Origin of the sequence: Bacillus sp. S14(2024) (assembly GCF_050473785.1) — a bacterium.
GTDB classification, from domain to species: Bacteria; Bacillota; Bacilli; order Bacillales; family Bacillaceae_G; genus Bacillus_A; species Bacillus_A yunxiaonensis.
The window spans coordinates 1,193,793-1,249,062 of sequence record NZ_JBFLUP010000006.1 but is presented as its reverse complement, the minus strand read 5'-3'; the positions used below and the strand labels follow the sequence as shown (position 1 = coordinate 1,249,062).

General features: G+C 36.4%; 70 protein-coding genes, 4 pseudogenes and 2 riboswitches (2 of these 76 only partly in view). Of the genes and pseudogenes, 23 read left to right on the top strand and 51 right to left on the bottom strand.

The window, feature by feature from the left end:
* The 6 genes in view from spoIIIAE to AB1279_RS06675 are tightly spaced (at most 21 nt apart) and all read right to left on the bottom strand, a layout consistent with a single transcriptional unit that may run on beyond the window.
* A protein-coding gene (spoIIIAE, locus tag AB1279_RS06700; protein ID WP_429753912.1) for a stage III sporulation protein AE crosses the window boundary here: on the bottom strand, positions 1-1,118 show its 5' portion. It extends 52 nt beyond the left edge of the window; 1,118 of the gene's 1,170 nt are visible here — the first part of the coding sequence; the start codon lies at positions 1,116-1,118; its stop codon lies off the left edge, out of view.
* A gap of 14 nt (positions 1,119-1,132) precedes the next feature.
* Entirely contained in the window at positions 1,133-1,531 is a 399-nt protein-coding gene (gene spoIIIAD / locus AB1279_RS06695; RefSeq protein WP_336482006.1) for a stage III sporulation protein AD, read from the bottom strand.
* Positions 1,532-1,540: 9 nt separating this feature from the next.
* Positions 1,541-1,744 carry a stage III sporulation protein AC gene (gene spoIIIAC / locus AB1279_RS06690; protein WP_020061584.1) on the bottom strand — a complete coding sequence of 68 codons (204 nt, stop codon included), beginning with the start codon at positions 1,742-1,744 and terminating at the stop codon, positions 1,541-1,543.
* Between the two features lie 12 nt (positions 1,745-1,756).
* The gene (gene spoIIIAB, locus AB1279_RS06685) at positions 1,757-2,272 is read right to left on the bottom strand and encodes a stage III sporulation protein SpoIIIAB (protein WP_429753910.1); all 516 of its coding nucleotides are present in this window, start codon (positions 2,270-2,272) and stop codon (positions 1,757-1,759) included.
* On the bottom strand, positions 2,269-3,192 hold the full coding sequence (gene spoIIIAA / locus AB1279_RS06680) for a stage III sporulation protein AA (RefSeq protein WP_429753909.1): 924 nt from the start codon (positions 3,190-3,192) through the stop codon (positions 2,269-2,271). Before spoIIIAA ends, spoIIIAB begins: the two co-directional genes overlap by 4 nt.
* 21 nt (positions 3,193-3,213) lie before the next feature.
* On the bottom strand, positions 3,214-3,495 hold the full coding sequence (locus AB1279_RS06675) for a YqhV family protein (RefSeq protein WP_429758224.1): 282 nt from the start codon (positions 3,493-3,495) through the stop codon (positions 3,214-3,216).
* Between the two features lie 201 nt (positions 3,496-3,696).
* Between AB1279_RS06675 and AB1279_RS06670 the strand changes: the two genes are divergently transcribed.
* On the top strand, positions 3,697-4,017 hold the full coding sequence (locus AB1279_RS06670) for a hypothetical protein (RefSeq protein WP_429758223.1): 321 nt from the start codon (positions 3,697-3,699) through the stop codon (positions 4,015-4,017).
* Between the two features lie 39 nt (positions 4,018-4,056).
* On the opposite strand, the gene efp is transcribed toward AB1279_RS06670, so the two are convergent.
* The 4 genes and pseudogenes from efp to AB1279_RS06650 all read right to left on the bottom strand — a co-directional run bounded on the left by efp (position 4,057) and on the right by AB1279_RS06650 (position 6,679).
* Positions 4,057-4,614, bottom strand: coding sequence for an elongation factor P (gene efp / locus AB1279_RS06665; protein WP_336481610.1), 558 nt, complete (start codon positions 4,612-4,614; stop codon positions 4,057-4,059).
* Between the two features lie 20 nt (positions 4,615-4,634).
* A complete protein-coding gene (gene pepQ / locus AB1279_RS06660; protein WP_429758222.1) occupies positions 4,635-5,696 on the bottom strand; it encodes a Xaa-Pro dipeptidase in 1,062 nt (353 codons plus the stop codon).
* A gap of 3 nt (positions 5,697-5,699) precedes the next feature.
* The gene (aroQ, locus tag AB1279_RS06655; RefSeq protein WP_429753905.1) at positions 5,700-6,140 is read right to left on the bottom strand and encodes a type II 3-dehydroquinate dehydratase; all 441 of its coding nucleotides are present in this window, start codon (positions 6,138-6,140) and stop codon (positions 5,700-5,702) included.
* A 52-nt stretch (positions 6,141-6,192) separates the two neighbouring features.
* A pseudogene (locus AB1279_RS06650) lies at positions 6,193-6,679 on the bottom strand (YqhR family membrane protein).
* 239 nt (positions 6,680-6,918) lie between these two features.
* On the opposite strand from AB1279_RS06650, the gene AB1279_RS06645 reads away from it, so the two are divergent.
* Complete coding sequence (locus AB1279_RS06645; protein ID WP_429758221.1) at positions 6,919-7,842, top strand: DUF1385 domain-containing protein; 924 nt, start codon at positions 6,919-6,921, stop codon at positions 7,840-7,842.
* A gap of 81 nt (positions 7,843-7,923) precedes the next feature.
* On the top strand, positions 7,924-8,328 hold the full coding sequence (locus AB1279_RS06640) for an SA1362 family protein (protein ID WP_429753903.1): 405 nt from the start codon (positions 7,924-7,926) through the stop codon (positions 8,326-8,328).
* A gap of 225 nt (positions 8,329-8,553) precedes the next feature.
* Here AB1279_RS06640 and mntR read toward each other — a convergent pair whose 3' ends face one another.
* On the bottom strand, positions 8,554-8,982 hold the full coding sequence (gene mntR, locus AB1279_RS06635) for a transcriptional regulator MntR (RefSeq protein ID WP_336481617.1): 429 nt from the start codon (positions 8,980-8,982) through the stop codon (positions 8,554-8,556).
* 702 nt (positions 8,983-9,684) lie between these two features.
* Here mntR and AB1279_RS06630 point away from each other — a divergent pair.
* Positions 9,685-10,533 (top strand): hypothetical protein, encoded by an 849-nt coding sequence (locus AB1279_RS06630; RefSeq protein ID WP_429758220.1) that lies wholly within the window; start codon positions 9,685-9,687, stop codon positions 10,531-10,533.
* Positions 10,534-10,627: 94 nt separating this feature from the next.
* On the opposite strand, the gene AB1279_RS06625 is transcribed toward AB1279_RS06630, so the two are convergent.
* Positions 10,628-11,464 carry a lipoate--protein ligase family protein gene (locus tag AB1279_RS06625; protein ID WP_429753901.1) on the bottom strand — a complete coding sequence of 279 codons (837 nt, stop codon included), beginning with the start codon at positions 11,462-11,464 and terminating at the stop codon, positions 10,628-10,630.
* Positions 11,465-11,632: 168 nt separating this feature from the next.
* Here AB1279_RS06625 and AB1279_RS06620 point away from each other — a divergent pair, with 168 nt between their 5' ends.
* Positions 11,633-12,022, top strand: coding sequence for a rhodanese-like domain-containing protein (locus AB1279_RS06620; RefSeq protein WP_429753900.1), 390 nt, complete (start codon positions 11,633-11,635; stop codon positions 12,020-12,022).
* Positions 12,023-12,057: 35 nt separating this feature from the next.
* Here the strand turns inward: AB1279_RS06620 and AB1279_RS06615 are convergent, their stop codons facing one another.
* A complete protein-coding gene (locus tag AB1279_RS06615; protein ID WP_429761314.1) occupies positions 12,058-12,582 on the bottom strand; it encodes a DNA polymerase III subunit delta in 525 nt (174 codons plus the stop codon).
* Positions 12,583-12,907: 325 nt separating this feature from the next.
* Here AB1279_RS06615 and AB1279_RS06610 point away from each other — a divergent pair, with 325 nt between their 5' ends.
* The 6 genes from AB1279_RS06610 (at position 12,908) to AB1279_RS06585 (ending at position 15,777) form a co-directional block, all read left to right on the top strand.
* Positions 12,908-13,885, top strand: coding sequence for a LacI family DNA-binding transcriptional regulator (locus tag AB1279_RS06610; protein ID WP_429758219.1), 978 nt, complete (start codon positions 12,908-12,910; stop codon positions 13,883-13,885).
* 104 nt (positions 13,886-13,989) lie between these two features.
* Entirely contained in the window at positions 13,990-14,571 is a 582-nt protein-coding gene (locus tag AB1279_RS06605) for a TetR/AcrR family transcriptional regulator (RefSeq protein ID WP_429758218.1), read from the top strand.
* A gap of 68 nt (positions 14,572-14,639) precedes the next feature.
* Entirely contained in the window at positions 14,640-14,972 is a 333-nt protein-coding gene (locus AB1279_RS06600; protein ID WP_429753897.1) for a DMT family transporter, read from the top strand.
* Between the two features lie 2 nt (positions 14,973-14,974).
* The gene (locus tag AB1279_RS06595; RefSeq protein WP_429711828.1) at positions 14,975-15,289 is read left to right on the top strand and encodes a DMT family transporter; all 315 of its coding nucleotides are present in this window, start codon (positions 14,975-14,977) and stop codon (positions 15,287-15,289) included.
* A 13-nt stretch (positions 15,290-15,302) separates the two neighbouring features.
* A complete protein-coding gene (locus AB1279_RS06590) occupies positions 15,303-15,560 on the top strand; it encodes a DUF3975 family protein (RefSeq protein WP_429758217.1) in 258 nt (85 codons plus the stop codon).
* A 58-nt stretch (positions 15,561-15,618) separates the two neighbouring features.
* Positions 15,619-15,777: a hypothetical protein gene (locus AB1279_RS06585; protein ID WP_429753894.1), complete on the top strand. Its 159-nt coding sequence runs from the start codon at positions 15,619-15,621 to the stop codon at positions 15,775-15,777.
* A 27-nt stretch (positions 15,778-15,804) separates the two neighbouring features.
* Here AB1279_RS06585 and AB1279_RS06580 read toward each other — a convergent pair whose 3' ends face one another.
* From AB1279_RS06580 to gcvT, 7 genes are all read right to left on the bottom strand, one after another.
* Positions 15,805-15,984: a hypothetical protein gene (locus AB1279_RS06580; RefSeq protein ID WP_429758216.1), complete on the bottom strand. Its 180-nt coding sequence runs from the start codon at positions 15,982-15,984 to the stop codon at positions 15,805-15,807.
* 100 nt (positions 15,985-16,084) lie between these two features.
* Positions 16,085-16,336 (bottom strand): hypothetical protein, encoded by a 252-nt coding sequence (locus tag AB1279_RS06575; protein ID WP_429758215.1) that lies wholly within the window; start codon positions 16,334-16,336, stop codon positions 16,085-16,087.
* 7 nt (positions 16,337-16,343) lie between these two features.
* The gene (locus AB1279_RS06570) at positions 16,344-16,535 is read right to left on the bottom strand and encodes a hypothetical protein (protein WP_098307694.1); all 192 of its coding nucleotides are present in this window, start codon (positions 16,533-16,535) and stop codon (positions 16,344-16,346) included.
* Positions 16,536-16,594: 59 nt separating this feature from the next.
* Entirely contained in the window at positions 16,595-16,819 is a 225-nt protein-coding gene (locus AB1279_RS06565; RefSeq protein ID WP_098307696.1) for a DUF3929 family protein, read from the bottom strand.
* 272 nt (positions 16,820-17,091) lie between these two features.
* Positions 17,092-18,567 carry an aminomethyl-transferring glycine dehydrogenase subunit 2 gene (gene gcvPB, locus AB1279_RS06560; protein WP_429748346.1) on the bottom strand — a complete coding sequence of 492 codons (1,476 nt, stop codon included), beginning with the start codon at positions 18,565-18,567 and terminating at the stop codon, positions 17,092-17,094.
* Complete coding sequence (gcvPA, locus tag AB1279_RS06555) at positions 18,564-19,907, bottom strand: aminomethyl-transferring glycine dehydrogenase subunit 1 (protein WP_429758214.1); 1,344 nt, start codon at positions 19,905-19,907, stop codon at positions 18,564-18,566. Before gcvPA ends, gcvPB begins: the two co-directional genes overlap by 4 nt.
* Before the next feature lie 20 nt (positions 19,908-19,927).
* On the bottom strand, positions 19,928-21,028 hold the full coding sequence (gcvT, locus tag AB1279_RS06550; protein WP_429758213.1) for a glycine cleavage system aminomethyltransferase GcvT: 1,101 nt from the start codon (positions 21,026-21,028) through the stop codon (positions 19,928-19,930).
* Between the two features lie 260 nt (positions 21,029-21,288).
* Here gcvT and AB1279_RS06545 point away from each other — a divergent pair, with 260 nt between their 5' ends.
* Complete coding sequence (locus AB1279_RS06545; RefSeq protein ID WP_429753891.1) at positions 21,289-22,971, top strand: DEAD/DEAH box helicase; 1,683 nt, start codon at positions 21,289-21,291, stop codon at positions 22,969-22,971.
* The gene (locus tag AB1279_RS06540) at positions 22,958-23,752 is read left to right on the top strand and encodes a YqhG family protein (protein ID WP_429753890.1); all 795 of its coding nucleotides are present in this window, start codon (positions 22,958-22,960) and stop codon (positions 23,750-23,752) included. Before AB1279_RS06545 ends, AB1279_RS06540 begins: the two co-directional genes overlap by 14 nt.
* Before the next feature lie 319 nt (positions 23,753-24,071).
* Here the strand turns inward: AB1279_RS06540 and AB1279_RS06535 are convergent, their stop codons facing one another.
* The 4 genes from AB1279_RS06535 to AB1279_RS06520 form a co-directional block, all read right to left on the bottom strand.
* Positions 24,072-24,218, bottom strand: a complete 147-nt coding sequence (locus AB1279_RS06535) for a hypothetical protein (protein WP_195933921.1) — start codon at positions 24,216-24,218, stop codon at positions 24,072-24,074.
* A 93-nt stretch (positions 24,219-24,311) separates the two neighbouring features.
* Positions 24,312-24,533, bottom strand: coding sequence for a hypothetical protein (locus AB1279_RS06530; protein ID WP_336481633.1), 222 nt, complete (start codon positions 24,531-24,533; stop codon positions 24,312-24,314).
* Between the two features lie 225 nt (positions 24,534-24,758).
* Entirely contained in the window at positions 24,759-25,202 is a 444-nt protein-coding gene (locus AB1279_RS06525; protein ID WP_429753889.1) for a TlpA disulfide reductase family protein, read from the bottom strand.
* 21 nt (positions 25,203-25,223) lie between these two features.
* Positions 25,224-25,766: a peroxiredoxin gene (locus tag AB1279_RS06520; protein ID WP_429758212.1), complete on the bottom strand. Its 543-nt coding sequence runs from the start codon at positions 25,764-25,766 to the stop codon at positions 25,224-25,226.
* Positions 25,767-25,957: 191 nt separating this feature from the next.
* Between AB1279_RS06520 and AB1279_RS06515 the strand changes: the two genes are divergently transcribed.
* Together AB1279_RS06515 and AB1279_RS06510 are read left to right on the top strand one after the other, a co-directional pair.
* Positions 25,958-26,587 (top strand): VC0807 family protein, encoded by a 630-nt coding sequence (locus AB1279_RS06515; protein ID WP_429753887.1) that lies wholly within the window; start codon positions 25,958-25,960, stop codon positions 26,585-26,587.
* Positions 26,588-26,814: 227 nt separating this feature from the next.
* Positions 26,815-26,940, top strand: a complete 126-nt coding sequence (locus AB1279_RS06510) for a hypothetical protein (RefSeq protein WP_429758211.1) — start codon at positions 26,815-26,817, stop codon at positions 26,938-26,940.
* A 227-nt stretch (positions 26,941-27,167) separates the two neighbouring features.
* On the opposite strand, the gene AB1279_RS06505 is transcribed toward AB1279_RS06510, so the two are convergent.
* The 9 genes from AB1279_RS06505 to comGA are packed head-to-tail and all read right to left on the bottom strand — an operon-like array spanning position 27,168 to position 31,837.
* Complete coding sequence (locus AB1279_RS06505; RefSeq protein WP_336481638.1) at positions 27,168-27,368, bottom strand: YqzE family protein; 201 nt, start codon at positions 27,366-27,368, stop codon at positions 27,168-27,170.
* Between the two features lie 36 nt (positions 27,369-27,404).
* Entirely contained in the window at positions 27,405-27,902 is a 498-nt protein-coding gene (locus tag AB1279_RS06500; RefSeq protein ID WP_429758210.1) for a shikimate kinase, read from the bottom strand.
* Between the two features lies 1 nt (position 27,903).
* Complete coding sequence (gene comGG / locus AB1279_RS06495) at positions 27,904-28,281, bottom strand: competence type IV pilus minor pilin ComGG (RefSeq protein ID WP_429758209.1); 378 nt, start codon at positions 28,279-28,281, stop codon at positions 27,904-27,906.
* The gene (comGF, locus tag AB1279_RS06490) at positions 28,278-28,724 is read right to left on the bottom strand and encodes a competence type IV pilus minor pilin ComGF (protein ID WP_429753883.1); all 447 of its coding nucleotides are present in this window, start codon (positions 28,722-28,724) and stop codon (positions 28,278-28,280) included. The genes comGG and comGF overlap by 4 nt, the downstream gene beginning before the upstream one ends.
* On the bottom strand, positions 28,711-29,028 hold the full coding sequence (locus AB1279_RS06485; protein ID WP_429758208.1) for a type II secretion system protein: 318 nt from the start codon (positions 29,026-29,028) through the stop codon (positions 28,711-28,713). The genes comGF and AB1279_RS06485 overlap by 14 nt, the downstream gene beginning before the upstream one ends.
* A complete protein-coding gene (comGD, locus tag AB1279_RS06480; protein WP_429758207.1) occupies positions 29,018-29,452 on the bottom strand; it encodes a competence type IV pilus minor pilin ComGD in 435 nt (144 codons plus the stop codon). Before comGD ends, AB1279_RS06485 begins: the two co-directional genes overlap by 11 nt.
* Positions 29,449-29,754 carry a competence type IV pilus major pilin ComGC gene (gene comGC / locus AB1279_RS06475; RefSeq protein WP_429753880.1) on the bottom strand — a complete coding sequence of 102 codons (306 nt, stop codon included), beginning with the start codon at positions 29,752-29,754 and terminating at the stop codon, positions 29,449-29,451. The genes comGD and comGC overlap by 4 nt, the downstream gene beginning before the upstream one ends.
* Positions 29,755-29,766: 12 nt before the next feature.
* A complete protein-coding gene (gene comGB / locus AB1279_RS06470; RefSeq protein ID WP_429753879.1) occupies positions 29,767-30,801 on the bottom strand; it encodes a competence type IV pilus assembly protein ComGB in 1,035 nt (344 codons plus the stop codon).
* Entirely contained in the window at positions 30,794-31,837 is a 1,044-nt protein-coding gene (comGA, locus tag AB1279_RS06465; RefSeq protein WP_429753878.1) for a competence type IV pilus ATPase ComGA, read from the bottom strand. The genes comGB and comGA overlap by 8 nt, the downstream gene beginning before the upstream one ends.
* Positions 31,838-32,061: 224 nt before the next feature.
* Between comGA and AB1279_RS06460 the strand changes: the two genes are divergently transcribed.
* From AB1279_RS06460 to AB1279_RS06450, 3 genes are all read left to right on the top strand, one after another.
* Complete coding sequence (locus AB1279_RS06460; protein ID WP_429758206.1) at positions 32,062-32,760, top strand: helix-turn-helix transcriptional regulator; 699 nt, start codon at positions 32,062-32,064, stop codon at positions 32,758-32,760.
* Between the two features lie 113 nt (positions 32,761-32,873).
* Positions 32,874-33,116, top strand: coding sequence for a DUF2626 domain-containing protein (locus AB1279_RS06455; RefSeq protein WP_429758205.1), 243 nt, complete (start codon positions 32,874-32,876; stop codon positions 33,114-33,116).
* Between the two features lie 106 nt (positions 33,117-33,222).
* The gene (locus tag AB1279_RS06450; RefSeq protein WP_429758204.1) at positions 33,223-34,617 is read left to right on the top strand and encodes an L-cystine transporter; all 1,395 of its coding nucleotides are present in this window, start codon (positions 33,223-33,225) and stop codon (positions 34,615-34,617) included.
* Positions 34,618-34,722: 105 nt separating this feature from the next.
* Here the strand turns inward: AB1279_RS06450 and AB1279_RS06445 are convergent, their stop codons facing one another.
* On the bottom strand, positions 34,723-34,938 hold the full coding sequence (locus AB1279_RS06445) for a DUF3912 family protein (protein ID WP_429761313.1): 216 nt from the start codon (positions 34,936-34,938) through the stop codon (positions 34,723-34,725).
* A gap of 349 nt (positions 34,939-35,287) precedes the next feature.
* On the opposite strand from AB1279_RS06445, the gene AB1279_RS06440 reads away from it, so the two are divergent.
* Positions 35,288-35,605 carry a hypothetical protein gene (locus AB1279_RS06440; RefSeq protein ID WP_429758203.1) on the top strand — a complete coding sequence of 106 codons (318 nt, stop codon included), beginning with the start codon at positions 35,288-35,290 and terminating at the stop codon, positions 35,603-35,605.
* Between the two features lie 13 nt (positions 35,606-35,618).
* On the opposite strand, the gene AB1279_RS06435 is transcribed toward AB1279_RS06440, so the two are convergent.
* The 8 genes and pseudogenes from AB1279_RS06435 to AB1279_RS06400 form a co-directional block, all read right to left on the bottom strand.
* Entirely contained in the window at positions 35,619-36,110 is a 492-nt protein-coding gene (locus tag AB1279_RS06435; protein ID WP_429758202.1) for a hypothetical protein, read from the bottom strand.
* Positions 36,111-36,125: 15 nt separating this feature from the next.
* Positions 36,126-37,103 (bottom strand): HD domain-containing protein, encoded by a 978-nt coding sequence (locus AB1279_RS06430; RefSeq protein ID WP_429761311.1) that lies wholly within the window; start codon positions 37,101-37,103, stop codon positions 36,126-36,128.
* Positions 37,103-37,288: pseudogene (locus AB1279_RS06425) on the bottom strand (group-specific protein); the annotation flags it as partial. The gene AB1279_RS06430 and the pseudogene AB1279_RS06425, both read right to left, overlap by 1 nt.
* A 147-nt stretch (positions 37,289-37,435) precedes the next feature.
* Positions 37,436-37,621 (bottom strand): annotated as a pseudogene (locus tag AB1279_RS06420) (group-specific protein); the annotation flags it as partial.
* 74 nt (positions 37,622-37,695) lie between these two features.
* Positions 37,696-37,918, bottom strand: a pseudogene (locus tag AB1279_RS06415) (DUF3966 domain-containing protein).
* An 85-nt stretch (positions 37,919-38,003) separates the two neighbouring features.
* The gene (locus AB1279_RS06410) at positions 38,004-39,062 is read right to left on the bottom strand and encodes an undecaprenyldiphospho-muramoylpentapeptide beta-N-acetylglucosaminyltransferase (protein ID WP_429758201.1); all 1,059 of its coding nucleotides are present in this window, start codon (positions 39,060-39,062) and stop codon (positions 38,004-38,006) included.
* Between the two features lie 34 nt (positions 39,063-39,096).
* Entirely contained in the window at positions 39,097-42,498 is a 3,402-nt protein-coding gene (metH, locus tag AB1279_RS06405) for a methionine synthase (protein ID WP_429758200.1), read from the bottom strand.
* A complete protein-coding gene (locus tag AB1279_RS06400) occupies positions 42,495-44,330 on the bottom strand; it encodes a bifunctional homocysteine S-methyltransferase/methylenetetrahydrofolate reductase (protein ID WP_429758199.1) in 1,836 nt (611 codons plus the stop codon). The genes metH and AB1279_RS06400 overlap by 4 nt, the downstream gene beginning before the upstream one ends.
* A 72-nt stretch (positions 44,331-44,402) precedes the next feature.
* Positions 44,403-44,513: riboswitch (SAM riboswitch) on the bottom strand.
* 201 nt (positions 44,514-44,714) lie between these two features.
* Positions 44,715-44,834: riboswitch (SAM riboswitch) on the top strand.
* 73 nt (positions 44,835-44,907) lie between these two features.
* Between AB1279_RS06400 and AB1279_RS06395 the strand changes: the two genes are divergently transcribed.
* Positions 44,908-46,020 (top strand): methionine biosynthesis PLP-dependent protein, encoded by a 1,113-nt coding sequence (locus tag AB1279_RS06395; RefSeq protein WP_429758198.1) that lies wholly within the window; start codon positions 44,908-44,910, stop codon positions 46,018-46,020.
* Entirely contained in the window at positions 46,017-47,180 is a 1,164-nt protein-coding gene (gene metC, locus AB1279_RS06390) for a cystathionine beta-lyase (protein ID WP_429758197.1), read from the top strand. Before AB1279_RS06395 ends, metC begins: the two co-directional genes overlap by 4 nt.
* Positions 47,181-47,517: 337 nt before the next feature.
* On the opposite strand, the gene AB1279_RS06385 is transcribed toward metC, so the two are convergent.
* Both AB1279_RS06385 and AB1279_RS06380 read right to left on the bottom strand, forming a co-directional pair.
* Positions 47,518-47,964, bottom strand: coding sequence for an N-acetyltransferase family protein (locus AB1279_RS06385; protein WP_429758196.1), 447 nt, complete (start codon positions 47,962-47,964; stop codon positions 47,518-47,520).
* 78 nt (positions 47,965-48,042) lie between these two features.
* Positions 48,043-48,888 carry an MBL fold metallo-hydrolase gene (locus tag AB1279_RS06380; protein WP_429758195.1) on the bottom strand — a complete coding sequence of 282 codons (846 nt, stop codon included), beginning with the start codon at positions 48,886-48,888 and terminating at the stop codon, positions 48,043-48,045.
* 353 nt (positions 48,889-49,241) lie between these two features.
* On the opposite strand from AB1279_RS06380, the gene AB1279_RS06375 reads away from it, so the two are divergent.
* Positions 49,242-49,532, top strand: coding sequence for an ArsR/SmtB family transcription factor (locus AB1279_RS06375; protein WP_000894376.1), 291 nt, complete (start codon positions 49,242-49,244; stop codon positions 49,530-49,532).
* A gap of 158 nt (positions 49,533-49,690) precedes the next feature.
* On the opposite strand, the gene AB1279_RS06370 is transcribed toward AB1279_RS06375, so the two are convergent.
* Both AB1279_RS06370 and AB1279_RS06365 read right to left on the bottom strand, forming a co-directional pair.
* Positions 49,691-50,806 (bottom strand): class I SAM-dependent methyltransferase, encoded by a 1,116-nt coding sequence (locus AB1279_RS06370; protein WP_429758194.1) that lies wholly within the window; start codon positions 50,804-50,806, stop codon positions 49,691-49,693.
* An 11-nt stretch (positions 50,807-50,817) separates the two neighbouring features.
* Positions 50,818-51,447, bottom strand: a complete 630-nt coding sequence (locus AB1279_RS06365; protein WP_336481664.1) for an MBL fold metallo-hydrolase — start codon at positions 51,445-51,447, stop codon at positions 50,818-50,820.
* A 162-nt stretch (positions 51,448-51,609) separates the two neighbouring features.
* Here AB1279_RS06365 and AB1279_RS06360 point away from each other — a divergent pair, with 162 nt between their 5' ends.
* Positions 51,610-51,783 (top strand): DUF2759 domain-containing protein, encoded by a 174-nt coding sequence (locus AB1279_RS06360; protein ID WP_429753864.1) that lies wholly within the window; start codon positions 51,610-51,612, stop codon positions 51,781-51,783.
* Between the two features lie 136 nt (positions 51,784-51,919).
* On the opposite strand, the gene AB1279_RS06355 is transcribed toward AB1279_RS06360, so the two are convergent.
* From AB1279_RS06355 to AB1279_RS06335, 5 genes are all read right to left on the bottom strand, one after another.
* Positions 51,920-52,897, bottom strand: a complete 978-nt coding sequence (locus AB1279_RS06355) for an ROK family glucokinase (protein ID WP_429758193.1) — start codon at positions 52,895-52,897, stop codon at positions 51,920-51,922.
* A 163-nt stretch (positions 52,898-53,060) separates the two neighbouring features.
* Complete coding sequence (locus AB1279_RS06350; protein WP_141524992.1) at positions 53,061-53,255, bottom strand: YqgQ family protein; 195 nt, start codon at positions 53,253-53,255, stop codon at positions 53,061-53,063.
* 152 nt (positions 53,256-53,407) lie between these two features.
* On the bottom strand, positions 53,408-53,986 hold the full coding sequence (locus tag AB1279_RS06345) for a 5-formyltetrahydrofolate cyclo-ligase (protein ID WP_429761310.1): 579 nt from the start codon (positions 53,984-53,986) through the stop codon (positions 53,408-53,410).
* Positions 53,987-54,036: 50 nt separating this feature from the next.
* Positions 54,037-54,186, bottom strand: a complete 150-nt coding sequence (rpmG, locus tag AB1279_RS06340) for a 50S ribosomal protein L33 (protein WP_012095458.1) — start codon at positions 54,184-54,186, stop codon at positions 54,037-54,039.
* 70 nt (positions 54,187-54,256) lie between these two features.
* On the bottom strand, positions 54,257-55,270 hold the end of the coding sequence (locus AB1279_RS06335) for a sugar phosphate nucleotidyltransferase (protein ID WP_429753861.1). The gene runs 1,344 nt beyond the window's last position; the window shows 1,014 of its 2,358 coding nt (coding positions 1,345-2,358); its start codon lies beyond the right edge, outside the window — the gene reads right to left on this strand; the stop codon is at positions 54,257-54,259.

Here is a 55,270-nt window from a genome sequence, read left to right as displayed (position 1 = left end):
AAAAAAAACATAAACGATACAATAGCCAAGCAAGCAAACACGTATATAATGCTTCTACCGATAATATCTAGGCATTGGATAATCGCCCCTCCACCAACAGGTTGTAGCACTGCTGCTGCAAACTTATAAATAAAAGCAATGCAAAAAATTTGAATCGCAGGAAAAGCAACGATAAGTAATAAAATAACAATCCCAACAATTCCAATTGTATTTTTTAATAATGCAGATGCACTGAGCACTGTATCTGCTGCTTCGGTAAACATTCGCCCCACAACTGGAATAAAGTTTCCCGTTACAAATTTTGCTGTTTTAACAGCAATCCCATCCGCTACTGCTGTTGCCGTTCCTTGTACAGATAGCACACCAAGAAAGATTGTTAAGAAAATGCCAATGATGCTAACGCTAACATTTTGAAGCAGCTTGGACAATTTTGTGACTTTATATTGATCACTCATTGTACTTACAATACTTAAAATCGTTGCAAGCAGCAGGAGCGGTAAAACAATATAATTCATGAGCATCCCGCTCGTATTCATAAGAAAAACAATAATCGGATGAAAGAAGGAAACAGATACAACACCGCCTCCAGTAGCAATAAGCGCCAACAAAATAGGAAGAAGTGCTAAAATGAAATCTATCATTGTTTGAATAGTGTCCCTTGCATACGTCATTACAACGTAAAAACTATTTAAAGCAAAAACGATAAGCACCATATATACAACAGCATCTGCTATTTTTCCAACACTACTTTTTTCAAAAGCAGATTGAAGTGATTGAAGAAGCGCACTAAAAATAGTAAGCATAATAAGTGTCCCAAGCAACTTTCCATTAGCCACTAATTCATGAAATAAATATTTTAGTAATCCAATTAACCACTCTTTAATTGAAAAGTTTTTTTCTCCTTTTACAAACTCCATAAAGCTTCCCTTTTGGCTTTCCGGCAAATATCCCCCGTACTTTGCAACAAGGTCATCCCAATATTTCTTTACATCTTCTATCCCAAGCTTTCCTAGCTGTTCATCCACAACATTTTGTTCTAAGGGAGAAGCTTGTACGATAATTGGCAAAGAAAAAAAGAGGAGAAAGGTAAACAAAAGCTTTATTCCAAACGATCGCACATTTCACCCCTCCTTTATCCGGTTGGTAAAAAACCGAGAATTGTTTCAATTACAACCGTTAATATTGGAATCGCCATCACTAAAATTAAAATTTTTCCTGCTAATTCGATTTTTGAGGCAATCGCTCCTTGTCCTGCATCTTTCGTAATTTGTGCACCAAATTCTGCAATATAAGCAATTCCAATAATTTTTAGCAGCGTTTCCACATACACATTGCTCACCTTCGCTTCATTCGCAATGCGCTCAATCATCGTTAAAATAGAGTGAATTTGATCGATTATAAGTAAAAACATCACACTACCGACAAATACAACAAACAATGAAGTTATACTCGATTTATGTTGATTCAATACTGCCGCCAAAAAGGTCGCCACAAGCCCAAGTCCTACAATTTGTAATATTTCGATTCGAATCGCCCCCCTTTACTGAAAGAGAAAGACGCTTTTAATCTTGTCAAACAAATTGTTAATTAAAAATGCAACTTGAAATAAAATAACGACAAAACCAACAAGAATAACCCAGTTGGCAATATCTTCTCGCTTTAGTTCTTTCAGCACAGTATGAATGAAAGCTAAAATAATACCAATGCCTGCAATTTGAAAGATTAATCCAACGTCGATCGACATCACCTTTCCCCCTTACAACAATAAAATAACGATAAGTAGTCCTGCTAATACACCTAAACTTTTCATCATCTTTTCGTACTGAATCTGCATTTCCTTTGCTTCCCCTTCTTCTCTTTCTAAATGCGTAATACATAAACGAATATGCTTTTGCTGTGATTCCCGGTCGTGTTGTCCTAACGTTTCTCCAAATTGCTGTAAAATTTCATATTCTGTTTGCTTCAAGGCCGTGAGTTTCCAATTTTCTTGTAAGCTATCCATCCATGCTTCCCGAACCGTTTGCTCTCCCCTTTCTAATCGTTCATGGAAGCTATGAAATAACCAGTTCAAAGGCTTTGGCATTTGTTTTTCAAGACGTGCAGCTGCCTCTGACAACGGGGTATGTCCATACATAATTTCCGCCTCAAGTGATTGCAATGCTGCCTTTAACAACCGTAATTGGCGAGGGCGCTCACTATATTTCTTCGCATATGAAAAACCAAAAAATGTTGATACCGCAAGGATAAGTGCGGCACCAAAAAATTTAATCATACGTTCAGCACCTTCTCCCCGCGGCGAATTGGCTTTCCGCTGCCATCCTTCATATTCAAAATCGTTCCTGGTCCTTTTATTTTAGAAAGCTCAATAAAGCGTTCAAATACGCCCAGTTCTATGATTTTCCTTAGCGAAGGTCGTTTCAGTATATCTTCATGCCCTTGTCCATGCACACTAGTAAACAATTGAACACCAGCATGAACAGCTTCCATAATTGCTTCGCTATCTTCTGGTCGGCCGATTTCGTCAACAATTAATATATCGGGACTCATTGAGCGAATCATCATCATCATACCTTCTGCTTTTGGACATGCATCTAACACGTCCACTCTTGTTCCAAACTCATATTGCGGTACACCTTTCACGCACCCCGCAATTTCTGATCTTTCGTCTACGATACCAACTTTACAAGAAGGAATATGTTGCCTTGGAACCCCCGCACTCATACAACGCGCTACATCACGTAATAATGTTGTTTTGCCTGTTTGCGGCGGACCGATAATCATTGTATTCAGCCAATGCTTCTCATATAAATATGGTATAAGCGGCTCAGCAATTCCCTTTTTTTGGCGAGCAATTCGAATATTAAATGACGCCACATCCCGAATCATTTTCACTGCACTCTTTTCCATAATTACTTTGCCCGCTAAACCAACGCGATGTCCTCCGCGCAATGTAACATACCCTCGCTTTAATTCTTCTTCCATCGTATAAAGTGAATATTGACTCAGCTTATTCAGCAAATATGCTGCGTCTTCTACCGTCACAATATAGTTATAAAAATGCGCTTCACCGCGCGCAATACATTCAAGCGGTCGACCAATCCGAATCCGTATTTCTTCTAATCCGTCATTTTCTTTATAGTCTTGTATAAAACGTTCGATTTGCTTTGGCAACATCTCTAATACTTCTTTCATAGCTCTCTCCCCATCACATCGCTATTTCAGTACCGCAATAAAAATACAGCCAATTCCAAGCGCTAAAAAAAATAATTTCAAAAAAGAAAATTCATTCGTAACGCTCGCAATTCCAATTGACATCGTTACAATCAAAACAGTTGGCCCAACAAATGCAAGCATGCCATTTACGAACAATGCCTTTTTGGCATCATTGAAATACAACATAAGCAAAGCGGCGAAAATCTCCATGCTTCCCGAGAAGAGCCTAAGAAGCGCCATCACGAGCACAGATGTTTCAAATGCCGCTAGCCATTGTTTCATCCTCTCACCTCTCTCGTTATCCTTACACCGTTCTAACAGCACACATATATCCTGCTGAAACAAGATGAAAGAGTACCTTTGTACAACCATATGCAATGGTTGTCTATTTCAGAAGTGGAAAAGTAATTTTTTAATTATCAAATAAAAACAAACAGAATTTTCCGTTAAATTGTGATATATTGGAATAAAAAGGGTGGAAGTATGAAAGTTCTTAAAATTATCCTTACTATCTCGGTAGAAGTGGCTGCTATTTTCTTGTTTGCAAAATTTGTCGATTGGCCATTTATAGAAAGTTTCTTTTTAGGGAGTTTAGCTATTTTCAGTATCACTTGGCTGTTACTTTTAAATATGAACCGAAACGCTAATATGGATCGTGCTATTACAAAAAGTTTCACGGGGCTTAACACCGGGGAAATAACACCTTTTCAAATTCGAATGAATCCCTATATGGCTGGGACTCTTCTACTGCTTGTCATTAGCCTTATTATTACTGTCATTTATTACGTACCTTATTTCACATAAAAAAGGCACTCGTGGATAATCCACGAGTGCCACTTTCAATTACGCACGAGAAACGTATTTTGATTCTCCTGTGTTGATAATAAGCATTTCACCTTCGTTAATGAAGATTGGTACTTGTACAACTAGACCAGTTTCTAATGTAGCTGGTTTTGTTACGTTAGAAGCTGTGTCACCTTTAATACCTGGTTCTGTTTCAACAACTTTTAACTCAACAGTGTTTGGAAGTTCTACACCAAGTACTTCGCCTTGATATGTCATAATTGCTACTTCCATATTTTCTTTTAAGAATTTTAATTCGTGTTCGATTTGCTTGTCAGCAAGTTCGATTTGCTCGTATGTTCCATTATCCATGAATACATGAGCTTCACCGCTTGCATATAAATATTGCATACGACGGTTTTCGATATGTGCTTTTTCTACTTTTTCACCAGCACGGAATGTTTTTTCTTGAACAGAACCTGTACGAAGGTTACGTAGTTTAGAACGAACGAACGCTGCACCTTTACCTGGTTTTACGTGTTGGAAATCTATAACCTGCCAAAGGCCGTTATCCACCGCAATTGTTAAACCTGTACGAAAATCGTTTACTGAAATCATGCAAAAAATCCTCCTGTATTTTACAAAATAATGAGTTCTTTTGGAGATTTAGTTAACACTTCATTACCTTCAACTGTTACTATAATATCATCCTCAATACGAACTCCGCCTACATTTGGAATATAAATTCCAGGTTCTACAGTCACAACCATTCCTGGCTCAAGTACCGTCTCAGAGCGGAAGGCTAAACTTGGTCCCTCATGAATTTCAAGACCAATCCCATGACCTGTAGAATGCCCAAAATATTCACCGTATCCTTTTTCAGTTATGTAGTCACGCGTTAACACATCAGCTTCACGGCCAGTTAGACCAGCTTTAATGCCGTTTACACCGCGCAGCTGCGCTTCTAATACGATATTATAAATTTCCTTTAATTTGTCGGACGGCTCACCTACTGCAATTGTACGAGTAATATCAGAGCAATATCCTTTATAGTAAGCACCGAAGTCTAATGTAACAAAATCTCCCTTTTCTATCAATTTTTCAGATGCCACGCCATGCGGCAATGCTGAACGAAGTCCAGAAGCAACGATAATATCAAACGAAGAAGAAGTTGCTCCTTGCTTTCTCATGAAAAATTCAAGTTCATTTGACACTTCAATCTCAGATACTCCCGGGCGAATAAATGATAGAATATGTTCAAAGGCAGCATCTGCAATCTGTGCAGCTTCCTTTAATATCTTAATCTCTGAATCAGTCTTAATCAAGCGTAACTTTTCCACAATACCAGAAGTTGCAACAAATTCTGCATCAACTTCCTCTTTATATGCCGTATAAGAGCTGTATGTAAGAGTATCTTGCTCAAAACCAAGCTTTTGAATTCCTAGGTCTTTTACTTGTTTTGCAACTTCTTCAAGAATCGGACCCGTATGCTGCACGATCTCATAGCCAACCGCTTGTTTTTGCGCTTGTTCAACATATCGAAAATCTGTAATAAACAAAGCGCGTTCATTTGAAATTAATACAACTCCTGCCGTTCCTGTAAAGTTTGTCATATATCTACGACTATGTTGATTCGTTAATAAAATGCCATCAATACCAGCTTCTCCAAATGCACTTCTTAATTTTGTAAGTTTCTCCATGGATTATGCCTCCCCGATTTTCTCCAATAATGCAAGTAACGCTAAGTGATAGCCATACAAACCAAATCCTACAATTTGTCCTGCTGTGACCGGTGCCGTAACAGATACATGACGAAACGATTCGCGCTGATGAATATTTGAAATATGCACCTCAACAACAGGAATCGAAACACTCGCAATCGCATCACGAATTGCATAACTATAATGCGTAAATGCTCCGGGATTTAGAATAATTCCTTTATATGTACCCTCAGCCTCATGAATGATATCAATAATGGCACCTTCATGATTGGATTGGAAACACTCTAGCTCCACTCCCAAACTTTCTGCTTGTTGTTTCATATCTATTTCTAGCGATGCTAATGTTCCCGTACCATACACATTAACCTCTCTCACACCGAGGCGGTTTAAATTAGGCCCGTTAACGAGGAGCAATTTATTCATATACCTAACTCCTTAATAAAAAAAATGTCTATATAACATTTTACCATACCTCTCACTTATTTGAATAGTTTGTCTTTTCCTCATTCCCTATAACCCTTTTCGTTATTCACCTCAAACGAAACAGAATATGCAATAAAAACACCATATAAAATAAAAATACATGCTGTCGTTATAATGGTTGTCCTAGGCATTTCCAACGCACTTCTTATGACAGGTGCAACAGATCCAATCACAAAAAATAATATTCCCCACCATATAAGACCGTATATAACACCTGGAATCACACCTTCAAACTTACTCAAAGCTGCCCTATATATAAAAGCCACAATAATTGAAAGTATTCCCATACACACAATTCCCGCTACGTTTCCCCATACACCTTCTTTCCAATTTCCAAGTGCAAACGGGAGCAGCAAATAATTTGGGCCCGCCTCAGTGAAGGAAAAAAAATTGAGAAAGTACCAAACAGCTCCCCAAAACAAACCTCCAAACACACCAATTTGAACTATTTTTTTCGTGACAGATTGTTCTTGTTTCACATCCACACCTCCGCCTACTAGTATGTCCGAAACTAATTTAAAGCATGTTTAAATACTGCAGAACTTGTCTATAAAAAGAATAGGAAATGTCTGACTAACCTGTTGATTTTCCTTGTCAGAAGTACGCTTTTGTCGATAAAATAAAGGAAACTGTAGTGTTGTCATGTAATATAATGACAACACCTAGAGTCGCTACCTCTTTTCTGATAAGAGAAAAACAAATACAGGTTGGTGTTGACATGACAGAGAAGACAAAACAAATCTACGGCGGTCAAGCGGTAGTAGAAGGAGTTATGTTTGGCGGTAGAGAATATACTGTTACAGCGATTCGTCGTAAAGATAAGTCTATCGAATTTTATCGATTACCTCGTGTTCGTAATAAAGTATCATCTATGTTTAAAAAAATTCCATTTCTACGCGGCATCGCGGCAATTATTGATGCAAGTGCAAATGGGGCAAAGCATTTAAACTTCGCTACAGAACGCTTTGATGTACATCCCGCAGATGATGAACAATTCGTACAAAAAAAAGAAGAACAGTCGAAGCTAACGATGATACTTAGTGTTGCGGCAGTCGGGGTCTTATCCTTTATCTTCGGAAAAGTGATTTTCACTGCGGTTCCTGCGCTTTTAGCAGAATTGACAAGACCCGTTTTCCCATCTCATGCTGGGCAAATCATTGTCGAAAGTATCATTAAGCTTGTATTATTACTCAGCTATATTTACTTTATTTCACTGACTCCACTTATTAAACGTGTATTTCAATATCACGGGGCGGAACATAAAGTGATTAATGCTTATGAAAATAATCTCCCATTGACAGTAGAAAACGTACAAAAACAAACCCGTCTCCATTATCGTTGCGGCAGTAGCTTCATTTTATTTACTGTTATTATTGGGATGTTTGTATATTTTCTCGTTCCAACAGATCCTCTTTGGGTTCGCCTTATGAATCGTATTTTGCTCATTCCTGTAGTGCTAGGTATTTCGTTTGAAGTGCTTCAATTTACAAACAGCTTGCGAAGCGTTCCAGTACTCCGCACATTAGGATACCCTGGTCTGTGGCTTCAGCTGTTAACAACGAAAGAACCAACAGATGATCAAGTTGAAGTAGCAATTGCATCTTTTGAAGAACTACTGCGTCTAGAAGAAGGACAACAATAACTTTTTCGTAATATTATTCAACTCCTTTGCCTTTCGTTAATAAACTAATTAAAATATCTTTCTTTTTAGGAGGTGTTCCTTATGAAGGGTCGCTCATTTATGTTCGCTCTATTTGTTATAATTGTTGGGTTAGCGGTATTTAGCCTTGTATCATTCACAATTGAAAATCCAATGGGAGTTGTAAAAAACATTGCGATAATGCTCATTGTTGTTGGTGTCTTTTATTTGCTTTATAAGATGCTTACGAGTTCAAGCGGTTCAGCTAATAACTCACAATCTTCCTACAAACGTGCTGCGAAACAATCGAACCGAAAATATGGAAAACAGAATGTAACACCCCTAAGCAAAAATTTGTTAAAGAAAAATGCTTCCGATGCTAAAGGAAAAAAAGGAAATGCTTCCTTTCTAAGACGCAAACGAAAGCAATCTCACTTAACAGTTATTGAAGGAAAAAAAGGCAAAAAGAAAGACCGCGCTTCCTTTTAGAGAAGTGTGGTCTTTCTTTTTGCCTAATATGTTCAATAACTTTTATCTTTCATAGAATGTAAACGTAAATGATGCGTTTCAAAAACAAGGATTTCGTCAAAGTCAAACACAATCGCTTTCAACATATCCTCTTCCTACGCAAATAATCAGTATATATATTCTATGCTGTGCACCAATCTCTCTTTTTTACATACAAAAAAGGAAACTGTTCCTCAGTTCCCTCTCTTACTGCGCCTGTTCCTCATTTGCCTTTTGAACACCACGAAGCTTCTCAACTCGAAGTTCATCTTGTTCAAAATACTGCACTAAATCGCCAATACGATCGATAGCTTCCCAGCTTAAATGATGTTCAATTCCTTCTACATCATTATAAATCTTACTTTCATCTACACCGATAATACGCATAAACTGCTCTAACAATTCATGACGATAGACAAGGCGCTTACCAATTTTTTTCCCTTTTGATGTTAATACAAGTCCTCTATATTTTTCATAAATTAGATATTCATCTTTATCAAGTTTTTGTACCATTTTTGTTACAGAGGATGGATGTACACTAAGCGCTTCGGCAATATCAGATACACGGGCATATCCTTTTTCTTCAATTAACAAATAAATTTGTTCGATATAATCTTCCATACTAGGAGTAGGCATCGGTTTCCTCCATCCAATTCAGTTTATATATTCCGCACTAAGCAATCAATAAAATGATACAACAGAAAGGATATCGTGACAAGGGTGGAAACAAGCCCATTTTCCCAACACATGATAGAACCCACATACATAGCTTGGGTTCTATCATGTAAAATATTGAATTTCAGCATTCGGAAAATATTTATGAATATAACCCCCGATTGTTTGTAAATAAAGTGAAACTTCTATCAGTGGGGGACTTCATCCCCCACTGATAGTTAGTTGAACCAATCGGACTTTTACGGGCAGTTTCACAATAGCCACCTTATCGTTTTCTTAGTATAAACGAAAGACTGTATGAAAACGCAGTTCAAACTTTTCCACTTTTATTCATCTGCATTCTTAAATATTAACCTAAAAAAGCAAGAGTATCTATCCTATCACTTAATAATGTGGCAAGGTACCGCATTGGCCCTTTTCTTCTTTACGATATCTAAATTTTTATTTAAAGTCTCAAGGTTTTAACGGTTCTTTTCAGGACTGTTTTTCGTTTGTCTAAATTTACAAAAAGAAAAATAACATAAACAAAAAAGAAAAATACAAAATAATTAAAGTAAATTGTTGACGTGATGCTTTTATTATCGGTATCATATTTCTTCGTGAGCAATTATTTTTCGTTATACGATTTTTTATTATTACTAAATTTTTGAGAGGGGAAATTTGATGTCACTTAAGAAGAAAACACAGGTGCGCACCGGCAAAATGGTACGTGAACTAATGTTAGCAGACGAAGATGTGAATGCTTCGCTAATTATGGTATATAGTGAAAACGGTGTAAACGCAGAAATTAAAATCGAGGGCTTAACGCCAAAATGTAACGAAGAATTATTTTTGAGCGGAAAAGTAGATTGGAACAAAAGCGTTATTTATAAAATTGTCGATTTTACTGGCAATGCCGAAGTTGGTAAAGTGACATTAAGCGCAATGAAAAAAAACAATGTTTCACTGCAAATCGAACGCGTTATGTGGAGTAAAGAAACGAAAGAAGAAATGACAGAATTAGAAGACAATACACTATCAGTTGTCGAAACACCTACTCCAAAAAAAGAGACAGTAGTTGAAACTTCAAAAGAAGTTACACCTGTAACAAAACCAGTGGTAAATGTTGCACCTACTCCAACACCAATTCCAAAGCCGGTGCGTCCAGAACCTGTAGTTAAAGCTACACCAACTCCTGTACAAAAAGATGTAACTGCACCTACTCCAGTGCAAAAAGAAGTAACTGTGTCAACTCCAGTACAGCCAGTAGTTACAGCTAAACAACCTGCAACAAATCAACCAAACTCTGAATTACAAGAAAAGTATGTTCGTCTTGTAAAGCAAGCTGTGGATGTATGTCAAGATTATGAACTTGGTATGGATGTAGACGATTCTATCGAGAACTTAAAAGGTGAGTTACAAAAACAAGGAATATCGGTAGCATTTGATGCAGAAATTATGGATGTTGTAAATCGTTTACGTTCACTAAAGCAAAAAGGAATTAAAGTAGAGAAAGTATTAAATTTATTATAAATGATAAAGCGAAATTTCCATCAGTCCGTTTTCTCATCATCACTGCTGGAAAGCTCTCAACAATATAAAAATAAGGAGATGGACATCCATCTCCTTATTTCTTATAATTCCATTCATCACTTTCATATTTTTCTTTTGCTAATGTTTCCACTTCATGCAATTGTTCCTCTGTTAACTGATACGGAACAAGTTCCACATTTAATCCTTTCTCAAATCCAATGTGGAATGCATCAATAAGTTGCTGAATTGTAAATGTACGATCTGTTAATTCATTAATTGCAATTGCTTTAGAAGAGAACATTTTTTTCATACGTTCTTTTACACGTTCATTTGGAAACAGAAACAGATCATACAGCGTATCTAAATCAATTTCTAATGGAATCGATCCGTGCTGTAAAATAACTCCCTTTTGACGAGTTTGTGCACTTCCAGCAATTTTGCGCCCTTCTACAACGATTTCATACCATGACGGAGCATCAAAGCAAACTGCTGAACGCGGATTTTTCAAATTTTCACGTTCCTCTGCCGTTTTTGGTACTGCGAAATACGCTTCTAAGCCTAGTTCTTTAAATCCATCTAATAAACCTTGCGAAATGACGCGATATGCTTCTGTCACTGTTTTCGGCATGCTTGGATGATCTTCAGATACAATTACACTATATGTCAATTCATTATCGTGAAGAACGCCTCGCCCACCCGTTTGACGGCGTACAAATCCAAAACCATTTCTATTCACTGCATCCATATCAATTTCTTTTGAAGCACGTTGGAAATACCCCACTGTTAACGTCGGAACTTCCCACTCATAAAAACGAATTGTTGGCGGCATTTCCTTTTCACTTTGCCAATTTAATAAACATTCATCTAACGCCATATTAAACGCTGGAGAGCATTTACCAGAATTTATATAACACCATTTTTCCTTTTCCATCCCACACCTCATATAACTAATTTTTCTCACATTCTCTAGTCTATCAAATTCGACAAAATTTGTGAAAGAATACGAAATTTCTTCTAATACAAAATGAACTTGTTGCATAAATACATATGGGCATTATAATATTGAAAGTAGGATAAGAAAAAAGGGAGCGATACAATCGTGTCAACAAATGTTATTATTTTACTAGCCATAATCGTAGGATTTATCGGCTACTCTGTATGGATGTATTTCTATCAAAAGAAATTAATTAAAACACTTTCGGAAGAAGAATTTCGCACTGGATATCGTAAAGCACAACTTATCGATGTTCGTGAAGCGGACGAATATAATGCTGGGCATATTTTAGGAGCACGTAACATTCCGGTATCACAATTACGCCTTCGTTACAAAGAATTACGTGCTGACCAACCGATTTATATGTATTGCCAAAATGGTTTCCGAACAGGACGCGCAGCACAGTTTTTAAAGAAGCACGGTTACAAAGAATTTTATCAATTGCAAGGCGGCTTTAAAACTTGGTCTGGTAAAGTGAAAAAGAAAAATTCATAATAAATAGCTAGCTTGTCTATCACAAGCTAGCTATTTCATTCCATTTTACTAGCGATATACGTTAAATTTTTCTTTACATCTTCACTATTTTGATCACGCACATTTCGGTACAGCAACTGGTATTCTACTTTCTCTTCTTTCCAAGTGAGCGTCGCAATGTCTTCTCCATCCATTTCTCCGTCACTACTTTTAAAATAAGCTGTTATGCCATTTTCAAGCTTTACTTGCTCCTGAAAATGATTTTGTTCTACAACAAAAGGAAAATTATATGAGAAATTGGCAACTGTTAATTCAATATAATCCTTCATGTTTTTTTCACGTCGTTCATATTTAATATCAAGGGCAATTCGCTTATTTCCCATTTTTCGAACTACTGCTTTTGGATTATCTTTTGACTCATACGGTAAATATGATGGTGTTTGAAACGAAAACGGAAGAACGTTTTTTACAGCTTGTACCGATACTGGATCAGACATCATATCTTCACTTGCCTCTAAACTTGCTGCAAATTTTTTTTCCTCGACCATCGTTTGCTGAAAAGAACATGCATTTAACACCATACTAGAAAATACGAAACAGAGCACCCGTTTTTTCAATGTGTATCCGCCCTTTCTCAACGTTCTCTTTTCTATCAAGATACAATTGAAGCTTTCGTATGTTATGTTCATATTCTCTTTTTCTTACTGTTCCACCTTTGAAAACTTTCCTCGTTTATCTCACACAATTTGACAAAAACGCTTTCCCTATTCTCACGCCGAATATAATCGTTACGCGAATAGCAAAAAGCGTTATTAACAAAATAGAGTATGAAACGCTTTTCATGTCAAGAGTTTTACAAGATTTCTCTTACCTTTTTCTTGTATAATAGAAATAGAGGTGAAACATATGGTAAATATAAAACAAATCGCGAAAACGGCTGGAGTCTCCGTTACGACTGTTTCACGCGTCTTAAATGACCATCCATATGTCAGTGCAGAAAAACGAAAACGCGTCCTAGAAACTGTTGAAGAATTGAATTATGCTAAAAATGTAAATGCCGTTCATCTTCTTAAAGGGAAAACACATACAATTGGTGTTATGCTTCCTTTTATTAATCTGCCGTACTTTAGCACACTTATTGAAGGGGTTGGAACGAAAGCACTTGAAGCTGGATACCGCATTAATCTCTGTCAAACAAACTACGATAGCATTGAAGAAATGCGTGTCCTTGAAATGATGAAAATGAAACAATTTGATGGTATGATTATTTGTTCCCGAACGAGCTCATGGGAAGCCATTGAACCTTACGCAAAATTTGCCCCTATCATTTCGTGTGAAAAACTGCTGCATCCGCTTATATCTTCTGTCTATGTTAATCATTATGACGGCTTCCGTATTGGGACAGAATATTTATTACAAAACGGACATGAACACATTGGATTTTGTTTAGCACGTGAAAAAAGTGTGAGTACAAAGCAACGTGAGCAAGCCTTTTTTGATGCGCTTCGTGCAGCTGGAAAACGCGCACAGACAGACTGGCAATTTTACCAATGCTATAGTATTCAAGACGGTGCGAATGTCATTCAAAGCATACTAACGATGAAAAATCGTCCTACCGCTCTTTTTGCTGCAAGCGATCAAGTTGCTGCTGGATTACTAACAGAAGCAAAAAAACAAGGACTGCGAGTACCAGAGGATTTAGCAATCTTAGGATTTGATAACCATCCTATTTCTGAAGCGTTAGAGATAACAACAATTGAAAATCCTGGCTTAGCAATGGGAAATCGTGCTTTTTCCTTATTTTATGAACAAGTACAACAGGAACAAATTACAGGGACTTCTGAAGAGTTACCGTTTCGTTTAATTGAACGAGGAACAGTGTAAAGCCCCTATTATTAGAGCTTACACTGTTCAATTTTGTATAATTGTCCTCCTTGACTATATATTTTTTTCATCTTATAATTTAACTAACGAACGGTAGGTAGGGGATGAACATGACAGCAAACCGTATAAAAGCTGTAGCATTATCACACTTTGCACGCTATGGCTATGAAGGAACTTCACTAGCAAACATTGCACAAGATGTTGGTATTAAGAAGCCGTCAATATACGCACATTTTAAGGGAAAAGAAGAGCTATATTTTATTTGCTTAGAAGAATCTTTACAAAAAGATCTTGAATTCTTTAAACAGTATGTGAAGAATTCAGAAGAAACTCCCTTTGGAGACTTTTTATTTCGTCTTCTTAAAAATTATGGCCATCGCTTTCAAGAAAGTATTGAAACAATGTTTTGGTTACGCACTTCGTTTTTTCCACCAGATGCCTTTCGTGAGCAAATTGTCGAAAAAGCAAATGCATACATCGAAAACATCGGACAGCTTTTAGTACCTATATTTGAACAGGCACAAGAAAAGAAAGAACTTTGTAGCATTGAAGTAACAGAAGCTGTTGCAGCTTATTTATGTTTAATTGACGGATTAATGGTTGAATTTTTATTTGCTGGAATACAGCCATTTGAAAATCGATTATACGCATCTTGGAAAGTATTTTGGCGCGGATTGTCAAGCTGACGGATTGCAGACGCAATGCGTCATTTTCCGGCCCTATACCTAACGACTGGTAGGAAGGAGAATAAATGATGGAATGGATTTATGTTGTTATAGCAGGAATCATTGAAATTGTATGGGTAATTGGTTTAAAACATGCAACAACACCACTGGAATGGATTGGTGTAGCGATGGCAATCGGTATTAGCTTTTTCCTTTTATTTAAAGCTTATGCAAAACTCCCGGTAGGGACTGTGTATGCTGTTTTCACAGGAATCGGAGCTGGAGGAATTGTGCTAACAGAAATTTTTGTTTTTGGCGAACCATTTTCGCTTGTAAAAATCTTATTGATCGGTTTAATTTTCGTTGGTGTTATTGGTTTAAAACGAGTAACAGGTGAACAAGTAGAGAAGGAGGCTGCATAAACATGGCATGGTTATTTTTAATTATTGCTGGTATATGTGAGATTACTGGTGTTATCTTTATGAAGATAGCCAATGAAAAAAAAGGCTGGATGCCAAAACTTATGTTAATCGCCAACTTTGCAGTAAGTTTCTTCTTCTTATCCCTCGCAATGGATACACTGCCAATGGGAACGGCTTACGCAATCTGGACGGGAATCGGAACTGCAGGAAGTGCACTGCTTGGTATTCTTATTTTCCGTGAATCCGCTGATTGGCGCCGCCTTGCTTTCTTAAGCTGCATCTTATGCGGTGCAGTTGGCTTAAAATTAATGAGTTAACGAGGTGAATGCTGTGTGGAAAAAAAGAGGAAAACAAATTATGACAGGAATCATGATTGCAGTTGCACTCTTATTGCAATCTATATTCCATATTGCAGAATGGTTATTCCATAAAGCATTTTTAATCATCTCTTTTATTCCAAACATGGCTCTTGAAGTAGCTTCCTTTGCTTGGTCGATTATCGCTTCAATTGGAATTATCATCATTTGGAGTATCGCGAAACTTTGGAATAAATTCTTTTCAAAAGACAGTTCTTCTGACAAGAAATAACTGTCTTTTTTCATATAATTTCCTCCTTTGCACATACTACCAAAAAGGAGCTGATTATATGCAAACTTCTGTACATAAGCATATTTTACTACTATTTTTTGTCTTTATTGTATGTGTTGTGTTTTTTAGTGTAGTACTGCATACGTATAACGTGCCTGTTTATTCACCAAGTATGGTGTCAGTTTATAAATTTGTTGTACATAATTTGCTTCATTGAAGAAGGTGTCTCGTAATGAGATACCTTCTATAACGTACGATTTTCTTTGTTTCTCATTATATTTCCTGTCGTCATGAAAACAGTGCCGAATATAAGACAAGTGGGGACTGATATGTGAGTAGGAATAAAATGAAGTGTAACGCCAAGCCCTGTTCCAATAATGAATAGCAATCCAACTATTATGAAGAAGGTCCCCATGATTTTCATAATTCCATCCTCCCATTTATCCCGCTATTCGTGGGCAGTAAACTCCCACTGATGGAAGTTTCACTTTATATATCTTTCTGCTCATATAATTTCATACAAACTAAAATTGATCAAACGTGCTTTTTGATGTCCAAACACAAAGGAAATTGGGATGACTAAACTTAAATAAATCACTACAAGCTCCATTGCTACTAGCAATCGTAGAACTTATAAACTCTATGTCTTCAAATCCAAATTCTATTTCAACCATATACTTGAAAATAACAATACCCTTATTTCCCTCCACAGTATATACACACTCTCCTATTTTAGGCAACAAAAAAAGACCAACAATTTCCTGTTGGTCTTTCATATATGTATTACTTCTCAAAGCGATTTAACATCTCATCTCTCATCCCAAAACTAACAACAGCAATCCCGACATACATAAAAATAAGAACTGCTGGATGTACTGTATTGTACCAGTGGCTATCAATAATTAAATATACCGTTAATACTGTAACAAGTAAAAAAGCAACAATAAACATGTAAAAATGTCTTTGACTACCCATAACGAACTCCTCTCTAAATTACTCATTTATTGTAACGAATTCTCCCCTATGACTCAAGACTAACTTTCCTGTAAATGGTCTAACTCGACTTTCACTATGTCATGACAAGCGATTGGAATAAGTGTTCCTTTACTATCAATTGCGGTTACACTTTTATTATCTAATACGTGATGCTTCACTCTCTCTAACATTTTTTCTGTATCTTGGTAATAAAACTCTTTAATATCCTTAATCATCTCACCATTTTCTAAATGGTACACCATCCTATAACGCTTATAGCCCATCTTTTTCATCCCCTTGTTCATTTCTTCACATATGTATGAAAAATTGACATTTTTGCTTCTCATTCACTTTAATTTCATTAAAATTCTAACAAAAATACACAATTTTATCAAAGGGACTTTTTCAACAAAAATGTTGAGAAAGTATGAGAATTCTTCAATCTTACATAAAACCCGCAATTTTATAACATCTTTTTTAGGTACTGATACCTTATTCGGCAATATAAAAAAGAACTCGCCTATAGCGAGTTCTCTCCAAAATATTTTATTGATGATTAAACTTGTACCATAGATGGTTTTTGATAACGTAAAATCGGCTTACGCGCTGCCATTGTTTCATCAAGACGCTTAATTACTGTTGTATGCGGCGCTTCTTGAACTACTTCTGGATTCTCTTCTGCTTCTTTTGCAATTTGAATCATCTTATCGATAAAGCCATCTAATGTTTCTTTTGATTCTGTCTCTGTCGGCTCAATCATGATACATTCTTCCACGTTTAATGGGAAGTAAATTGTTGGTGGATGGTAGCCGAAATCAAGCAGACGTTTCGCAATATCAAGCGTACGTACGCCAAGTTTCTTTTGACGACGACCAGATAAAACAAACTCATGCTTGCAATGTCTATCAAATGGAAGATCATAAAATGGAGCTAATCTTCTCATCATATAGTTTGCATTTAATACAGCATATTCTGTTACTGCACGTAATCCGTCTGGACCCATAGAACGAATGTACGTATAAGCACGAACGTTGATACCAAAGTTTCCATAGAATGGTTTCACGCGTCCAATTGCTTGTGGACGATCGTAGTTAAAGTGATAGCCATTTTCTGTTTTCTCTAAAATTGGTTTTGGTAAAAATGGAATTAAATCAGCTTTCACACCTACTGGGCCAGAACCTGGACCACCGCCGCCATGCGGACCTGTAAATGTTTTATGAAGATTTAAATGCACAACGTCAAATCCCATATCTCCTGGGCGCGCTTGACTTAATACTGCATTTAAGTTTGCACCGTCATAGTACAATTTACCACCTGCATCATGAACGATTTGTGCCATTTCTAAGATGTTTTCTTCAAATAAACCAAGTGTATTTGGATTTGTTAACATAAGTGCTGCTGTTTCTTCGTTCACAACACGTTTTAAATCTTCTAAGTCAACAAGACCGTTTTCATTTGATTTTACTGTAATTGTTTCAAAACCTGCTACTGTTGCAGATGCTGGGTTTGTTCCATGTGCAGAGTCAGGAACGATAACTTTTGTACGGTTATGGTCACCGTTTGCTTCATGGTATGCACGGATTAACATTAATCCCGTCCATTCCCCATGTGCACCAGCTGCTGGTTGAAGTGTAACAGTATCCATACCTGTAATTTCAATTAAATGTTCTTGTAAGTCATACATTAATTCCATTGCACCTTGCACTGTTTTTTCATCTTGAAGCGGATGAATGTGTGCAAATCCTGGGAATCGTGCCACGTTTTCATTGATTTTTGGATTGTACTTCATTGTACAAGATCCTAGTGGATAAAATCCAGAATCCACACCATGGTTACGATTTGAAAGTGCTGTGTAATGACGCATAATATCAAGCTCTGATACTTCTGGAAGCTCTGCATCTTCAGTACGAATATACGCACTCTCAAACACATCTTCTAATTTTACTTCTTCTACATCTAATTGGGGTAAGCTATATCCTACGCGTCCTTCTCTACTCATTTCAAAAATAAGTGCTTGATCTTGGTTCTTCATTGGATAGCCCCCATTTCGTTTACAAGTGTGTCAATTTCTTCTTTTGTGCGTAGCTCTGTTACAGCTAGAAGCATATGATTTGTTAATTCTTTATAATCACGGCCTAAGTCGTAACCACCGATAATATTCTTTTGTACTAATACATCATTTACTTCTTGTACTGGACGTTTGCAATCTACAACAAATTCATTGAAGAATGGTCCAGCAAATGCTACTGTGAACCCTTTTGCTTCAAACTGACGTTTTGCATATTGTGCTTTAGAAATGTTTTGACGTGCCATTTCTTTTACACCTTGTCTTCCAAGTGCCGTCATCGCAACAGATGCTGCTAATGCATTTAATGCTTGGTTTGAACAAATATTAGATGTTGCTTTATCACGACGAATATGTTGTTCACGAGCTTGTAATGTTAATACGAAGCCACGTTTACCATCTGAATCCACAGTTTGTCCTACAAGACGTCCTGGAACTTTACGCATAAATGCTTTCGTTGTTGCGAAATAACCGCAGTGTGGTCCACCAAACTGTGTTGGGATACCAAATGGTTGTGCATCACCAATGACAACATCAGCACCAAATTTTCCTGGTGGTGTTAATGCACCTAGTGATAATGGGTTTGAAGAAACGATAAATAATGATTTTTGTTGATGAACAATTTTTTCAATATCAGCTAATTTCTCCACTTGTCCGAAGAAGTTTGGATATTGTACGATTACGCAAGCGACAGTGTCGTCTACTTCACTTTGTAATACGTTTAAATCTGTTACACCGTCTTTATGATCAATTTCAACAACTTCAAGATGTTGACCTTTTGCATATGTCTCAAGTACTGCTCTTGATTCTGGATGCACCGCTTTAGAAACAAGAATTTTCTTTTTACGAGTATGACCTGCTGCTAGCATTGCCGCTTCTGCTAACGCTGTACCTCCGTCATACATAGAGGAGTTTGCTACATCCATACCCGTTAATTCACAAATCATTGTTTGGAATTCAAAAATTGCTTGTAATTCCCCTTGTGAGATTTCCGGTTGGTATGGTGTATAAGCTGTATAAAATTCTGAACGAGAAAGAACATGATCAACAATTACTGGTGCATAATGATCATATACACCTGCTCCTAGGAAGGAAGCATAGTCTTTTAAGTTTGCGTTTTTACGAGCAAGCTCAGACAGTTCTTTTAAAAGTTCTGGTTCTGATTTTGCTGGTTTAATATTTAAATCCCCTTGAAAACGAACGCTTGCTGGAATATCAGAAAATAATTCATCAATCGATTGCACACCAATCGTTTGTAACATTTCTTTTTTGTCTTCTTCTGTCATTGGAAGATAACGATGCAACATGAAATCTACCCCTCTCCCCGTTACTTTGAACGTTTGTAAAATGGTGTTGGAACGACAACTGCTTTGACGCGTTTGTTACGAATTTCAATTTCAACTTCTGTATCAATTGCTGCATATTTTACATCAATTAGCGCTAAACCAATGCTTTTCTTTAACGTTGGAGATTGTGTACCACTTGTAACTTCCCCGATTTTTTCATCGCCTACATATACTGGATAATGAGTACGCGGAATACCACGCTCAATTACTTCGATACCGACTAATTTACGAGGTGCACCGTTTTCTTTTTGTTCCTTTAAAGTTTCTTTTCCAAAGAAATCTGCTTCTTTATTTGGTTTTACTGCAAAGCCAATTCCAGCTTCAATTGGTGTAATATCTTTCGATAACTCTTGACCATAAAGTGGAAGTGTTGCTTCAAAACGAAGGGTATCACGAGCTCCTAAACCACATGGTTTTAAGCCATCTTCTTCTCCTGCTTCAAGAAGTTTCTCCCAAAGCTTTGCAGCATCTTCGCTCTTACAGTAAATTTCAAAGCCATCTTCACCTGTGTAACCTGTACGAGATACAAGGGCTTCTACACCATCTACAAGAACATTATCTTTAAATTTAAAGAACTTAATTTCTTTCAAATCTTCTGACACAACTTTTTGTAAAATGTCTTCTGCTTTTGGTCCTTGAATTGCAAGTTGTGCAATTTCGCTAGAAACGTTGACTACTTGCACATCACCGCTTACATGAGACGCTAACCACTCGTAATCTTTTTCAATATTTGATGCATTGATTACTAATAAATAGTCTTCTTCCCCACGTTTGTAGATTAATAAATCATCTACTGTACCACCATCTTCGTAACACATTGCCGTATATTGTGCTCCGCCTACCTTTAAGATAGAAACGTCGTTTGTAACTACACGTTGTAAAAATGCTAAACTATCTGCACCTTTTACTTCTACTTCTCCCATGTGAGACACATCAAAAAGACCTGCTGCTGTACGAACAGCCTCGTGTTCTTCTTTAATGCTCGAAAATTGAACTGGCAATTCCCAACCACCAAAGTCAATTGTCTTCCCACCATACTTCGCGTATACATCAAATAGCGGTGTACGTTGTAATGTAATCATGTTCTCTCCCCCTTACGCTGTCTATGACAAATCAATAAAAGTTGGCTTCCCATATCTAAACATTTTTAATTCTGAAAAGATGGGATATACGGAATCTCACACTATTTTTTTATGAAAGCGTAAATAAAAAAGTACTTTCTTGGATAAAATACGAAAGATTCCACACATTTCACATCATTATCCTAACATTTTTCGAGTCGTTTCATCAATATTCTAGCTAAAAAAATAATTTAGAATTTATAGAAGGTGAGATTTTATCCATGAATGTCGAAATTTCAATAGATCGTTCTTGGCAAGAAAACTTCTTAAAACGAATAGAAGAAGATGGCCCGTGGACAAATTGGGAACTATTTCATCTAGCATATCAAACTGAACAGTCCCTTCTCATTCCAACATTTGACGGGTTACAGGCACCCAAGCATTTACCTAACTTCACGCCACTTCCACATCAGTTAGAAGTAGCACAAACAGTCATTGAACAAATGAATGGAAAAGCAATCTTAGCAGATGAGGTTGGTCTTGGAAAGACCATTGAAGCCGGACTTATTTTAAAAGAATATATGGTGCGCGGTCTTGTGAAAAAAGTGCTTATTCTTGTACCTGCTTCACTCGTTTCACAATGGGCATATGAATTGAATACGAAATTTTTCATTCCAGCTGTCGCACAAAGAAAAAGTTACTCCTGGGAGCAAGCTGACGTTATCGTTTCTTCCATCGATACAGCAAAGCGCTCTCCGCATCGTGACATTGTTTTAAATTTAGAATACGATCTCATTATTATTGATGAAGCACATAAACTAAAAAACAATAAAACGAAAAACTATGAATTTGCGCAACTATTAAAGAAAAAGTTTTGTTTATTACTTACAGCAACACCTGTTCAAAATCGCATTGATGAAATCTTTAATCTTGTCTCATTATTAAAACCTGGCCATCTCGGCAATCAATCCAATTTTGAAGAATACTATGCCTCTAAAAATCGCAGCGCTGAAACAGATGAACATTTAAAAGAGCTTATCAATAAGGTAATGGTACGGAACCGCCGGCATGACACTGGCATTGAATGGCCAAAACGACACGTTCATACACTTTTTGTAGATTTCAATGAACAAGAGAAAGCCTTATACGATGCAATTGAAGGGTGGAAAAGGCAAGATGCATTTACTTCTGCATTTTCTGCTTTAACATTAAAGCGAGAAGCATGCAGCAGCCGAGAAGCTGTTTATTTCTCACTCAAAAAACATGTAGAAAAGCGTCAAAAAGAAAATGAACAATATACACTAGATCCATACATAGATGTGTTGATGGAAAAAATTAATTGTATTTCTTCCAACTCAAAAGCAAATAAAACATTAGAAATTATTAAAGAAATTAATGATAAAGTTGTAATCTTTACAGAATATCGTGCTTCTCAAATGTATTTACAATGGTTTTTAAAGCAGCATGGCATCTCGTCTGTACCATTTCGCGGCGGATTTAAACGCGGTAAAAAAGATTGGATGAAAGAATTATTTCAAAATCATGCACAAGTATTGATTGCTACAGAAGCAGGCGGCGAAGGAATTAATCTACAGTTTTGCAATTATATGATTAACTATGATCTTCCTTGGAATCCGATGCGACTGGAACAAAGAATCGGACGTATTCATCGTCTTGGACAAAAGCATGATGTTCATATTTATAATTTGGCAACGAAACATACAGTAGAAGAACATATTTTAAAACTGCTGTATGAAAAAATTAACTTATTTGAGCGTGTCATTGGCGATTTAGATGAAATTTTAACAAGAATTAATATGAAAAATATTGATGCGCACATTCAAGATATTTTTGCACATTCCAAAAGTGAAGGAGAAATCCGAATAAAAATGGAAAACTTGACATCCATTATTGAATTTGCAAAACGAAATGAAACTGAGGTGCGTGGTTATGCAGCAACATGAAATTCATAGTTATTTAAGTTGTTTTTTCGAGGCAAATAGCTGTGAAATTTTGCAGCGTTTTCCACATTTACTAGACGTACAACTAACAATCAGTATGGACAAGCTACTGATGAACCGTCCATTTTACTGGCATTATCTTGAGAAGACTGGCGGAACACCAAACCCGATGCGTCTTACATTCATTACCGATCCAGAACATGAGGAGAAAGAAGGCGAGTTCATTCACTATGGTTCTCCGCGCTTACACCAAATTTTTCAAGCTACAAAGGAATTAGGTGCTTACATTCGTTTATTTGAAGAGGTTCATTCTAATGGACAGGTAAGCACCCCGCTTCATCCTTGGCTTGGCATCAATATAAAAGTCTCCTATCAATGTGATCGAAAAAAAGACATGCTGTATTCCGTTGGTATCCATCTTATTTCTGGTACGATGATTACAAATTTTCATGAAGCATTATCAGCACTTCGTTTAACACCAAAAATCCCTGATTTTTGTTTTACATTAACACCTATTATTAAACCGCAAAGCGGGTTATCTAGAATTGAAGAAGCAATGAAAAATGTCATTGGGACAGACGATCACACATGGGCTGAAGAAGCAAGAGTGCGTTGGAATCACGATTTACAACTATTAAATCGCTTTTACGAGGAAAGTGATGAATTACCAGAAAGCTACAAGGTAGAAAAACAAGCATTGCAAGAACAATATGAACCGCGTATTACCATGCAAGTTATAAACGGCGGACTCTTTTATGTCACAGCGAATCATTTTCTAACATAAAAAAGCACCTTCTAGAAGGTGCTTTTTTATCCCGCTACTTTTGGGCAGTAAGACCCTCACCTCAAAATTCAGAGAAAGCCAAGAAGATAGAATAACTACCCCTAAGAAGCTCGATTGGGCGTGCTTTCCATCAGCAGGGGATGAAGCCTCCTCACTGATGGAAGTTTCACTTTATCCCGCATTAACGGGCAGTAAGCCTCCCACCTCAAGATTTAGTGAAAAGCCAAGAAGATAAGTGGGGATAACTGCCCGTAAAAGCCCGATTGGTTCAACTAACCATCAGTGGAGGATGAAGCCCCCCACTGATGGAAGTTTCACTTTATATTTTCCCATTATATTTTCGACCATCGTTATGTTCTTGTTGATGAATCTTTGTCATTCGCTTTTGATATTCTCTCTGTTTTGCACTCACATGATTTGCATCTGTTTCTTTATTCTTCTTTGAACCGCCTGCTCCGTTACTCATTTTGTTCACCCCACTCGCATATACTTCACCATTAGTTTTAGCAATCATAATTTTCCTTATGCAAAAAAAGTAAGGAGAGGCATTGGCCTCTCCTTACACATATTTTTGAAACATATCATGCAGACCTTGATTCACAAGAAAAGAAATCTGCTCATCAGACTTATCAGGATAACGATCACGTAGTCGAATAGATGCCTTTATAACTAAATTTTCTAATACAGAGCGACCTCCTTTTCCATAAATCGTTTCCGCATATTCTACCAACTTTCCGTCCTCAACTCTTGCAGGGTTTTGATCAAAGAAAAATTTACTCATTTATACCACCTCTTTTTGATAACGTTTACATTTATATAGATTCAATATGTTATTTATTTCACAATTAACGTATGCATGTATGAATGATTAGTTTCATTATAAAACAATATTGTCACAGTATTAATGTGTAATTTAGACAAATTTGTGAACAACCCAAAAAATGAAAGCGTTTTAATTATTATATAACAAAAATGATTACCTTGCTAGAGGTAATCATTTTTGTTTCTATTCTTCGTTTAATACACGCTCAAGACGTTTGCGAAGCATTGGCATACCACTTCCACCTGCTTGGAAATGGCGCAGTTTACCTTCTTTATCAAATACGTAATACGCAGGGACATATTTATTTTCAAATACATCTGTAATTACATGTTCGCTGTCAACTAAGATGGGTTGAATGATATCATGACTCTCTGCCATTTTTTCAATTACCGCTAAATCTAAATCATCTTCTGAACGCGGCATATGAACTGCAACAACATTTAAACGATCATCATACTCATCGCGTAATTCATTTACTTCTGGCATTGCTTCTTTACATAGATAACAACTTACTGACCAAAAGTGAATAAGCGTTGGTTTATCTCCAATTAACTCTTCACGTGTGATTGTGTCATTTAAAATTTGTGTTGCGCCTTCTAATGATGGCATTTGCTCGCGTAATTTCATAAACTTAATTCCCCCTTTAAATTATAACGTTTCTTGCCCCGGTTTCCAGTTTGCTGGACAAAGTCCGCCTGTTTGCAATGCTTGTAGAACGCGTAATACTTCGTCTACTTCACGTCCGATATTGTTGTGGTGTACAACTTGATACATTAATTCACCCTCTGGATTTATAATGAATAATCCACGAAGTGCAATACCTTCTTCTTCTAATAACACACCATAGTCATTGGATACAGTATGATTTGTATCCGCTGCTAATGGATAACGTAAATCACCTAAACCATTTTTCGTACGATCTGTGTTAATCCATGCTAAATGTGTGTGCACTGTATCTGTAGAAACACCGATTACCTCTGCGTCTAAATCTTCAAATTCGTCATAACGATCAGAAAGGGCGATGATTTCAGTTGGACAAACGAAAGTGAAATCCATTGGATAGAAATATAGCACTGTCCATTTATCATTTTTCATATTTTCTTCTAAACTAACTTTTTTAAATTCTTTATTTGGCATCACTGCATTCATTTCAAAACGCGGTGCTTGTTTTCCTACTAAACGTTTTGTCATATCCGTATTCTTCCTCCTAAGAGCTAATTGATATTTATTTCTATTTTATAATCATTACAATTAGTATTATACATGTTATTAAATTGAAGTCAACATTAAATTAAAATTATTTTAATTTGAGTTTCTTTATCAATTAAATAGGTGTAATATTCAGAAATATTGTTGTAAAATACAATTAGAGGAGGATTTTAATGAAACAAAACCATAAAGCTCTATACGATATCGTTTTTTATCTCATCTTTCCATTTGTTATTTGGAAATTCGGCAAACATTATATGGATGCGTATTATGCAATGCTCATTTCTTCTGTACCAGGTATTTTCTATACATTGTATAGTTTCAAGAAAGAACGACAATTTCATGTGACTGGCTTTTTCATCCTTATTACGATGATTGTAAACACAAGTGTAGACTTACTTTCTGGCTCAGCTGAAAAGATGTTATGGAATGACGTATACTATCACATTACACTTGGAACTCTTGTCATATGTACCATTTTTATTAAGCAACCACTTATGTTATATTTCGCCGCCGACTATGCTGCTCTCCAAGGTTATGATCGAAAGGAATCACAAGTGTTGTACCGTGATCCTCGTCTCTTTCCATCGTTTCAGTACTTTACTTTGTTTTTTGGCTTACAGTTTATTGTACTTAGTTTCATCAAAATATATATGATTTCTAAGTTTGGGGTAGATGGATACGGAGAAATGAAAGCAATTATGACAGGAATTGGTTGGTTCGTTTCGATAGGAATCGGAGCTGGATTCCTTTGGGTTGGTCATAAAATTAGGCAAGTGACAGAAGCAGAATTTAACTTATAAAGTGAAACTCCCATCAGTGGGGGTTTTTTATTATTTTGAAGTAGAGTGTTTCTTTTTCTTTGGTTCTGTTAAAGAAAAAGAAATAGCATAGCTAATAAAAAAGAAAGCAAACTAAAATCGTGGATGCCGATAACGAAAAACATATACAAATATCACTCTGATATCTTTATATAGTGTTGGCATTCTTGAAGGAATAACTAAATCAAACTACAAGGGCGGTGAAAAAAATGGCTAAAAACAAGAATAATCAATTTAAAAATAATAAAAATGCTCAGCCAAAAGCAGATGTAGAATTTTCAGGAGAAAATGGACTTGAAAAAGTAGCATTAAGAGCTCAAAAAAAGCCAAAATAAGTAAAAAATATAAGGCAGTGAACTTGATGTTTTTAGAGATACTAATAGGTGCATTCGTTAAGTAAGTAAGAAACAAAAGTAGCAAGATAAACAAGTAGCTCCACTGTTTACAAACAGTGGAGCTACTTGTTTAGGTTATATTGTCGAATAGATGACGAGTACAACTCGCCGTAGAAATTGTACTATGGCATGCAGTTCTTTTCTAGTAGTAAATTATTCCAAAAGCATTAACTCGATTTTTTTCGCTTTTTCTTCACTTGCCGGTAAAATACTGCAGCACTTAACGGCAGTACACCGAACCAACGATTTAAAAATGGTTCTCTTTCCTCGCGGCGCTGTTGCCGCTTTTGTTTTCGGTCAGCTTTTGGAGCATCCATATATGATACGAATTGTTGTGTCATATATCTTATATAATCATTTGTAGACATATCTCTCACCCCTACTAGAGTAGTATGTCCACTTTTTTATACCTTAATCTGCGTTTGAATTTCTTGCACAATTGCTTCAATACTTTTATTTGTCGTGTCTATTCTCAATGTTGCTTCTTCATAATAGGCTTGACGCTTTTCAAATTTCTCTATAAACGATGGGATGTTTTCTTTTTGAAATAACGGCCTTGTTGTATCCTCAGCAATGCGCTTTGCAATCACATACGGATCACAATACAAATAAATTACAACGCCATGTTCTTTCATCCATTGTCGATTTTCAGCTTTTTCGACTATTCCCCCTCCTGTTGTAATAATATAATCATTTGTAGGTAACGATTGCAGTACTTCACTTTCATACTTTCGAAATACATCTTCTCCTTCTTCCGAAAAAATATTTCGAATGATTTTCTTCGTGTTTTCTTCAATACGTTGATCTGTATCAATCACTGGGATCTGAAGTACACTGCTTAATGCTTTACCAATTGTCGTTTTCCCAGCTCCCATAAAACCTGTTATATATAATGCTCTCATACTACAACCTCTCCTCTTGCCAATTCGTAATCGCTTCGTTATTTGTATTATAACGAAAGCTCACTTTATGTGTGAGCTTTCGTTTCGTTATACATTGCAAAGTAACAAAAGCATCCCCATCTACTGTTGTGTAACCGCCCTTCGCTTCCCCTTTTTCATACGTATAAAAAAACTCTCTTTTTCCCATTCCAGTTTTTAATTCTTGTTTCACTTCTGCAACAGCTTGATCGGTTATTTCTTCTAATATAAACAATTCTTCTGCTTCTGCATAAAACTTTTGATCTGATAAGAATATATTTGTCTCATATACATAGAAAGACATGAGCAACAATATGAGAATGATTGTTCCCGGCATTGTAAATCCACTTTCAGACCTCATCTATTCACCTCAATAGCAGAATAACGGGTAACAACACCATCATATATCTTACCACTTATATCCTGCACGCGTATTATCAATGTATGCGCTGTTAATTCATAAGAAATATTCTCTACTTTTTGTAAAAGAACTTCATGTCCCGTACCATTTACTTTTCGAACAACATTATTTCCAGACATAACATACGTAATACGTTCTCCTGTCTTTGTTTTTAAAAACAATTTTCCGTCTCCACTATTTCCTTCCTGTACTTCTCGAATTTCAATTTGCACTTGCTCTAAAAAGATATTCCATTCCCAATTCGTAACTTGTTTAGAGTAAGGAGTTTCTATAAATAATACGTGAAGCCGAGGTAGAAGAAGAAAGAATACCGATAACAATAAAAAACACATCATCACTTCTAATAACGTAAATCCTTTTTCTTTTTTGCTATTTTTCAACATAGCGACACCGTTCATTTTCTCGTTGTTTCATATCTTTCCATTGTACACATGCCTTGTCAGTTTGCCATTGAATTCTATACGTTACATTCTCATATCGCTTTTCTATTACTGGTGAAATTACATGATGATACATATATACGGCCGCTGCTTCTTTTAAGAATAGCTGTGCTTTGTACCGGAGTTGAATATTTTTTCGTTCTTGCATAATGAGAAGCGTTTGCGGGAGCAAGAGTGAGACCGTCATCATTAATAAACTAAGGGACACAAGAATCTCAAGCATAACCGAACCTTTTTCACACTTCATAATACGTAAATCTTCCTCTCCCAAGCTGAAATACGATATAATACGTTTTTGTCTTATAAGAAACAATAATTGTGCCGCCTCTATTAATATTTCCATCAGCACCGTAAGTCATTGGATTTGGAAACGTATTTAAGTTCACCTGTATATCAGATGGATAGTAACGAACAAGAACAGGATCTGTTTCTCCTGAAGATGTAATGCTATACTTTGCTTGATTGGTAAACCATCGTAACGTATGACGATTACGATGGCTTACCGCTGATTGTTGCATAAAAAGAATGTCTTGGGAAAATTGATTGATAAACTGATCAATTTTTTGTTTTTCATATATTGAGGATAGATTAAAGTATGTTACAACACTTAATATAGAGATGGCGCTTAATACGATGAGCATTTCTAATAGCGTAAAGCCATTTTTCTTCACGATTTTCCTGCAACTGCAACTTCCCCACTTGTCGCATCAATTGTAATACTCTCACCTTTTGGACAAGTTTTAGATGTAATATATTTACCATTGTATAACTCGTCTACTGTTGGGACTTTATTATATTCTAGTTGATACGCTTGTACTTGCGCTTCAACAGACTTTACAAAGGCGTCGCATCCCTTCCCTTGTACAGAAGAGCGCTGTTTTACCACATTTGGAATAATAAGAAGCAGTAAAACAGAAATCACAAGCATTACAAGCAACATTTCTAACAACGTAAAGCCTTTTTCATTTTTCACAGAACAAGCCTCCTAAATAGAATCCATCATTTGAAACATCGGCATAATCATCGCCAAATACATGAGAATAACAACTATTCCGATACATGCAAATAAAAGAGGTTGCACAACAAATAAAATACGATTCATTTTCTCTTCCATCTTTTCTATTGTCAGTTCACTATAATCGGCAAGCTCAGCTGCTAAATTCCCATTTGCTTGTCCATGTTTAATAATATAAGAAAGCTCCCGTTCGTAGTAAGGACGGTTCATCATAATGAAATCAAGATGTTCGCCTATTGTTAATAACTCCTGTATTTTAAGAGCTTCACATTGAAAAAACGGATGATGCTTTTGTTCCTTCATTAATGTGAGCGCTTCTAATATAGATAACCCGCCTTGCAAAAGACCGCTTAATTGAATTGCAAAATAGTGTGAGTTCGTTAACATAAAAAACTGTTTTATAAGAGGCACTCGCATAAAAATATTCATTCTTCTAATCGGGTGCAATCTCTTTACATACACCATATATATAAGCACTACAATGCCGATTACCAAAGCAGCTCCACCTATCACATACGGAAGGATTTGAATAAATGTTAAAATATCGTCTGTAAACGAAGAAGAAGACCCTTGGAGTGAACGATATAAAGTTGAAAACTGCGGAAGAAGAACCATATTAAATACGAGGAGGATTCCTAATAAAAACAAGGAAAGAAAAAGTGGATAACGCAATACTTTCATCATATTTTTTTGGTGTTTATCTTTTCTGCTGAGTAGTGAGCTTCCTTGTTGCAATGCAAAGGAAATGTCACCATGCTGCTCTGCATAAAATAAATAACTTAAAATATCTGGGTGAAATGCAAGTTTATAGAACACATCATGCAAGCTACTTCCTTTTTTAAATTCTTCAGCAGCATCTTGAAGCTGTATTTGTTTTTGAGGATTTAAGTGGAAATGAAGAAATTCTAATGCATGTAATAAAGAATATCCTTTCTCTAAGAGCTCACCAAGCCTTCGGAGCAATAAGGCTTGTTCATGTAACCGCCACTTCTCATGTTTAAACATAGATATCTTCTTCAATAAACCCTAATGCATATCCTTTTCTTAATTCATCTTGAAGCGTTGTATATTGATACATCGCTTGTTTTCCATTCGCTTCCCGAATTACTTCTTTTAGCTCATAACCGTACAATAATTCATAAATGCTTGCTCGGCGTACATGACGCATTTTTTTACATAACGGCGAGCATTTTCCTTTGCAAAATGGACATTTCAATTCCACTAGTCTTTGTGCCGCTACTGCTAATAACGACTGTTCAATTTCTTGAAGGGTAATACCATAATCCATTAAGCGTAACACCGCACTTTTCGCATCATTTGTATGCAATGTTGTCATAACTAGATGGCCTGTTAAACTTGCTCGAATCGCCACTTTTGCCGTTTCTTCATCTCGAATTTCTCCTACTAAAATAATATCCGGGTCATGACGTAAAATTGCTTTTAATCCAGTTGCATACGTAATACCAGCTTTTTCATTAATTTGAATTTGTAATAACCCGTCCTTTTTCTTTTCAACCGGATCTTCAAGCGTAACAATACGGCGAGTCTGCTCCTTCTTCGCTACTTCTAAAAGAGCATACATCGTTGTTGTTTTTCCTGACCCTGTAGGTCCTGTAAAAATAATTAATCCATGCGAATGATGTAAAAAAGAGAGAAGTGTTTTCGCGGAACTTGGGAATAATGAGAGATGTGAGAGATTTGGCACCGCCGTTTGCAAGTGCATACGAATGACCAAACTTTCATGATGTATAGTTGGCAAAGTAGAAAGGCGTAAATATACTTCCTCCTCATCAATTTTCATCTGCAATGAACCATTTTGCGGCTTCCTCCTTTCACCAATATCCATAGATGCTAAAAATTTAAAGTGCGATACAAGCCGTTCGCAAAACTCTTTTGAAATACAGCGCTTTGTCATCAAATCTTTTCCAATACGTAATTGCACAACAGCATCTTCATGACGCGGCACAATATGAAGATCTGATGCACGTAACCGACATGCTTCTTTCATGATTGTGTCAGCAAACTGTTCAACAGCATTCACTATTATCCCCTCCTCACTATTTATATATCATAGCCATCATGAAAAGAAAAATGAGGAGTTTTCTATTTCTATCATGAAATTTTCGAATTTTCTGGGAGAAAAACAAGAAAAAGTATGTGAAATTATGAACAATTAATGAATCATTGCCAAAACTGATTATTATACAACATTATCTATATTATAATATTGTTATCCCAGATAAAGTGATAAAGGTGGCGATCCTCATGGAACAAGCTTTAAAAATTACAAACGTACTATCTGATCCAACACGCTATTATATTTATCAATATATTTCTCAAAAACATACTGATGTTACTGTACAAGAAATTGCTGACGAATTTAATATTCATCCAAATGTTGCACGTCTACATCTCTCTAAGCTAGAAGATGTAAATATGTTAAAATCAGAAACAAAAAAAACAGGCAAAGGCGGCAGACCAAGCCGGTTATACGCACTATCAGACGATGTAATTCAACTACAGTTTCCGTTTCGTGATTATCAATTGTTAGCACAAATTGCATACAATACATTACTTAGCTTAGGCGAAGTTGGTAAAACTGCGCTATATGAGACAGGTAAACAGTTTGGCAAAGAATTAATGGAACAACATCTACGTCAACTAAACATTAACGAAAATGAATTGACTGTAGAACAAAAAGTACAAATTGCCAAAGAAGCTTTAACAACAGCCGGATTATCTCCGACATTCGAATTAAGCATTGATGAAACAAAAATTTTCTATGAAGTATACAATTGTCCTTTTAAAGAAGTAGCTATTCACCACCCAAAAGAAATTTGCAACATGCATGGAGATATGATGAAAGGTATCTTTGAAATTCTATTTCCAAACATGGATTTAACACGTAACGATACTATGCTAGAAACAAGTTGTAAGTCTTGCAGTTATCATATTCATATGTAAAATAAGAAGCCAGGTTATACTGGCTTCTTATTATTTTGCAAATGTTTACAATAGTTAGAAAAGTGCATTATAATAAAAGGTGTATTGAGTTCATACAAAAGGAGGGGAATGGGATGGAGCGCATGTTTCGCGTTCTCGGCTTTTGGACAGGTATTTTTTCCGTCATGTTTTATTTAGGGGATATGTATAGCACAGCACTATTATTTTTAGGACAAACAGGATTTTTTGTACTTTTAAGCTATTTAAAATTAACAGAGCGCATGTACATTTATGTATTCGGCGCATATTTAACAGTTTTCTTCATAGGATTTACATACTATACGACATTCCTTCTTACACCAGGAGTAGGACATTAAGATGGCATATACGCCATCTTTTTTTATACCTAGCTTATTTCATAGTTGACTCATAGGTTTTATTGGAATATATTTGTATGTAACAGATTTGAAGGAGGAAAATAGTATGAATACATTGTCAGTTAGCATAAACGTTGTAATTATGCTCTTATTAGTAGGCGTGTTATATTATATGCAACGTAAGCACGTTTCATTTAATAAACGTGTATTTACCGCACTTGGACTCGGAATTGCATTTGGACTTATTTTACAATTTTTTTATAAACCAACTTCTGAAGTCATTATCCAATCCAACAATTGGTTTAACTTAATTGGAAGCGGTTATGTTAAGTTATTACAAATGATCGTTATGCCGCTTATTTTAGTTTCTATTCTTTCAGCGTTTACAAAATTGAAACTAACAAATAATCTTGGTAAAATTAGCGGTTTTATTATCGGTATTTTACTTCTTACAACTGCAATTGCAGCTGCAGTCGGAATTGCTTCAAGTGCTGGCTTTCATGTTTCAGCAACTGGCTTGCAGCAAGGTGATGCTGAAACAGCTCGCTTGAAATTAGTGGAAGAAAAATTCACTTCCATTGACCAAACACCCATCCCGCAAAAATTATTAGAATTACTCCCTGCAAATCCATTTCTAGATTTAACAGGTGCCCGTCCAACGTCAACAATTTCTGTTGTAATCTTTGCAGCATTTATTGGAATCGCCTTCTTAGGAGTGAAAAAGAAATACCCAGAGCAGGCAGAACAATTTAAAATTATGCTCGATGCCGTATATGCGGTTGTCATGCGGATGGTAACATTAATTTTACGTCTTACTCCATATGGCGTACTTGCTCTTATGGCAAAAACAGTTTCAGGTAGTGATATCCAGGCCATTTTAAAACTTGGAAATTTTGTATTAGCGTCTTACGTAGCACTCATTGTTATGTTTATTATTCACTTATTACTTATCGCTCTTTCTGGTCTAAATCCAATCCAATATTTGAAAAAGGTATTCCCTGTTTTAACATTTGCGTTTACTTCACGCTCAAGCGCAGGTACACTGCCATTAAATATTGAAGCGCAAAAAGAAAAGCTAGGCGTTTCAGAAGGAATCGCAAACTTTGCGGCATCCTTTGGTGTATCAATTGGTCAAAATGGATGCGCTGGTATTTATCCTGCAATGCTTGCGATGATGGTTGCGCCAACTGTTGGTATCGATCCGTTGCAGCCGCAATTTATCTTAACGTTAATTGCTGTTGTTGCAATTAGTTCATTTGGCGTTGCCGGTGTTGGAGGCGGAGCAACATTCGCGGCACTCATCGTACTTTCTACAATGAACTTACCAATTGGAATTGTTGCTCTATTAATCTCTGTTGAACCGTTAATTGATATGGGACGCACAGCTTTAAACGTAAGCGGTTCTATGACAACTGGTTTGATTTCTAGCAAATGGCTCGGAGAATTAGATGTAAATACGTACAATGAAACAGTCAATAAAACTGAAGAAGTTGCATTATAAGAAAAAACAGCTGACAGTAATCTGTCAGCTGTTTTTTCCAGACATAGTTATACCATTCCATTTGTTAATGAACGATCGTTAAAGTAAGCACAGTAATAAAATTTTTTACAAATAACCTTGTTCCTCGCACCAATCATGAAATTGCCGAACATCTACATCAATTAAAACAATATCTTTTAACTCAATATCGATATTCATACCGTCAATTACAATCGCATATTCTGTACTGCTCTTCGTATCATTTCGTTTTATGACTCCAATTTGATTCCGATGTGGTCCATCTTTTACATATGCTTTTTGTCCTGTAATATCAAAGTTCAACATCTTCACCTCTTTCATTTGCTCCATTTCTGTATGTATATGATGAAACAACGAAAGAGTCCCCTACTTTTTGCTTTATTACAATTATTTTTCATTTGTTTTAATTGTATAAAATATACATAAAAATTCATGTTACAAACGAATTGATAGCGCTTTCTAAAATAAACTCATGTTATACTAATACAGTGAAAAAACCATTAATCGGGACTTCACTGATAATCAATTTCGCACATCGTTTTTTGTGACATCTATTCTTCACTATCTTTTAGGCTTTCTCACAGTCTTAAAGTGGAGGGCTTACTGTCCACAAATAACGAGATAAAGTCGAATTTCTTAAAGAGGAAAAACAATGAATACAGTAATCATTACAAAAATCATCGAAACTTTAAAATCATATGGATTTCAAAATGCAGCATATTGTGAAAAAACAAAACAGTATCTGTTTCACAACGACACAGATATTATGAGCGGCTATGCAAAAATAACATATAGCGCTCAATTTGAAAAATTCAGCGTACACATTCATCCTATTGAAACACATCACCTTACAGAATTGCATGAAGTCGAGAAGCATATACAATCTTGCATACGAAAAGTTGAGTATTTAAATACAATCATTGAAAAGCAATGTAAAAACGCAGAACATACAAAAAAAAGAACGTGCTAAGCACGTTCTTTTTTTATACAGTCATATTTTCTTTAATTTGAATACCTGACGCATTCTCTATTAATTCAACTACTTCTTCTAGTGTCATATCAAAAATCGTTCGCTCACCTTCCACATAAGGAAACTTATGAAAACGCTTCTCCATTTTTTTCACTGCATCAGATGAAAATATCGAGCTATCTACATGAAATTCTGATTCCAATAACACAATACAATCTAATAAATGAAATCCTAAACCATTTATAAAGGAAATGAACTTCTCTTTTGACTGCGATGATACAAAAACGTTACGCTCAAGTTCATAAAATAATTCTTCGCCTAAGATCTCTTCCAGTTCATCATCATGTTCACGATTTATAATCTCTTCATACCCATAATCATCAACAAGTTCTTCTACTTCTTCTCCATCTTCAAATAGTAATTGTGCTAAAAGTGCACCTTTCTTATATTCACTTTGCTGTACAACTGTTAAAAAGTTTGTTTTCCATCCTTGCTCTAAATTCATATTTCGTTACTCCTTCTATACATTCTGGATTTTTAAATATATATTTTGTTGCAATTGCTTTTTCGCTTTCTCATTACATTGTTCAACAAATGAAGATATGACAGACGCTCTTTGCATCTTGCCATTTTTATAAACAAACGGATCAATTAATCGTGCTTTTCCGCCCTTATAACAAATGTCGTATTCTTCCCTATTCTCTTCTAATTCTACTTTTGAATGTAAGGAATTAAGCATCTTCTCAATTTCACAATCCCCACTATTGCGCAACATATGTAACACCGTTTCATCATCAGTTAAAAAATTAGATACATGCAAAATGTTCTTTCGCAACGCTTCTTGTAATACCTTTGTTAATATATAATAACCATACGAATTCAACGGATGCAAAAAGAAATCAATCGTTTCTTTATAATAAGTTTCTGTAAACCATTCTGCTGCCTGTACTGATTGTAAACATATTTGTCTATTATGAACTGTTACGTCCTCTAAAAAAGAGCACACTTCTTGCTTTGAAATCATTCCATATGTGTATAAATCCCGTAACGTATAGTCCATACGATCTGCACATAATTTCGGTAGAGGTTGTTCTAACAACGTCCATTGTTCCCATTTCTCAATCATTCTATAATCATAGCCATATCTCTGCAAAATAGCTGGAATATCTGAAGCTTCAATAACGTCTATAAAGATTTGTTCATGATAATCCTCATCTTGCTCCTCTAATACGTGATCCACAATGTGAGAAAATGCAGTATGCGATATATCGTGAAGCAAAGCTGCAATTTGTTCTTCTACGCTACCACCTAACATTTTTACAAGAATCATAACGCCAACTGAGTGCTCGTAACGTGTTACATTCCACGTTGGATTCACGAGAAAGCTTGCGCCGCCTTGATGTACCTTCTTTAGGCGCTGCACTGCTTTTGATTGCAAGAGTTCTGCGAGCACACCATCTATATGATGTTCACCATATATAGTATCATTAATTGTAATCAAACTCTTGCCTCCTCTAACACTTGTTCAATAAATTCTTCTATACCGCCTTCCACTATATGTACTTCTGGTAAATGGTAAAACGTTGTATCTAAAGAATGATTTTCACTATACAAATATACCTTTTTACCCCAAGCAAGTGCCATTCCAAACTCTGTATGACTCCCTTTCCCCCCATCCAATACAGTGAAACTTCCATCAGTGGGACTGTTTATCCCTACTGATGGAAAGCCCGCCCAATCGGGCTTTTACAGACAGTTATCCCCCACCTCTCTTCTTTGGTTTCTCAGAATTTCAAGGTGGGGGATTTACTGTCTGTTAATGCGGGACAAAAGCAGAAAAACGTCTGCATCTTGTACAGCTTGTTTTTCTGCTTTTCCAATACTTTCTAATTCCAATCTATTTGTCGTTTTTTCATTTTTTGTCCAATCATACGTATGAATTCATCCTGCTTGTTTCAGTTTATTAGGGCAGACAAGAGGTTTATTTGTAAAGGTTGAAGCAATGTAAAATTTCATACTACTTCTCTCCTTATTATGGAATACATAGACAGGAAACCCTTTATATGCATGAAAAAAGAGAACGTTTACAACTATAATTCTTTTTTTACTTTTTTATTGCTTTTATCATTTAACATATCTAATTCAGCTGTAATTTCTGATTTTTCTAGTTTACGTTCTTGTGAAAAATTCCGTCCCATATAAACTATAATACTACCAATATACAATACTAAACAAACAACTAGAGCAATGTTTTCATAGAGACTTAGCCCCAACATAGTCACTCCTAATCTCATCCGTATTTTCACGCATCAACAATTAGAATTCTCCTGTCAAATCTATGTTATTGTAACATAAAGTATGCTGTTATCTCTATTCAAAAAGCATGATTTCTATGAAATCATGCTTTCGTGACGTAATCAATTATCGTTTGTAACGCTTCTTGTCCGTTATACTGCTGCATAGATCTTTTATACTGCAAACGATGTTTATATAATTCTTCCACATATTCAACTAGTAACGTTTCCGTTAAATCTTCTTCAAATAACACGCGTCCATATCCTTGTTTTTCAAACGACTGTGCATTTAAAATTTGATCGCCTCGGCTCGAAGATTTCGGAAGAGGAATTAATAGCATCGGCTTTTGCAGTGTTAGAAATTCAAAGATTGCATTGGATCCTGCACGAGAAATGACAATATCTGTTGCTGCTAATATGTCTGGCAGTTCACCATGAACATATTCAAACTGCTTGTATCCTGGCATACTTTCAAGCTTTTCGTCGAGATTTCCTTTCCCGCACAAATGAACAATTTGATATGTTTGAAGAAGATCCGGCAATGCACCGCGAACTGCTTCATTAATGCGCTTTGCCCCTAAACTGCCTCCCATAACTGTAATAACTGGCTTTGATGCAGTGAACCGTAAAAATTGCAGTCCTTTATTGCGACTCCCTTGCAATACCTCTTCTCGCACAGGTGACCCCGTATAGACTGTTTTTTCTTTTGGTAAATGTTTTTTTGCTTCTTCAAACGTAACAAATATTTTCGAGGCAAAACGAAGAGCAATTTTATTTGCAAGCCCCGGTGTCATATCAGACTCATGTAAAAAAACAGGAACACGGTTTAACCATGCACCAATTACAACTGGTACAGATACGAAGCCACCTTTTGAAAAAATAACATCTGGTTTTAATTTCCGAATGCGTACATACGCATCCATAACCCCTTTCATCACAAGAAAGGGGTCTTTTATATTTTTTAAATCAAAATAACGACGAAGCTTTCCGCTTGCTACACCATAATAAGGAATCCCTTCTTTTTCAATGATAGTCTTTTCTATTCCATTATGCGAACCAATATAGCAAACGTTCCACCCACTCTTTTGAAAATGCGGTATAAGCGCTAAATTAGGCGTAACATGACCAGCAGAACCTCCGCCTGTAAATATAATCGTCTTCACAGTAAGTCTCCTTTTATAGAAGTTTTACTTTAGATTATAACACACTGAAATAACGTGCTTCCGGATGAGAAAACACCATTGCTGTAACGGAAGCCTCAGGTTCCATCATAAACCCTTCAGTTAAGGAGATTCCAATTTCTTCTGGATAAATGAGACGGAATAATTTTTCTTGATCAGCAAGTTCCGGACATGCAGGATAGCCAAAAGAAACACGAATTCCTTGATATTTTGTACGGAATCGCTCTTCCATCGTCATGTTTAGTGAATCTGGAAATCCCCAGCGATCACGTATGAGCATATGCGTTTTTTCAGCTAAGCCTTCTGCAAGTTCAAGTGCAAGCGACTGAATAGCATGGCTGCGCAAATAATCACCTTGCTCTTTCCACTTTTCTGCTACAGCGCGTACGCCTTTCCCAACCGTTACAGCTAAAAAAGCAACATAATCCATTTCATCTCCAACTGGGCGCAGGTAATCACCTAACGTGCGGTGCGGAGCTTTCCCTTGTCTTGGGAATGTAAATCGCTCTAATACACGAGCCCGATCTTCTGGGTCATAAATTAAGATATCTTGGTTTTTACTTTGTGCAGGAAAGAATTGATAAACTGCACTCGGACGTAACCATGATTCTCCTTCACGAAGCAATTCATCAATTAAATCATTGAGTTCATGGGCCCTTCTATCTCCTTCTTGCAGCAACTTTTTCACATTCCCTTTTAAACCCAAATGATGCCCAAGTAACATTTGTCGATTTAAAAACGGAGCAAGATGTGCTACTGGAAAATCCCGGAGAACGACACGTTTTGTAGAATCTGGTATGATAACTGGCACTGCAGGTAATTTTTCAATCTGTACTGGTACCTCTACTACTTTTTTCTCTTCTGTTGCAACAACATGTAAGTGGCGATTCGCTTTTTCTTCACGCATTTTTTCTCGTTCCTCTTCATGCTGCAGACGATTGATAAGATCTAACCCCGTCATCGCGTCGCTTGCGTATAATACGAGTCCTTGATAAGAAGGAGAAATACGCGTTTCTGTGAATTTCCGCGTCAGCGCTGCTCCGCCTACAACAATGGGAACATCAATATTTGCTGCTTTTAAGTCTTCTGCTGTTGTCACCATCTGTTGCGCAGATTTAACTAGCAATCCTGATAATCCAATAATATCGGGCTTTTGTTCTTTCACCTCTTGAATAATACGATCAGATCGCACATTAATACCAAGGTTCACAATATCATATCCATTATTCGATAAAATAATTTCCACTAAATTTTTACCGATATCATGTACATCCCCTTTTACTGTAGCAAGCAATACTTTCCCTTTTTTGGCACTATCAGTTGTCTCCATATATGGCTCTAAATAAGCAACTGCTGCTTTCATGCTTTCCGCACTTTGCAACACTTCTGCAACAATCAGCTCATTATTATTAAATAAACGCCCTACTTCATCCATTCCTGCCATAAGCGGCCCATTAATAATGTCAAGCGGCTTTCTTCCTTCAGCAAGCGCAGCTTGCAAGTCATCGTGTAATCCTTGCTTCGTTCCTTCGACAATATAATGAGATAGGCGCTCATCAAGCGTTAGCGTTTCAGCTGCTATGACTTCTTTCTGCTTCACATTACGATAAAAGTTTGTAAACTTCTCTAATGTTTCTTTCGTCGTTTCAAACAAAAGAGCATTTGCTAGTGCTTTCTCTTCTTCAGAAATAGAGGCATAGCGCTCTAGTTTTTCAGTATTAACAATTGCATAATCTAAGCCTGCCTTTGTAGCATGATATAAAAAGACTGAATTTAATACTTCGCGTCCTGCTGGTGGTAAACCGAACGAAATATTACTTACACCTAATATCGTTAAACACTCAGGCATTGCTTCTTTTATAAGCCGAATGCCTTCAATTGTTGCCGCAGCTGAACCGATATATTCTTCATCTCCTGTTCCAACAGGGAATACAAGTGCATCAAAAATAATATCAGATGGGCGTACTCCGTATTTCGTTGTTAATAACTCATAACTTCTTTTCGCAATTTCAAGCTTCCGCTTGGCCGTTACCGCCATACCAATTTCATCAATTGTTCCAACAACAATAGCAGCTCCATACTGTTTAATAAGTGGAATCACTTTTTCAAAACGCTCTTCTCCATTTTCTAAGTTAATGGAGTTAATCACTCCTTTTCCTTGCAGATAAGTAAGAGCTCTTGCCATAACTTTCTCATCTGTCGAATCGATCATAATTGGCACCTTTAATACTTTCGTCACAGCTTGCAGGAAATTCTCCATATCTTCTACTTCATCACGGTCTGGATCTGCCATACAAATATCAATAATATGGGCATTTTTCTTTACTTGTGCCCTCGCTACTTCTGCTGCTTCTTCAAAATTCCCGTCTGCAACAAGACGTTTAAATTTCCTTGAGCCAATTACATTCGTACGCTCCCCAACGAATAACGGACGCATTGCATCTTCATATTGCAACGCTTCAAGCCCGCTAATTCCATGTCCTTTTCTTTCTTGTTTCACACGTGGCTGAAATGATAACAACGCCTCTTTCATCGCTCGAATGTGCGCTGGCGTTGTTCCGCAACATCCACCAACAATATTGACCCAACCTTCTTCTGCAAACTGCTTCACTTTATATGCAAGCGAATGCGGTGATTCATGATAATGACCATCTTCATCCGGAAGCCCAGCATTTGGATAACAAGAAATATAACACTCTGATAACTCTGCGAGTGAACGAATATGTTCTCTCATAAACTCCGGTCCTGTTGCGCAGTTTAACCCTACTGATAATGGATTCATATGCTCTACCGATAAGTAAAATGCCTCAATTGTTTGCCCAGCTAACGTTGTTCCCATCGGTTCAATTGTTCCAGAAATCATAAGAGGAACTCTTTTATCGGCCTCAACAAATGCCTTTTCAATTCCTAAACAGGCCGCTTTTACATTACGCATATCCTGACTTGTTTCCACAAGTAACAAATCTACACCACCACGCAATAACCCGCGCGCCTGTCTTGTGTATGCCTCAATAAGCCCTTCAAACGTCACCCCGCCTGTAACACTAATCGCTTTTGTTGTTGGGCCCATTGCTCCTGCTACATATACTTCTTTTTCGCTCTCTATTACAGCCTGTTTTGCTAATTGGGCTGCCTTTTCATTTAACTCCTCATCTAAGTGAGAGAGATTATAATCACTTAGTACAATGTTCGTTGCACCAAATGTATTCGTTTCAATAATATCTGCTCCTGCTTCAATATACGTTTTATGAATATGTAAAATAACATCTGGTCGTGTTTTTACTAAATATTCATTACATCCTTCATATTCTTCTCCGCCAAAATCTACAGCCGAAAGGTCTTCTTGTTGAATCATCGTCCCCATTGCACCATCTAAAATTAAAATGTCTTGCTGCAATCTTTCCTCGATTGATCTCATACATTCATTCCTTCTTTCTGCTCTTTCTTCGCCTGAATATACTTAACAAGTACTTCTGTCACTTCGTACTTTAAAAATGGTGTAATTAAATAAATACCATTAAATAATTCCATTGCAACATCAATTAACTCTTGAGATATACGAATCCCTTCTGTCACTGCTTCTTCTGACGTTCTATGTCCATCCATACGCCTTCTCACTTGTTCTGGAAGGGTAATGCCTGGCACTTCAAAATGTAGAAAATCCGCATTTCGTTTACTTACAAGTGGCATAATACCAATAAAAATTGGCTGCTCAATATGCTTCGTTGCTTCATATACGCTTCGAATGACTGCAGCATCATAAATAGGCTGCGTTAAAAAATACTCCGCTCCAGCTGCAATTTTTTTCTCCATTCGTTTTACAGCTGCTTCTATATGTCTTACATTCGGATTAAAGGCCCCGCCCACTGAAAAATGGGTAGCTTCTCCAATTGTTTTCCCTAAAATAGAACGCCCATTATTCATTTCTTTAATCATTTTAATGAGCTCTACAGAAGAAAGATCATATACAGATGTTGCACCAGGAAAATCACCAACGCGGGCTGGATCCCCCGTTAATGCTAATACTTCCTCCATACCGAGCGCTGCTAATCCAAGTAAATGAGACTGCAGCCCGATCACATTATGATCACGGCACGTTAAATGAGTCAATACAGGAATATCATTCTTTGTTAATAACGCACCCATCGCCATGTTTGATACACGAGGTGATGCTAAGGAATTATCTGCCAACGTAATAGCATTTGCTCCCGCACGCTTCAACGCTTTTGCTCCTTCAAAAAACCTTTGTGTATCCAAAGTTTTTGGCGGGTCAAGCTCAACAATCACTGTCGTTTCTTTCTTCACTTTTTCTGCTAACGTAATTCGATCCACTGTATGTACACGCTTCGTTGTTATTACTTCTGCATGCTTTACAACTTCTTTAGCTGTTACAGGACGCTCATTTTCAAGCGCTCGCTTCATCGCTTCGATATGAGCAGGGGTTGTACCGCAACACCCCCCCAGTAACCTAACTCCTTGCTTAATAAATTCTGGCGCCATCTCTTCAAAATAAGCAGGGCTTCCTTCATATACATAACGACCTTCTACATACTTAGGAAGACCGGCATTTGGATATGCAGATAAATAACCATATTCAGGAATTGCTATTGTTTTAAAAGATTCAATCATATGAAGCGGCCCTAATTGACAATTTAATCCGACCACATTTGCACCATACTCTATAAGCCGCTTCAATACACTATCTACACTATTTCCATTTTGAGTTGTACCAGCCGCATGAAGAGCAAGCTGTGCAATAAGAGGGACATTTGTTTGCTTTCGTAATACTTTCACTGCATGAAGCAATTCAAATTCATCGTAAAAGGTTTCTAATAATATCCCATCAACATTTTCTTCTAGCAGAGCATTTGCTTGCTCTAAGAGCATAAATTCTCGTTCCATATCAGTCGTTGTAACTGCTCCAATGTGTTTCATACCACCGATTGTTCCAACAATTGCATTCTTTTCTGTCGCTGCTTCTTTTGCATGTCTTACAGCAGCACGGTTAATCTTTCTTACGCGATCCTCAAGCCCATACATCCGAAGTTTTCCTTCATTTGCTCCATATGTATTTGTTTGAATAACATCTGCCCCAGCAGCAACATATTGTTTATGAATCGAAATAATCCGCTCCGGCTCAGATAAATTCAATTCTTCAAAGCAGCTTTGTAAACCATGAGAGTGCAACAATGTTCCCATTGCTCCGTCCCCAATAACAATTCCTCTTTGCAATAAATCTAGTAATTTCACATATCTCCCTCTTTTCTTTTCAATATAAAAACCCCCTCTTCTCAATGAAGAGGGGGACAGCATTTCATCCTCCTCTTATCATTCAGAACAATTTGTTCTGCAGGTCTTAGCACCGTCTCAAACATGTTGTTTGAAGGTTGCTGGGTTTCACAGGGCCTTTCCCTCCACCACTCTTGATAAGAGTTTCATTCTATTGTGAATGCCAAAAGTAAACATCATCCGTTCACTCATTAACAATCTTTGTTAATTTTTTCATTAATTTAGCATGTTGAAGTAAGAAAGTCAACGAAAATAAAGAAAAATAAAATTATTCAAAATATAGTTGCACTTCTTTCTAAATTTGTTGTAAAGTAAAAAACATAATAAAAAACTTCATATTTCGAATTCTTATCGAGAGAGGTCGAGGGACTGGCCCATTGACGCCTCAGCAACCATTAACAAGCTTTTTATTTGTTAATAAGGTGCTAATTCCAGCAAATTGAGAAATGATTTGACAGATAAGAAGAAGACTATATTCGTCATATATAAGCCTTCTTCTTAGAAGGCTTTTTTATTTTGTATAGGGAGGAATTCTATTATGTCTACAATTGAAACGAAGCTTGCCCAAATTGGAAACCGCAGTGAAACAACAACAGGAACAGTCAACCCACCTGTTTACTTCTCCACTGCGTATCGCCACGAAGGAATTGGAAAGTCAACAGGGTTTGATTATTCCCGAACAGGAAACCCAACACGTCTTCTATTAGAGCGCGCAATCGCTGACTTAGAACAAGGAGAGCAAGGCTATGCCTGTAGCTCAGGAATGGCTGCCGTTCTCCTTGTCCTTTCACTATTCCGTTCTGGTGACGAACTTATTGTATCTGAAGATTTATACGGCGGAACATATCGTTTATTTACAGAGCACGAACAAAAATGGGATATTCGATCCAGATACGTAGATACACAGCATATACAGGAAATTGAAAAAGCAATCTCACCAAAGACAAAAGCAATTTTCATAGAAACACCAACAAATCCACTTATGCAAGTAACGGACATCGCAGCAGTTGCTACCGTTGCAAAACGTCACAACTTGCTTCTTATTGTTGATAACACATTCTACACACCGTATTTACAACAACCCTTAACAACAGGTGCTGATATTGTCCTGCATAGTGCTACAAAATATTTAGGTGGTCATAACGATGTATTGAGCGGACTTGTCGTTGCTAAGGGTGAAAAGTTATGTGAGGAACTCGCTCACTACCACAATGCATCCGGAGCTGTATTAAGCCCATTTGATTCTTGGCTTTTAATACGCGGCATGAAAACATTAGCACTGCGTATGAAGCAGCATGAAGAAAACGCAAAAGCAATTGTTGCCTATTTACAAAGAGAAGAATCTATAACTGATGTGTTTTATCCAGGAAAAGGCGGTATGATCTCTTTTAAACTAAAAAAAGAAGCATGGATTGATCCATTCTTACAATCTCTTTCTCTTATTACGTTTGCAGAAAGTCTTGGCGGCGTAGAAAGCTTCATTACATACCCAGCAACACAAACACACGCCGATATACCAGAAGACATTCGCACTGCCCGCGGCGTGTGTAACCGTCTGCTCCGTTTTTCCGTAGGAATTGAGAACCAAGATGACTTAATTCAAGACTTACAGCAAGCACTAAAACAAGTAAAAGAAGGAGTGAGAATATGAGTTATTCACTAGATACGCTTTTACTTCATAATCGTTTTAAGCATGATAAACAAACAGGGGCTGTCAATGTTCCTGTTTATAATACATCCACATTTCATCAATTTGATGTAGATACATTTGGGAAATATGATTATAGTCGCTCTGGAAATCCAACGCGCGAAGCTCTCGAAGAAATAATTGCTTCACTAGAAGGTGGAAGCAAAGGGTTTGCCTTCTCATCTGGCATGGCTGCTATTTCAACAACGTTTCTTCTTTTATCACAAGGAGATCATGTTCTTATTTCTGAAGACGTATACGGAGGTACATATCGAATTATAACTGAAGTTCTCTCTCGTTACGGCGTTTCTCACACATTCGTTGACATGACAAATTTAGAAGAAGTAGAACGAAAGATTCAGCCGAATACAAAAATTTTTTATGTTGAAACACCTTCAAATCCATTATTAAAAGTAACAGATATTAAAGCCGTTTGTGAGCTTGCAAAATCTGTTGGGGCACTCACTTTTGTTGATAACACATTTTTAACACCCCTATTTCAAAAACCGTTAGAACTTGGAGCTGATATCGTTCTCCATAGTGCAACAAAATTTATTGCAGGCCATAGCGACGTTACCGCAGGATTGGCAGTTGTAAAAGATGAAGAGCTTGCAAAAAAAGTTAGCTTTTTACAAAATGCTTTTGGTGCTATATTGGGACCGCAAGATTGCTCCCTTGTCCTTCGCGGCTTAAAAACATTACATGTTCGCTTAGAGCACTCTTCACGAAGCACTGAAAAAATTGCCTTTTATTTGCAAGAGCATCCAAAAATTAAAGATATCTATTATCCTGGATTACCGTCCCACGCCGGATATGAAACGCAGCACAATCAAGCAAAATCAGCAGGAGCTGTCCTTTCCTTTACACTAGAATCTGAACATGCATTACGACAGTTTTTGGCCCACATTCAGCTCCCTGTATTCGCCGTCAGTTTAGGAGCTGTTGAATCCATTCTTTCATATCCAGCAAAAATGTCCCATGCTGCAATGTCACAAAAAGAACGCGAAAAACGAGGAATTTCAAATTCACTGCTGCGCTTATCTGTTGGATTAGAAAATCCAGATGATTTAATTGCAGACTTTGAGCATGCCCTTACGTATGTAGAAGAAGTTGTTATCTCTTAAAAAGGGGTAAACTAGAGAATAATATAAATACAAATTAACAAACCGACATAAAACCCCTTTCTTTTTAGGTGGGCAAGAGCATCTGGCTATGCATAGAAGCGGTCAGAGCCTTTTCCTACCACGTACAAAGGTTAAAACAAAGGGAGAAAGCGAGTGCAGGTCATGTTTTGTTCTGCATAACAGGAACTTACATGTTGAAAAATCAAAACTGTAATTATTGGTATTCCGAAAAAGAATTATAGACCTAAAAAGTTCCTTCAGAAGGCTGAAGGAACTTTTTTTCATATAACTCCCGTTAGCGGAAATAGAAGATGAAAGCTCATCTAACTTTAAAGTATTAAACTGATAATTTCATTAAAATTTGAGTTTCTTTGAATCCTAATCTTTTGTATAATTCTTTCACCGTATTCGATGCAAATACATTTAAACCTATTTCATCATAGCCCTTTAATTTTAATTCCTCAATTCCGTGCTGGATAAGCACCTTAGATAGTCCTTTTCCACGATATTCAGGTAAGACAAATATATCATAAATAAATCCATGAATTACATCTGTAAAGTAATCTTTATTTTGACCAAGAAGAATCCATCCTTGTATTTGATCCTCTTCTTTGGCTACTAGATAATATCCCCCTTTTTCCAGTATAGCGGTAAACATTGCATATACCTTTTCTTCCGGAGGATTAACTGTCTTACCAGTACTTTCATATACTCCAGCTGCAGAATGCTTTAAAATAACGCCCACATCTTGATTATTAGCTTTTAGAATTGGACGTGACATCATATATACTTTCTCTCCCATCGCTATTAAAATAAGTTTCCATAGAGATTTCCTTTTGATGTAGCCATGTATTTTGCACCTCTACACATCGATTTTCATCGTATCGTAAGCAAACGTTATATTCATACCTTCTGCTCGTAATTCAGCTTCGATTTCTTTCAGTTCATCATATCCATGGTTATCTACTTCTTCAATGTGCGTAATAATTGTTTGTTTTGCTTGTAATTGCTTCGCTACTTCTAGCGTATCTTCAAACGTCGCCTCGCGTATGCGTTCAATAAAAGTACGATCTCTTATCTGCTTTTTCGTCTTCCAATCAAACTCGACGATTCCCATAGGTAAGATTGCTACATCTAAATTACCAATTAAGTGAGCAGGCGGTTCCCATTTATATAATTCATCCATTGCAATTAATACTCGCTTTTCTTTTTCTTCTAATAAAAGTGCATACACATATTGTTCATATAAACGAAACGGAGTAACTTTCACTTTATTTTTCTCGAAAGGTTGCTCATCTCGTAATACGATTAAATCAATCCATCCTTGTTGCTGCATAAATTGAAGATGATCCCATGATCCTAGAAATTGTTTCATATCTTCTGCTACTTGCTCTGGTACATACACAGTAGTAGCACAAGCTTTATTCGTTTCAAACGCCATTGTTTCCCATATTCTCCGCCCCATCGTATGATCAGGATGCCAATGTGAGTAAATCCCGGCTTCTACTTTTGAAATGTGAGATCGCTCTAATTGCAATCGTATTTCCTCTGGTGTATCAATTAATAAATGAAGGTCGTGAATAAAAATACTTGGCCCCATTCTACTATATGGTAAACCTTTTTCTCTCGCATCTTTACTTACTTTACTATAACTCCCTGGTCTTGGAATCGGCGTGGCACCACCTGTTCCTAAAAATTCTATCTTCATGAATATCCCTTCTTTCCATCCTTACCAATTTCTAGATTGCTATATACAATACCTTTTCTAATTATTCTAAAAATTTTAATTTATATTGTTGAAAGAAACATAAAATATGGTAAAATTGTGATATAAATGAAAATGTTTTTTATTAAGAACGAAAATATCCATAATTTTAATTTACAAACCTTGATTTATCTCATTGGAAAAACGTCCAAAATTATCTAGTTTATTTACACCATGTTCTCTTTTCTTACAGTTTCTTTACTTTAGAGCATTTTTTTTGCAACAACTGTTTTCTTTGCTTTAAAATTTTGTTATGTATATTATGGTATAACAGCACGCATGGAGGTGGAAAGAATATGTTAGAAACCTTTCAAAAGGAATTAGAATTGTATGAAAACAATGCAGAATTATTGAAAGTACTTGCTCATCCAGTTCGTTTATGTATTGTAAAAGGATTGATTGAACGAGGCCCAAGTAACGTTTCTACAATGTATACAGGTTTAAATATGCCCCAATCTACGATTTCCCAACATTTAGCAAAGTTAAAAAGCGCTAAAATTGTTTCAAGCGAAAGAAAAGGGCTAGAAATTTACTACAAAGTAGAAAATGAAACGATTATTCAATTAGTTCGCGTATTACTAGGTTAGGGGTATTCAAATAAAAATAGGTCGTATTGTATATTTTTGATCTCATATCTTTAATATAAATATATATCATGAGAGGAAATATAAAAATACTACATAATCCTAAAAGACGTCGTATTAACCTATAAAACAAGGCGCAGAATTTTACTCTGCGCCTTATTTTATGAAAAAACATGTAGATAATGTTCTAAGTTTAAACACGAAATCCCCTTTTGCTGAATGACAACATCAAAAGCATCTCCCATACCACCTTGTAAAATCATAGAACGAATTGCACGGTTTTTCTTCTGTTTATCAGAAAATGGATTACGATCTTCATGATTTACAAGCTGTTCTAAAATACCTGCAGCTAGTAAAAACTCTCTTTGTTTCGTATGCCATACTGTTTGTAAGCCGTTCTCTTCCCCAACTGTCTTCAATGCATCCCAATGAATATGAGTTGTTATATCCATCTCTCCTGGGAATTGAAGAGGATCATGAATCATTTGATGCTTATAATAGCTTCTCATGCTTCCTTCACGATGAGCTGGATGCGCCCATTCTTCATTTGTATAACCATAATCTACGGTTATAAGTAAGCCTTCTTGCAGCCAACTTATCAGTTGTTTTACATAAGCATTCATTTGTAACGGTACTTCAAATCGTTGTCCTTCATAAAGTGAGATTTGATGTCTTTGCAAATACTTTATAACACTTTCACTATCTAGCGGTCGCAATACTTCAACAAGCTTACCTTCACTGTTATACTTTATACGCACTTCATATAACATTCTTCCTCGCTTCTCAATCACTTCTACAGGAAACGCATCAAACAACTCATTTGAAAAAACAATCCCTGTAAAGGAAACTCCTAATTCCTCATAGGATGCATATTGCGAAACATTTGGAAAGGAAATAAGTTGTTGTTTCTGCAACTCTCTATGAAACGGACTCACCTCTATAATTGAATATTGCATATTTCCAAACGTATTGGGAGATATCGTTTGCCACTCTTGTAATACGTCATATGCAAATTTTCCTGTTCCACCACCAACTTCACATATATGCGGTGAAACAACTCCTGATTTCACAAGCTGAATAAAAAAATGAGCAAATGTTTTTGCATAAATAGAAGACACGTTACTGCTTGTAAAAAAATCTCCTTGCCTTCCGATTTTTTCACGTTCTTTCATATAATAGCCATTATTTACATCATATAATGCAAGGCTCATATATGTACTATAAGAAATAGACTGATCTATTTCTTTTTCCATTGCTTGTTTTAGAACGTGTTCCATTCTCGTACCCCTTATTGTAAAAATGGATTATTTTCTTTTTCAAAACCAATTGTTGTTTCTGGACCATGTCCACATAACACTTTCGTATCATCCGGCAGTACAAATAACTTCTCTTCAATACTCATAATTAATTCTTGGAAACTACCTTCTGGCAAATCCGTACGACCAATGCTCATTTGAAATAAAACATCTCCGGAGAATACAGCATTCGCTTCTTTGCAATAGTATGAAATACTTCCTGGTGAATGACCTGGCGTTTCGTACATATCAAATGTAAATGAACCAATTGTTAATACTCCTTCTTCCTCAATGATGTGATCCGCCGGTTTTGCCGTAATACTACGGTTCATCATAAAAATTTGCGAACCATTAACAGTAGCATCGCCTAGCCAATCAGCCTCCTCTTGATGAACATATACCGGAATTTGAAAAGCAGTACGTACCTCATCTACCGCACCAATATGATCGAAATGTGCGTGTGTTAATAAAATAGCTAATGGCTTTAACTGCTCTTGTTTTACATAATTTACAAGTTTCTCCCCTTCACTACCTGGATCAAAAATAATACATTCTTTTTGATCATTACTTAAAATATACGCATTTGTTTGTAGTGGGCCTAACGGCATTTGAATCCAATTCACTCTTAATCTCCTCCAGTCATTACATTCATTTTCATCATACAACATTTTCTTCTCATAAGAAAAGAAACGATACCTCGACAACAATATAGAAAACATGTACAATTAAAATGAAAAAATATTACAAAAACTCAAACAAAAATGAGGGAGTAGAGGGGGATATGTATGGGTCTTGTTATTATTTTTGCGTTAGTCACTCTGTTAGGTTTATACTCTTCTCTTAAAACGTTGCGAGATAAGAACCTTCTTGCTGGAGGCTTTTCCGTTGCAACTGCACTTGTTTTCGGTTGGTTTACAGTCATGACTTTTATAAACAGTGGCTATCCAACAGCACATTAAGCAACTTGTTTAAACTCTCTACATACATCATGATTTCTAGCATATGCAAAAAGGAAGGGATCTCCCTTCCTTTTTCTTATCATACTCGTAAAAGATTATTCATTTTATTAATCTTCAACACATATAAAAATTCACATTACTTTGCTTCATACATATACTTTTTCACAAGCCACGCACCACCGATTACTCCGGCATCATTTCCAAGTGTCGCAATTGCTAGTTTTGTGCTTTTAACAGCACGTGAAAATGCATATTGTTCAAAATAGCGCTGAATTGGTTGCAACAATGCATCACCTGCTTTTGATACACCGCCACCAATAACAATTTTCTCTGGATTTAATGTACTAGCAATGTTTGCTACCGCTAGCCCTAAATAAGAAGCTACTTTGTCTACTATTTTTGCTGCTAATGCATCACCTTGTGCAAGTGCATCAAATACATCTTTCGATGTGATGCTTCCTTCTTGCTTTAGCATCAAACGTAGTACACTTGCTTCATCTGTTTCCTGCATTTTTTGCATCGCAACGCGTACAATACCAGTTGCTGAAGAAACTGTTTCTAAGCATCCTGATTTCCCGCAATTACAAGCAAAGCCATTTTCTGTTACAACTGTGATATGACCGATTTCACCAGCTGCTCCGCTTATACCATGTACGATTTCACCATTTGTGATAACACCGCCACCAACACCCGTTCCAAGTGTCATACAAACAATGTCTTTTGAACCTTCTCCAGCACCTTTCCACATTTCTCCAAGTGCTGCAATGTTAGCATCATTATCAACGACCACTGGTAAACCAGTTTCTACTTCTAACAAATCTTTAAGAGGATAGTTTTTCCATCCTAAGTTTACTGCTTCATAAATCATTCCAGAAGCAACATGAACAGGACCCGGGGCACCCATCCCGATTCCAATTAATTTGCTTTTTAACTCACCTAATTCTTCTAACTTTTTATCAATTGCTTTCGCAATATCAAGTGTAATATGTTTTCCCTGTTCACTTATATTCGTTGGAATTTCCCACTTATGTAAAAACTCACCGTAAATGTTAATAAACGCTAACTTAATTGTTGTTCCACCAAGATCAACACCAACCAACCATTTCTCTTCCATTTTACTATCCTTCCTTCATCGATTTCTTTAGCTAATCGCGGCCAGTAAGACCCCCACCTCAAGATTCTGAGGAAACAAAGAAGTTAGATGGGGAATAACTGCTGGCATGCGCCCGATTGGTGAGAGCTTTCCATCAGTGGGGGATGCCCCACTGATAGAAGTTTCACTTTATCTCTTTTTGAATTTCCTGCTTTAATAAAAATAAGGCAGTTTGATAATCTTTTGGCTCAATCAGCTGTGATTTATATAATTCACGAAGCTCATCGCCCATTAATTGTAAGTCTGCAACACGGTCTCCTGTATAAATAATCGTTCCAAATTTCTTTAATAATTGTTGAATATCATAAACAGATATCATTCTTTCACCTTCTATGTCCACTTACTATAAAAACATAATAAGAAAACGTTCACATATTTTATCCCGCTATTCGCGGGCAGTAAGATCCCCACTAATGGAAGTTTCACTTTATTATAATAAACATAAAAAAGAATCGTCAATTTATAATTAGACTATATAAGTTCTAACATAGAAATCGTTTCTTTTTCTGTAATAATTTTTTGTACAGTTTTATCAAACGGTTCAACTGGGATATGAGAGACAATTTGAAAATCAAAAACTAATGATAGCGTTTTCTCTTTATAGTTCACAAGATAACGATCATAATATCCTCCACCATATCCTACACGCTCTCCTTTTCGCGTAAACGCAACACCTGGCACGAGAAGTAAATTAATCTCTTCTGCTGATACCTCTTCTGTTATAGACGGATCTGGCTCTCGTAAATTCATATAAACTGTTTCCAGTTGTTCAAAATTCGTAATTTGGTGAAATGTCATTGTTTTTGTTTCGCGATTACATTTTGGGACAACAATTGCTTTCCCTTCTTCCCATGCCTTTTCAATAATTGCATATGTATTTACTTCACGTTCCATAGAAAGTGTAATCCCGATTGTTCTTGCCTCAATCCATTCTCGTTGTTTATATAAAGAATCCGCAATTTTTGCTGATAAAGTCGTATACTGTTCTTCCGATAAAGTATTCATACGCTGCAATATTTCTTTTCGTAATCTTTTTTTCTCTTCTTTCATCATAAATTCCCCCTATATACAAAAGAAACAGTAGGAAAATATCCTACTGCTTACTTTGTTTCGCGGTGTAACGTAGACTTCTTGTCACGCTTGCAATATTTTTTAAGCTCAAGACGCTCAGCGTTGTTACGTTTGTTTTTCTTTGAGATATAGTTACGATCTCCGCATTCTGTACATGCTAGAGTAATATTTACACGCATTCTTATTTCCCTCCAGTCACTAATAACTTAAATCAGACTATACTATAATACCACTTTTAAAATAAAAATTCTACACCTTTTGATATTGTCTAATTTTTTCTATAAGGGTATTCATATTTTCCTTTGCTATGACTGGATTTCTTGCTTGAGAATACACAAGAAATTTCGGTTGATTTACATCAGAAACAACATAAGACCACTCTTCTTCCGCATGTGTAAACTTAATTCCTTCTAATACCTCAAACTCACGCTGTGCCATGTCTCGCAGCAACATCCCTAACACTTTTCCTTTCTCATTCCATGAGCAAACTACTTCGTCACATAATAAGTAAAGTGGTGGATATTGCTCTAACATTGCCGGAAGTGTTTTCCCTTGAAGAACGATTAACTCCAATAATTTACCAATTCGAAATAAAATATCTTGCTGCCATCTCATTTGAAATAATTTCTTATTTTCATTCTGCATATAGAAAAGAAGATAACATTCCCCTAACTTTAATGATAATGGATAGACACATTCATCTTTTTCAAATAATAAATTTGGAATATCGATCTCCTCACAATTTGTATTTTTGTAAATATTCCCGTAAGAATCATATAACTCAAATGTATTTCCCTGTTCATGAAACATAATAGCCATATCTGCTTGACTCGATTTCATTAATGACTTAATATGCTCTTTTTTTTCAGCCGCATATATCCACGTTACTGTGCAGTCAATTTTCTGTAAAAAAGATAGTAACAAAGACTGAAACATTTCATCGCACTTATTTATAAGAAGATGGAATGTTTGTTTTTTTATAGCTGGTACATCTATTAATTGCAGAGCAGATTCAATATACATTTTTGAACAAACATGTATGACTTCGTTATTACCGATTTTTTTACAATCGACATATCGAAATGACTCCGCCATATACAAATTTTCTATTTCTTTTTGCTTTTTATATGTTAATCCCATTCCTTCTTCATTATAAAATTGAATGACTAGTTTCTCATCTTGCCCCTTATAAAAATACACACCGCCAACGACATTTGTTTGCCCGACCGCATATCGAAAACAAGACTCATTTATTTCTTGGCA

Excerpts from the sequence above, each read along its gene's own strand:
- spoIIIAC (WP_020061584.1), bottom strand. The coding sequence starts at position 1,744 with ATGTCGATCGACGTTGGATTAATCTTTCAAATTGCAGGCATTGGTATT.
- spoIIIAB (WP_429753910.1), bottom strand. The coding sequence starts at position 2,272 with ATGATTAAATTTTTTGGTGCCGCACTTATCCTTGCGGTATCAACATTT.
- spoIIIAA (WP_429753909.1), bottom strand. The coding sequence starts at position 3,192 with ATGAAAGAAGTATTAGAGATGTTGCCAAAGCAAATCGAACGTTTTATA.
- AB1279_RS06675 (WP_429758224.1), bottom strand. The coding sequence starts at position 3,495 with ATGAAACAATGGCTAGCGGCATTTGAAACATCTGTGCTCGTGATGGCG.
- AB1279_RS06670 (WP_429758223.1), top strand. The coding sequence starts at position 3,697 with ATGAAAGTTCTTAAAATTATCCTTACTATCTCGGTAGAAGTGGCTGCT.
- efp (WP_336481610.1), bottom strand. The coding sequence starts at position 4,614 with ATGATTTCAGTAAACGATTTTCGTACAGGTTTAACAATTGCGGTGGAT.
- pepQ (WP_429758222.1), bottom strand. The coding sequence starts at position 5,696 with ATGGAGAAACTTACAAAATTAAGAAGTGCATTTGGAGAAGCTGGTATT.
- aroQ (WP_429753905.1), bottom strand. The coding sequence starts at position 6,140 with ATGAATAAATTGCTCCTCGTTAACGGGCCTAATTTAAACCGCCTCGGT.
- AB1279_RS06645 (WP_429758221.1), top strand. The coding sequence starts at position 6,919 with ATGACAGAGAAGACAAAACAAATCTACGGCGGTCAAGCGGTAGTAGAA.
- AB1279_RS06640 (WP_429753903.1), top strand. The coding sequence starts at position 7,924 with ATGAAGGGTCGCTCATTTATGTTCGCTCTATTTGTTATAATTGTTGGG.
- mntR (WP_336481617.1), bottom strand. The coding sequence starts at position 8,982 with ATGCCTACTCCTAGTATGGAAGATTATATCGAACAAATTTATTTGTTA.
- AB1279_RS06630 (WP_429758220.1), top strand. The coding sequence starts at position 9,685 with ATGTCACTTAAGAAGAAAACACAGGTGCGCACCGGCAAAATGGTACGT.
- AB1279_RS06625 (WP_429753901.1), bottom strand. The coding sequence starts at position 11,464 with ATGGAAAAGGAAAAATGGTGTTATATAAATTCTGGTAAATGCTCTCCA.
- AB1279_RS06615 (WP_429761314.1), bottom strand. The coding sequence starts at position 12,582 with ATGGTGTTAAATGCATGTTCTTTTCAGCAAACGATGGTCGAGGAAAAA.
- AB1279_RS06610 (WP_429758219.1), top strand. The coding sequence starts at position 12,908 with ATGGTAAATATAAAACAAATCGCGAAAACGGCTGGAGTCTCCGTTACG.
- AB1279_RS06605 (WP_429758218.1), top strand. The coding sequence starts at position 13,990 with ATGAACATGACAGCAAACCGTATAAAAGCTGTAGCATTATCACACTTT.
- AB1279_RS06600 (WP_429753897.1), top strand. The coding sequence starts at position 14,640 with ATGGAATGGATTTATGTTGTTATAGCAGGAATCATTGAAATTGTATGG.
- AB1279_RS06595 (WP_429711828.1), top strand. The coding sequence starts at position 14,975 with ATGGCATGGTTATTTTTAATTATTGCTGGTATATGTGAGATTACTGGT.
- AB1279_RS06585 (WP_429753894.1), top strand. The coding sequence starts at position 15,619 with ATGCAAACTTCTGTACATAAGCATATTTTACTACTATTTTTTGTCTTT.
- AB1279_RS06580 (WP_429758216.1), bottom strand. The coding sequence starts at position 15,984 with ATGAAAATCATGGGGACCTTCTTCATAATAGTTGGATTGCTATTCATT.
- AB1279_RS06575 (WP_429758215.1), bottom strand. The coding sequence starts at position 16,336 with ATGAAAGACCAACAGGAAATTGTTGGTCTTTTTTTGTTGCCTAAAATA.
- AB1279_RS06570 (WP_098307694.1), bottom strand. The coding sequence starts at position 16,535 with ATGGGTAGTCAAAGACATTTTTACATGTTTATTGTTGCTTTTTTACTT.
- AB1279_RS06565 (WP_098307696.1), bottom strand. The coding sequence starts at position 16,819 with ATGGGCTATAAGCGTTATAGGATGGTGTACCATTTAGAAAATGGTGAG.
- gcvPB (WP_429748346.1), bottom strand. The coding sequence starts at position 18,567 with ATGAAGAACCAAGATCAAGCACTTATTTTTGAAATGAGTAGAGAAGGA.
- gcvPA (WP_429758214.1), bottom strand. The coding sequence starts at position 19,907 with ATGTTGCATCGTTATCTTCCAATGACAGAAGAAGACAAAAAAGAAATG.
- gcvT (WP_429758213.1), bottom strand. The coding sequence starts at position 21,028 with ATGATTACATTACAACGTACACCGCTATTTGATGTATACGCGAAGTAT.
- AB1279_RS06545 (WP_429753891.1), top strand. The coding sequence starts at position 21,289 with ATGAATGTCGAAATTTCAATAGATCGTTCTTGGCAAGAAAACTTCTTA.
- AB1279_RS06540 (WP_429753890.1), top strand. The coding sequence starts at position 22,958 with ATGCAGCAACATGAAATTCATAGTTATTTAAGTTGTTTTTTCGAGGCA.
- AB1279_RS06535 (WP_195933921.1), bottom strand. The coding sequence starts at position 24,218 with ATGAGTAACGGAGCAGGCGGTTCAAAGAAGAATAAAGAAACAGATGCA.
- AB1279_RS06530 (WP_336481633.1), bottom strand. The coding sequence starts at position 24,533 with ATGAGTAAATTTTTCTTTGATCAAAACCCTGCAAGAGTTGAGGACGGA.
- AB1279_RS06525 (WP_429753889.1), bottom strand. The coding sequence starts at position 25,202 with ATGAAATTACGCGAGCAAATGCCATCATTAGAAGGCGCAACACAAATT.
- AB1279_RS06520 (WP_429758212.1), bottom strand. The coding sequence starts at position 25,766 with ATGACAAAACGTTTAGTAGGAAAACAAGCACCGCGTTTTGAAATGAAT.
- AB1279_RS06515 (WP_429753887.1), top strand. The coding sequence starts at position 25,958 with ATGAAACAAAACCATAAAGCTCTATACGATATCGTTTTTTATCTCATC.
- AB1279_RS06510 (WP_429758211.1), top strand. The coding sequence starts at position 26,815 with ATGGCTAAAAACAAGAATAATCAATTTAAAAATAATAAAAATGCTCAG.
- AB1279_RS06505 (WP_336481638.1), bottom strand. The coding sequence starts at position 27,368 with ATGTCTACAAATGATTATATAAGATATATGACACAACAATTCGTATCA.
- AB1279_RS06500 (WP_429758210.1), bottom strand. The coding sequence starts at position 27,902 with ATGAGAGCATTATATATAACAGGTTTTATGGGAGCTGGGAAAACGACA.
- comGG (WP_429758209.1), bottom strand. The coding sequence starts at position 28,281 with ATGAGGTCTGAAAGTGGATTTACAATGCCGGGAACAATCATTCTCATA.
- comGF (WP_429753883.1), bottom strand. The coding sequence starts at position 28,724 with ATGTTGAAAAATAGCAAAAAAGAAAAAGGATTTACGTTATTAGAAGTG.
- AB1279_RS06485 (WP_429758208.1), bottom strand. The coding sequence starts at position 29,028 with ATGAAGTGTGAAAAAGGTTCGGTTATGCTTGAGATTCTTGTGTCCCTT.
- comGB (WP_429753879.1), bottom strand. The coding sequence starts at position 30,801 with ATGTTTAAACATGAGAAGTGGCGGTTACATGAACAAGCCTTATTGCTC.
- AB1279_RS06460 (WP_429758206.1), top strand. The coding sequence starts at position 32,062 with ATGGAACAAGCTTTAAAAATTACAAACGTACTATCTGATCCAACACGC.
- AB1279_RS06455 (WP_429758205.1), top strand. The coding sequence starts at position 32,874 with ATGGAGCGCATGTTTCGCGTTCTCGGCTTTTGGACAGGTATTTTTTCC.
- AB1279_RS06450 (WP_429758204.1), top strand. The coding sequence starts at position 33,223 with ATGAATACATTGTCAGTTAGCATAAACGTTGTAATTATGCTCTTATTA.
- AB1279_RS06440 (WP_429758203.1), top strand. The coding sequence starts at position 35,288 with ATGAATACAGTAATCATTACAAAAATCATCGAAACTTTAAAATCATAT.
- AB1279_RS06435 (WP_429758202.1), bottom strand. The coding sequence starts at position 36,110 with ATGAATTTAGAGCAAGGATGGAAAACAAACTTTTTAACAGTTGTACAG.
- metH (WP_429758200.1), bottom strand. The coding sequence starts at position 42,498 with ATGAGATCAATCGAGGAAAGATTGCAGCAAGACATTTTAATTTTAGAT.
- AB1279_RS06395 (WP_429758198.1), top strand. The coding sequence starts at position 44,908 with ATGTCTACAATTGAAACGAAGCTTGCCCAAATTGGAAACCGCAGTGAA.
- metC (WP_429758197.1), top strand. The coding sequence starts at position 46,017 with ATGAGTTATTCACTAGATACGCTTTTACTTCATAATCGTTTTAAGCAT.
- AB1279_RS06385 (WP_429758196.1), bottom strand. The coding sequence starts at position 47,964 with ATGATGTCACGTCCAATTCTAAAAGCTAATAATCAAGATGTGGGCGTT.
- AB1279_RS06380 (WP_429758195.1), bottom strand. The coding sequence starts at position 48,888 with ATGAAGATAGAATTTTTAGGAACAGGTGGTGCCACGCCGATTCCAAGA.
- AB1279_RS06375 (WP_000894376.1), top strand. The coding sequence starts at position 49,242 with ATGTTAGAAACCTTTCAAAAGGAATTAGAATTGTATGAAAACAATGCA.
- AB1279_RS06370 (WP_429758194.1), bottom strand. The coding sequence starts at position 50,806 with ATGGAACACGTTCTAAAACAAGCAATGGAAAAAGAAATAGATCAGTCT.
- AB1279_RS06360 (WP_429753864.1), top strand. The coding sequence starts at position 51,610 with ATGGGTCTTGTTATTATTTTTGCGTTAGTCACTCTGTTAGGTTTATAC.
- AB1279_RS06355 (WP_429758193.1), bottom strand. The coding sequence starts at position 52,897 with ATGGAAGAGAAATGGTTGGTTGGTGTTGATCTTGGTGGAACAACAATT.
- AB1279_RS06350 (WP_141524992.1), bottom strand. The coding sequence starts at position 53,255 with ATGATATCTGTTTATGATATTCAACAATTATTAAAGAAATTTGGAACG.
- AB1279_RS06345 (WP_429761310.1), bottom strand. The coding sequence starts at position 53,986 with ATGAAAGAAGAGAAAAAAAGATTACGAAAAGAAATATTGCAGCGTATG.
- rpmG (WP_012095458.1), bottom strand. The coding sequence starts at position 54,186 with ATGCGTGTAAATATTACTCTAGCATGTACAGAATGCGGAGATCGTAAC.